Source organism: Glaciecola punicea ACAM 611 (genome assembly GCF_000252165.1).
GTDB lineage: Bacteria > Pseudomonadota > Gammaproteobacteria > Enterobacterales > Alteromonadaceae > Glaciecola > Glaciecola punicea.
Genome location: NZ_BAET01000025.1, coordinates 1 through 42737, shown reverse-complemented (window position 1 = coordinate 42737; position 42737 = coordinate 1). Strand labels below are relative to the sequence as shown.

The window sequence follows — 42737 nt, the reverse complement described above, 5'->3', positions numbered from 1 at the left end:
ATACTCTCTAAGCTTTTCCTTGGCTCCCCGAAGCGAGAGGCGCATTGTACTGATAGATTTACCCAAAGCAAGTGCTTTTATTAAAAAACTTTTTAAAAACACCTGTTTGCATATTTTCTGCGCAAAGACGGATAAGTTATGGGTAAACATTGTTAAAATTCTGCTTATAATGTAACTACATAATGACTTAATCATTATTACTGGCTATATTTGTGTAACGCTTTAGTATGAGTGCGCAACACATTACCTATAACAATTAAAACAAAATGGTGGATTACCATGATATCTGTAAAAACTTCATTAGCCTTTGTCATCGCGTTTGCGCTAGCTATATTGGCTTATCTTATTTCATCTGCAGCATTCGCTGCTAATCTTACTCACTTATTACCAAGTATCTTTATAATAGTAACTGTAGTTTGCTTTATGGTTGTTTCCTCGGTACAAAGTTCTGCGCGGCCGAACTCGCAGTCAGTTGCTAGTGAGCTATCAAGCTCACTAGCAAATAATACAGTAGAGCCCGCGCCAGCTGACGCTGACGAGACCTCAACACTCTATGTAGGTAATCTTGCATACAAAGCAAATGAACAAATTGTACAAGAGTACTTTGAAAAAGTGGCCGTAGTTAAATCGGTAAGGCTTGTCAAAGATAAACGTACAGGTCGGCGTAAGGGCTTTGGCTTTATAGAAATTAATAGCGGCGATGAAACTGCGTTTATAGAAAAGCTAAACGAGAGTGAACTTATGGAACGAAATATTATTGTTCGCCCGGCCAACGAGAAACAACATTAATGCACACCTTCACGGACATTTTTATACTTTTATAGATGTACAAAATTAAAGACCGTTTTAAAAGCGGTCTTTAATTATTAGCGCACTATTCATAATACCACTAAGTAAACTGATTATTAAAAGCATGAAATCTATTAATAGCCTGCAACACATCAGGAATTTACATTATACACACAATACTCTACTGCAAACTTTTGAATACCTCCAATAATAGACTTCTCTGTATTGTTAATTATTTTAAACAATTCCGCATTTGCAATACTGGTTAAATGAGTCTTTACTAGGTCGACACCGGCTTTTACGCCGGTAATAAGTTTATTTCTAAAAAGTGCCTTATTACTCGAAGCCGGTAACACTATATTTTGTGCTTAAATTGTATTCATAAAATAATACCTCACCATCCTCAACGCTATATCAGTAGTGATTAGTGATTTCTTTAATAAAGAGTTGGTAATTTTCCAATAATCATTAGAATTAACAGATATTTAAAGAAAGGTAATTTTATGATAAATCTGATTTCACACTCTATCCAAGAAGTACAGCAGCTTAGCTATAACGAACAATTCATGGCGAAAAAACAGCATTTAACTCAGCTAATGTCGCCTTTTTATGAAGATGAAGTGCAAGCATTTAAGTCGCCCGAAGCCCACTATAGAATGCGAGCAGAGTTTAGAATTTGGCATCAAGGTGCAGATTCTTACCATATTATGTTTAATCAAGAAACCAAAGAACGATATCGAGTCGATACTCTTGAGGCCGCATGCTCCCTTATCAGTAGCGCGATGCAGGCGGCTATTGGCTTTATTACCCAACAATCAGTACTGCGTACAAAACTATTTCAGATCGACTACTTAGCTACAACCACAAATGAACTTGTCATTAGTTTGTTGTATCACAAAAAATTAGATGAGCAGTGGCAAGCGGCCGCAAAACACTTGCTAGAAGAATTAGGACATTTGGGCAATATTAATATTATTGGACGAGCGCGCAAGCAAAAAGTAGTTGTTGGCAACGACTTTGTGACTGAAAAGCTGTTAATTAAAAACACGTCATTTTCATTTAAACAAATAGAAAATAGCTTCACACAGCCAAACGCCGTTATTAATACAAAGATGATTGAATGGGTTATCGATAATATTAATCAAGATGACACCGATTTACTTGAGCTTTACTGCGGCGCCGGCAACTTTTCTATTCCCTTAAGTCTACATTTTAGGAAGGTACTGGCAACTGAAATATCCAAAACATCGGTAAACGCGGCACAGTTTAATATTCAAGCGAACAATATTGATAATCTTGTTATTGCTAGGCTTTCGAGTGAAGAATTTGTAGAGGCTTTTAATAGAGTCAGAGCGTTTAATCGCTTAGCTAATATCGATTTAGATAGCTATGCTTTTTCTACTGTCTTAGTCGATCCTCCACGAGCCGGGCTTGATGAAACGACACTGCAATTGGTATCGAGCTTTAATACGATTATTTACGTGTCGTGTAATCCATCAACTTTAGTAGCCAACATGCAAATATTAATTAAAACACACCGCGTAATTAAGGTCGCTTTGTTTGATCAATTTCCGTTCACTCACCATATGGAATCAGGCCTTATTTTACAAAAGAGATAACGTATACTGTTCGTTGCTAAAGTTGTTAGGCACAAACATCATCGTTTCTCAATATTAACGAAGTTTGCGTAGTGCATTGCGCCTTTTTCAATGAAGCGAAGTTGTGCCTTCACCCTTTTAGCTATAAGTTCAGTTTCAGTACTGTCGGCGTCTATAGCTTCAGCGCCTGCGCTGAACACTAACTTTACCATTGCTTCTGATTGTATATAGGCGATTGGCATTGGTGTGCCTATTTTATCAACAATATAATCGGCTAACTCTTCCGTAAAATGCTGAATCTCGCGCTTAACAGCAGCCCTAAATGAAGCTGACGTGCCGGTGTGTTCCCGCAATAAAAGACGGAACACGTTCGGGTTGCTCATGATGAATTCAATAAATGTGTCAACCGAAATATTGATAATGCTGCCGCCTGATGCAATACGTTTACGCGCTTGACGCATAAGCTGCCTGAGGGCTAAGCCCGACTCATCGACAAGAGTGAGGCCTAATTCATTAATGTCAGCAAAGTGACGATAAAAGGAAGTAGGGGCAATATTTGCCTCGCGCGCAACCTCACGTAAGCTGATGGTAGTGAAGCTTTTGTTATCGTCTAATAGCGTAAATGCGCCATCTATGATGCGCTGACGAGTTTGTTGTTTTTGTTGTTGACGATTCATACCTAAATGTTTACACCGTTGTTGTGTTTTCTGCAATAAGTTTCTTGCACTTAACGATACTAAAAGTTAAGTTAGCGCACACTCGTACGCTGAATATCTTGAGTATATTGATTTGAAAAAACCACCCCTTATTCCACTCACCGTTACCATATTCGTGGTTACCACCTTAATAGCATTTATTGGTACTCCTTTGTGGGCTATTTATGTTGGTATTGGTTGGACCGAAATATTAACCGCTGTTGCTTTGTTCTTCTTTACTGGCATGTCTATTACAGCAGGCTATCATCGCTTATGGTCGCATAAAACCTTTCAGGCACATCCCGTTGTAAAAGTTGTTCTTGCTGTAGGCGGCGCGATGGCAGTGCAAAACAGCATATTACACTGGGCTAGCGATCATAGGATTCATCATCGCCATGTAGATGAAAATGACAAAGACCCATACTCAGCCAAAAGAGGATTTTGGTATTCACACATGGGCTGGATGCTAAGAGAGTATCAGTCTAATAGATATAACGATTATTCAAATTGTCGCGATTTACAAAAAGACAAAGTTGTTATGTGGCAGCACAAGCATTATATTCCTATAGTGCTTGCTTCTAACATTGGTATAACCGCTTTCTTAGGCTTTTTAAACGGCGATATTATAGGCATGATGTTAATAGCCGGTGTAGCTAGACTTGTTGCGGTGCATCACGTTACTTTCTTAATTAATTCATTGGCACATGTTTGGGGGTCGCGTCCTTATACCGATACCAACACCGCAAGAGACAACGGCATTGTGGCTTTATTCACTTTTGGTGAGGGGTATCATAACTATCACCACATATTTGAATATGATTATAGAAATGGCATTAAGTGGTGGCAGTACGACCCGACTAAGTGGTTAATAAAAACCCTTTCATGGTTTAAGTTAACTTCCCACTTACGCACTACACCTGAAGAACGCATTGAAAAAGCGAAACTGCAGATGCAGCTAAAACACGCAAAAACCAAGCTTATTCATCTGCCCAACGCCGAAGAAGTACTCAACAAGGTGCAGCAAGAATACGACCTTTTATTACATAGAATGGCTGAGTATTATAAGACTAAGAAGTCACTTGTAGCTTTGAAAAAAGAAACACTACAGGCCTCGTATGAAAACATGGAGCTCGATTTCAAATATAAGGAAATGAAACAATCCTTTACGTTGCAAAAAGAAAAATGGCAATCGCTGTACTCTTATTACGTTGAACCCATACCGGCTTAGCAGTTAACAAAAAGGATGCTTCTAGCATCCTTTTTTATTGCCTTAATCTTCATAGAGGAAGATTCTATAGCTATCTGTCTAGTAAATTTTTATACAGCCTTCCTTTTAAATAGAATGTGCGAAGTGCATGGCCATTAGCGCTTATTGTGCTGCTGTTCGCTATTGTCGTAAGCACAATACTTTTTATAGAGCAATTATAAAACGAAACGCTAATGAAGCTGAGCACTCCATAAAGACTGGGATGTACGGTTATTTGACCAAGCCAATTCAATCGACGCTACTGACTGACACCTTAAAAAAGTGACCGGCTCAAATTGTGTCGCATTCACTATATACTCATCGCATTTTTAAGTCGTCTCCTGCGGGTAACACTAAATAGCTTTTTGAACGCCATTATGAATATGTTAGTATGCGATCCGTTTAAATCTGTATATTTTATCTATGACTCAGCCTGCTATTAATCATCGTTTTTGTGTGGCCCCTATGCTTGATTGGACCGACCGACACTGTCGCTATTTCTTGCGTTTGCTGTCCTCTCGCAGTGTGCTTTACACTGAAATGGTTACCACCGGCGCCATAATTCATGGCAGAGGGGATTATTTGCATTTTGATAAAGCAGAGCATCCCTTGGTGCTCCAGCTTGGCGGCAGTAATGCTGCAGATATGGCGAAATGCGCAGCCTTGGCGCAATCACGCGGATACGACGAAATTAATATCAACGTGGGTTGTCCATCTGATCGCGTAAAAAACGGTAGTTTTGGCGCATGCTTGATGTCTAGCCCTTCGGTCGTCGCCGAATGTGTAAGGGCCATGCAGGCTGAAGTAGACATACCTGTTACCGTTAAATGCAGGATAGGCATAGATGACATGGATGACGATGCGGGCTTAAGCGGCTTTGTTCTACCCATATATGAAGCAGGCTGTGAACATTTTATTGTGCACGCACGAAAAGCCTGGCTGCAAGGACTTAGTCCCAAGCAAAATCGAGATATTCCACCGCTTAATTACGAACGCGTTCATAGACTCAAACAAGACAATCCTGCCCTGAAAATAAGTATAAACGGCGGCATTACCACGCTGGAACAAGCTAAACATCAGCTGCAATATGTTGACGGCGTTATGATGGGACGTGAAGTATATGCAAACCCCTTTATATTAAGCAATGTGGACGCTGAAATTTTTGGACATGCAAATGACGATCAAATTACAAGAAGCGAAGTCGTGTATGCAATGAGCGCATATATTAACGAGCAGGTATCATCGTCAGGCGCGCGCGTTTGGCATATTGCTCGCCATATGCTTGGTCTGTTTCAAAGCCAAGTTGGCGGCAAAATATGGCGTCGTTATTTGAGCCAAAACGGTACTGCAAAGCACAACAACCCACAGCTTTTAATAGAAGCGTATGAGCAAGTCTTAGCAGCGCAAGACAAGGCAGAAAAGGACACACTAATTTTTGGTCAAAACCGCCAACCAAACTAGTGGAAATGACTACTTATTTCAAAATAAAACTTTCCTTTTGGGCTACTATATTTAGGTGCTGCGCTAAAGCACTGTTTCGAATAACTTTTTCAAATTCAACATTCTTGGCATAGCATTCGCTAAGTAAAATTACGGCTGCACTGTGCAGCAGTAATTTTACTTAGGTGATTAGCCGCTGCGTAGTATCTTTTATGTCTCTATTTACACAAAGATAGTCCCGGCAGCGCTACTCACAAAAATTAAGCACAAGGAATAAAAATATGCTAGTACAAGTCAACCTTCTTAGTTTGCTGTTGTCTCCTGTCTTATTTTTCATTGTTGGCAGTGTGTTGTTTTTACTGCTGACCCATTTGAAAATGATTAGGACAAAAGCTTGATTATCATTTGTACATTGTATTTATCAGGAAACATGTTACCCCAGCGCTATGTTAGGCATCATACAGTAAGCGTTATAACCCTTAATAAGGAATTTTATGAAAACGATTATTAACGACAGGCGATTCTTTAGAGATGCGCAGCATGCAAAAGTGTCAGGCGTATGTGCGGGCATTGCAAAGTATCTAGATATTAATCCATGGATTGTCAGAGCAGTCGCTGGTACGATGTTTTTAATCTTTCCATTCGCTATTGGACTGGCCTATGTACTGGCAATCTTACTGGTAAGGTACCGATAAAACAGCTCGGTACGTTTGCAGACAACGATTAAGCTTACATACTACACAAATAGGTGTATATCTAATGACCTGTGTCAGCGAAGTGGTGAATTAGGTTGCTCAAGTGCTGTCCATACGAGTAAACTAGAGCACCTCAGGGCCTTTGGTCACTCGCCTCAAAAACAATTAAACATTAGTAGGGAAAATAATGAGCTCTATCTTTACAACGAAAAGTATCAGTGCCTTTTTCGCAGCCATTATCGTTACATTGTGTTTACTCGGGTTTTGGTGGAGTTTTGAACCAGACGTATTTGACGTAGATGAGCAGGCAAATCAGCAGGCCCAAGCGAATAATCAAACGGTGGTAACAGGCTATACCACCACCACCGCGCTTATTATCGTACTTGAAAAAATGCTCGATAAACCAGGCGGCTATATTTACAACGACATGATGCCGCCAGGCATATTAATGGATAATATTCCAAGCTGGGAGTTTGGCGTAATTGAAATGAGCCGCGATTTAGCCCTAGCTATTCGCCGAGACTTTGGTCGTTCGCAGTCGCAGTCTATAGATAGCGATGAACTGGCCGATGCACAAACAAGTCTTAACCTTGATAATAACCGCTGGTTACTGCCTTCTACCGAAGGTGAATATACCAAAGCCATTAATCATTTATATACCTACCGCAACGCTCTTGGTAATTCTCGCGCTGGTAATAATCAATTTTATGCCCGCGCCGACAATTTGCGAGACTATTTAAAACAAGTTGAAAAAAGACTCGGCAGTTTGTCTCAAAACCTTAGCGCCAGTGTAGGCACTGAGGTAATCAATACTAATTTAGCAGGCGATCCATCGGCCACTTATTCGTCACCTGAAGACGCCGCGCTGGTAAATAAAACAGGCTGGTTTCAATTAGACAACAACTTTTACGAAGCGCGAGGCGCCAGTTGGGCTTTGCTGCATTTCTTAAAAGCATTGGAAACCGATTTTGCCGAGGTTTTGCGCAAGAAAAATGCGACTGTCAGCCTTCAGCAAATAATTCGGGAGCTAGAAGCCACTCAAGGAACTGTGTTTAGTCCCGTTATACTAAACGGAGGCGGATTTGGAATGCTTGCGAACCATTCGCTGGTAATGGCAAACTACATTTCACGTGCAAACGCCGCAATTATTGAATTATCAGAATTATTAAACCAAGGCTAACTATGAAACAAATGAAAAGTGCAGTAATGAGCCGCTATTTGCTGAGCGGCCTAGGATTAGCGGTATGTGTCGCGCTTAGCAGCACACAAGCAATGGCCGACACAGTATTAGGCGGTTATGTGGGTATTCAAGCCTGGAATGTTGCCGCCCAGGGAGGTTTTGCACAAAATGAGTCATTAGCTACCTTTAAATTCGAAGACGAAACAAATACGAGTTTTTATGCCGCACTGGAACACCCTATTCCCTTGATCCCCAATATAAAGCTTGTTCGCACCACGCTTAATACAAGTGGTTCAAATGTAATAGACAGTCCGTTTAACTTCGGCGACCAGGTATTCTTAGCGAGTGCCACTATTAGCTCCGAAGTAAAGTTAAGCGCGACCGACTATATTTTATACTATGAGATACTCGACAACGATTTAATCTCTATCGACATCGGTATTAGTGGTAAACAACTGGATGGCGATGTTTTTGTAGCCGACATTGACGGTCGCTCAAGTCAACAAAATATAGATGCCATTATCCCAATGGGCTACGGCAAGATGCAAGTAGGTCTGCCTTTCACCGGCTTTTCGCTAACAGCAGAAGGCACTTTTCTAGCCATAGGCGACGACTCATTTACCGATTATCAGCTTGCATTAGCCTATAGCTTTATTGAAACCTTAGCGCTAGATTTATCTATACAAATTGGCTACCGTGCGACTGAATTAGATCTTAATGATGTTGACGGCATTTATGCTGATTTACAATTTGACGGCGCGTTTATTGGACTTGAATTCGATTTTTAAACTAACTCAGTCCAAAACGGCATAAAAAATCAGCTTTTATCCGTTCACGTTATAATCAAAAACCGTTACTCTTTGTCTATAGCAAAGAATAACGGTTTTTTAATGAATCAACAAAACGACAATTCATCCTCACAAGCCCTAAACGACGTTCAGTTAACGGCTCTTTCTCGCGCTGTCTCCGGATTTAGCGAAGACCAACTTATTTGGGCTAGCGGCTATCTGTCTGGCCTGTCTGCTCATGCTCGCCATTCAGTCTTAGATGTAAGCGGCGCCCTAGTTCAGGCTGAACAGCCGATGTTAACCGTATTGTACGGAACCCAAACCGGCAATACCAAACACGAGGCACAAGCGTTTAGCAATCATATAGCCAGTAAAGGCGCCAAAACTAAACTTGTTAACATGTCGGATTACAAACCGCGTAAAATTAAAGACGAAACACATTTAGTGGTATTTGTGAGCACACATGGTGAGGGAGATGCACCCGACGCCGCCATAGAGCTGTACGAGTTTTTAGCCAGTAAAAAAGCCCCTAGACTGACCAACCTAAGCTATGCCATAGTTGGCTTAGGCGATACTAGCTACGAATTTTTCTGCCAAACAGGCAAAGATTTTGACAGCCGTTTAGCCGCGCTTGGGGCACGGCCTATCATTGCAAGACTCGACTGCGACGTAGACTACAATGACGACATTGCTAGCTGGTCGCAAAGCGTAACCAGTTTATTAATCGCCTCATTGTCACCGGCTGAAGCGGCAAACACTCTTAACAACATACCTGTTAATCAACAGGAGAAATTGCCGCCAGAAAACAAATACAGCAAACAAAACCCCTTTACCGCTGCTTTACTGAGCTGTGTGAAAATTACCGGCAGAGGCTCCGTCAAAGATATTCAGCACGCCGAAATTTCACTTGAAGGTTCTAATCTTCAATATTTACCCGGTGACTCGCTGGGCGTGTACTTCACCAATGACGGCGCACTTGCCGAGCGCGTTATAAGGGCAACCGGCACAACAGCTGATGCCTTGGTCACCATAAAAGGTGAAACAGTGTCATTAAAAACAGCACTTATTGAAAAAAGAGAGCTTACCCTAAGTTATCCAGGTTTTGTCAAAGCATATTTAGCGGCTACTAAAGACGCTGGGCTACAGGCAATATTAGATGATAAGCCAGCGCTAAGAACTTTTTTAGAAGAGCGGCAAATTGTTGATATTGTGGAACAGTTTCCCAATACTATTACCGCACAAGATTTAATAGATGCACTTCGCCCTATCAGCCCGCGGCTTTATTCAATCGCCTCTAGCCAAAGTGAAGTAGACGATGAAGTGCATTTAACCGTGGCACACATTGATTACCAAGCATTTGGTTCTCGTCATCAAGGTGGTGCATCGGGGTTTTTAGCCACTCGTTTAGATGAGGGCGCAAAAATGAAGGTATTTGTTGAAAACAACATGAATTTCAGACTGCCCACCAATCCTGACACGCCTATTATCATGATAGGCCCCGGAACCGGCATTGCTCCTTTTAGGGCATTTATGCAAGAGCGTGAAGCCTTAGGTGCAGCTGGTAAAAACTGGTTGTTTTTTGGCAACCCAAGCTTCACCCAAGACTTTTTATATCAAGTAGAGTGGCAGCGTTATTTGAAAGAGGGATTGCTATCTAAAATAAGCTTAGCTTTTTCACGCGACCAAGCAAACAAGATTTATGTGCAAGACCGCCTACTAGAAAATGGTAAAGAAGTATATGAATGGCTTGAGCAAGGTGCCCACTTTTACGTGTGTGGAGACGCCATGCATATGGCCAAAGACGTCGAAAAAGCACTTCTTAACATTATTCAAACCCACGGTAGTAAAAGTGAGCAAGAGGCTAAACACTATGTCGTTGATATGCGCAAAACGAAACGTTACCAAAAGGATGTTTACTAATGAGCAGCAAAGACTTGCACCATGTTGAAGGAAAACCTTCAGATAACGAGAGACTCAAAGCGCAGAGTAAGCACTTACGTGGCACCATTACCACCGACTTAAGCGATGATGTTACTGGCGGCTTTACTGCAGATAATTTTCAGCTAATTCGCTTTCATGGTATGTATCAGCAAGATGATCGCGACATCCGGGGTGAAAGGGCCAAGCAAAAGCTTGAGCCCTTGCACAATGTGATGCTACGAGCACGCTTGCCAGGCGGTGTGATCACGCCAAAGCAGTGGCTAGAAATCGACAAATTTGCGCAAGAAAAATCAATCTACGGCAGTATTCGATTAACCACCAGACAAACGTTTCAGTTTCATGGTGTACTTAAGCCCAGTATCAAACCCATGCATCAATTATTAAACGCCACCGGCATTGACTCAATCGCCACCGCCGGGGATGTAAACAGAAATGTGCTGTGCACCTCAAACCCTATCGAGAGCCAAGTGCATAAAGAAGCGTGGGAGTGGGCCACAAAAATAAGCGAGCACTTACTGCCTAAAACAAACGCATATGCCGAAATTTGGTTAAACGGAGAGAAGGTAGAGTCAACCACCGAAGACGAGCCTATTTTAGGGAATAATTATTTACCGCGTAAGTTTAAAACCACGGTGGTTATCCCCCCACAAAATGATGTGGACGTGCACGCGAACGATTTAAGCTTTGTGGCCATTGCCGAAAACGGCAAACTAATTGGTTTCAACGTGCTAGTAGGCGGTGGATTGGCCATGACCCATGGCGATCAAAGCACTTTCCCGCGTAAAGCAGACGATTTTGGCTTTATTGAACTCAAAGATACATTGGCTGTGGCCGGCGCGGTTGTGTCAACTCAGCGAGACTGGGGCAATAGAGTAAATCGAAAAAACGCGAAAACCAAATATACATTGGAAAGAGTGGGCGTTGATGTCTTTAAAGCTGAAGTTGAAAAGCGCGCCAATATTACCTTTTCTGATTCTAGACCCTATGTATTTACCTCGCGAGGCGACCGCTTTGGTTGGATAGAAGGCATAGACAAAAAGCATCATTTAACTCTGTTTATTGAGAACGGCCGGATTAAAGATCTTCCTAACAAGCCACTAAAAAAAGGTTGCGCTGAACTGGCCAAAGTGCACCAGGGTGATTTTAGATTGACCGCCAACCAAAACTTAATTGTGGCCGGTGTGCCCAGCGATCAAAAGCAAATTATTGAAGACATTGCTATAAGGCATGGTTTATTAGAAGCGTCTACAAGTAATCAACGCAAAGACTCTATGGCCTGTGTAGCACTGCCAACCTGTCCTCTGGCTATGGCCGAAGCTGAGCGCTACCTGCCTGATGCGGTAACAACATTAGAAGGCATATTAGCAAAGCATGGTTTAAGCAACGACAGCATAATTTATCGCATAAACGGCTGCCCCAATGGCTGTGGACGTTCCATGCTAGCGGAGGTTGGCCTCGTGGGCAAGGGCCCTAATAGATACAACCTGCATCTTGGCGGCAATATCGAAGGCACACGAATACCTAGAATGTATAAGGAAAACATGCTCGACACCGATATTATGACAATACTTGATGAACTGATTGGTAAGTGGGCAAAAAACCGCAACAATGCAGAAGGTTTTGGCGATTTTGTAATAAGAACCAACATTGTCGCCCCCGTTGTCGACTCAGCCAAAGATTTTTATGTGGTGTCAGCAAATGCGTAGTGCAACGGCGCACAAAGGTAAGAGCGGTAAGAGCGACAGGAGCGTCGCTTGTGATAAGACTGTGCAAACCATTAACGTCAACGCGGTGACTGAGTCAATTGCTGACATGAATCTTATGTTAGAAAATTTAACGCCTCTTGCGCGTGTCGAATGGTCACTAACACATCTGCCTAGTCAGCATATGTTGTCGTCTAGCTTTGGTGCTCATTCTGCAGTAATGATACACCTGCTGAATCAGGTAGCTCCTGGCATTCCGGTGGTACTTACCGATACCGGCCATTTGTTTGCTGAAACCTATCAGTTCATCGATATGCTTACCGAAAAGCTCGATGTGAACCTTCATGTATATAGGGCACAGGTAAGTGCGGCATGGCAAGAAGCACGTTTTGGAAAGCTGTGGGAGAAAGGTCTAGAAGATATTGAAAAATACAACACAATGAATAAAGTAAAGCCTATGCAGACAGCGCTGCGCGATCTTAAGGCTAAAACATGGTTTGCTGGCCTGCGAAGAAGTCAATCACAGGGCCGTAAATCGTTAAATGTTTTACACAAGCAAGCTTCACAGTTTAAAGTACATCCTATAATTGATCAGAGTAATCGCGATCTACACCTATATATGCAAACGCATAAACTACCCTATCACCCTATGTGGGATAGAGGCTATGTCTCTATTGGTGATTGGCATTCTACGGCTAAGCTGGAGGCCGGCATGACAGAAGAACAAACGCGTTTCTTTGGCTTAAAAAGGGAGTGTGGCCTACACGAATTTGGCGACGGCGGAGGCATCTAGCCTGAAGCTTTATGCGCGCTTTAGTTGGTGAATTAGCACGCACTTTTACAATAAGTGTAATATAACTGTCACATTAGTATGAGTTCTATTGTTAGCCAGCTAGTTTTATCGTATACTCTTTATACTATAAATCACTAAGGAGCCAATATGAAGCATGTATTAGCAGTAATATTTGCCGCTTCATTATTATCGGTATCAGCCGCATCCTTCGCTACTACTAGCGCAAATGGTGAAACTAAAGCATTCAATTGCATGGATAAAAAAACATTCGAAATCAACAGCGAATGTATTAGCCAGAATATTCAAGACAACTTAGTTTTCCAAAAAGCAGAAAAAGCCGTTTTAGTAAATGTCGACAATGCAAGTGACAGAGCTCTAGCTACAATGACTTTTGACAATCGCACAATGACGATTAATATTGTTGCCCACAAAGATGCAACAATCGCTAGCATAGACAATGCGACCGCTCAACACTAATTAAGCCCAGTCTTTCAATCTAAAACCTCCTTTATGGAGGTTTTTTTATACCTATAAATAGATAGTCTATCCTTGAGCCATGTACTGGTATCAAAATTCGTTTCTTCGTTTGTTCAAGAGCATCGCAAACGTTTTTGCTATGCTTTACTCGTTAAATAGTCTTAAATTACGCATACATCTACTACGTAATAATGCGGGTTCGATTGATAATAAGAATATGCCTACTAACTACAAGTACGTCATTAGTTATTCTAAAAGCCGGATGCTAGCCCATTCGGATAAAATAGAGGCAGCGTTGTTGTCAAATTTCGACTACAGCGACTATAAAAACCCCGTTGATCAAACGTCTACAACTGCTTAGTTTCAAACAGCATGCCTAGCTATTCCAATCAAGCCAAACGCAAGGTGGATGAAAAATAACTCTCTTGGTTGCCCCATATTAAATAACATCTGTATTAGTCAACTTCTTCATCATGTTAATATTGGCCACCATTTTTGTGCTTATTGCCTTTGCGTTTATTGTCAATATGACATGGTCACCAAAAATAAAAAACCTATTGTAAATATTGCTGAAAACTTTCCTAATCCAGAATTTCACTCAAAAATACTGCAGGAATCTCAAGTAAGCTATACAAAAGTAAGCGAGAAGGCAGAAATAGAGTGACTGCGGCAGCGCGGTAATGGTGATGATTGACTTACAAGTCGATATTCTGTCAAACTTGGTCTATAATCGTGTGTCGCCCATCTGCTTTAATTAACTATATTATATTTTTAACAAGAGTGTACTTAGCACCATCATGAGATCAATTCTTTATTTCTTAAATGGCACCATAGCCTCCCTAATTTATCTTCTTAATACTCTGTTGTGGTTTATGCCCATCATGCTGTGCTCCTTAGTAAAACTGTTGCCTATTAAGCCTTTGCAAAGACTAATGTCGATAATTGCCGACGAGTGCGCAAGCTTATGGATTAGCGTCAATCAAATTAACCAAGCTGTATTTTCTCGCACCACATTTAAAGTCACAATGCCCGCCACTTTATCAATTGAGCAATGGTATCTGGTTATTGCAAATCATCAGTCTTGGGTAGATATATTGGTATTGCAGCGAATATTCAATCGCAAAATTCCGTTTTTGAAATTCTTTTTAAAGCAAAACCTCATCTTGGTGCCATTTATTGGACTGGTATGGTGGGGACTCGACTTTCCGTTCATGAAGCGCTACAGCCGTAGCTTTTTAGAGAAAAACCCGCACTTAAAGGGAAAGGATTTAGAAACAACCCAAAAGGCCTGTGAAAAATTTGAAAATAAGCCAGTAAGCATTATGAATTTTCTAGAAGGCACTCGTTTTAGCGAAAAAAAATGCCAAACTCCCATACATAAAACCTTAGGGCTACATAAAATGCTGGCGCCAAAATCAGGGGGAATTGCCTACGTTCTTAGTGCCATGGGACCGCGCTTGACAGACTTAGTGAATGTCACTATTTTCTATCCACAGGGTATCCCAACCTTCGGTGATTTTGTCAGCGGTAAAGTAAATGAAATTGTAGTGGATGTAGAGACTATTAGTATTGCTAGTCTTTTTGAAACAGGCGTTTATAGCGCAGAGTATTTTAACGATGAAACACAAAAACAGCAGTTTCAACACTACGTAAATTCACTTTGGCAACATAAACAAAATAAGCTCATACAGTTAGAGCAGGAATACAAAATTGAATGAGTAAAGTCCGCGCCTACACTATATTTCCCATACACTTAATCTTGCAATTTTCAAACCTAGGTTTTTGGGGAATGTGTATCATCATATTTGGCGTTATCCGCTTTTTAATCCCTATAAAGGAAGTCAGTAGCCGGCTCTTAGATATCATGCACAGACTTTACAGTACGTTTGCTATTATTAGTGTTGCTATGATCAAAATATTTAATCGAATAGAAATTCAGATCGATATAGACAAGCCTTTATCGAGACAAAAATGGTACTTGATAACTGCAAATCACCGCAGTTATTTGGATATAATACTACTTATTGATTTTTGTGCCCCTAGAATCCCGCCGCCTAAGTTTTTCATAAAGAAACAGGCTATATGGCTGCCCTTTGTTGGTTTAGCGGCATGGGCGCTGGATATGCCATTCATGCGCAGACACAACCAAGCCTACCTAGAAAAACATCCGCATCTGAGAGGAAAAGACATAGAAACAACCCGAAAGTCTTGTGAAAAATTTGTAGACCGGCCAACCACTGTTATCAACTTTGTTGAGGGTACTCGCTTTACCCCCCAAAAACACGCTTTACAAAACAGCCCTTTTTCGCATTTACTGCGTCCAAAAGCCGGCGGTATTGCATTTACTCTAACCGCTATGGGTGAACTATTTAGTAACATTCTTGATATTACGATCGCCTATCCACACTCAAAACACCCCATGATGGATATGTTAAGCGGTCGTATGACCCGCATTGCTATTGAGGTTAAGACATTGGAGGTGTCACAAGAATTGATCGGAGATTATTTCGACAATCCGACTTTTCAAGCTGGCTTCCAGCAGTGGGTGAACGAACTCTGGCTTAATAAAAACGAGCGCATGAAAAAATGGATGACACAGTGGTAAGCTCTATGCCAGTAGAAATATAGCACTTAAGACAGCAACCTTTTACGGCAAGGTCGCTATATTATTAGTTTTACACCAACGCGTAAATTAATAAACCCATAATACCCAAGCTTGAAACGCCAAAAAAACCATATTCAATTCTTTCTTTGTACGCCTGCGCGCCTGTTTTAGTAGACAATGCTGCCATAGCAATACAAGATATACCCAGTACTAGTGAAAGCATCATAGCACCGAATAAAAGCGTGTTTGCAAAAACTAAAAGTGTGCCTACCATGAGTGTGTCCTGTAAAATTGAATACCTATATTATGCCTTAATCCACTTTTTAAAAATAGGATGCTCTGTGTTTTTTCGGTAAACATGATCTTAGTCAATTTCACGACGTTATTGCCTAAATTATGGTTAATTCTCTAAAGAGACTATTTTAGAGACTTGATTAAAATATAGACCACTGTTTTGATTGATTAAAAATAATGGCCCAAGCTTTGCTAAGGAAGTCATATAAATGTAATTGGACTGTGTGGCTAATCAGCATTATGTTTGCATACTTTATAACAACGTTGTCTACTACCGCACTATAATAAGGTTTTCTAATGACTCTCAAAAAATTAACGGTGATCACATTGGCATGCGCCAGCCTGTTTGTCAGCAGCGCTTTTGCAAGTAATGATTATCAACTGAGCTGTAACGTTAACATTAGCAGTGATATCTTATTTGCTAACAAGGAACTAATTGTTAAGTCTAGCGAACAAGAGGCTATTTTATTTACAGCAAACGGTGCTGTGTATGTTAATGATCGCAAAATAACGCTTACCAAAAACGAACAAAAACTAGCTCAGCGCTATTACAAAGATGTTGAGGCCTCTGTTCCCATGGTTGTTGATATTGCAGTAGAAATCTTAAAGATTACTGATCTCGCACTAAAGGAAGTATTTAGCGGATTGCTAGGTAAAAATAGCTCGCTGCCAGAAAAGCTCAACGCACGCATAAATGGCGTTACAACAACCCTTAAGGATCATGTTTATCAAGACCCTAATTCATTAACCTTTGATAGTGCACATTTGAAAAGAAACCTAGGTCTTGGGAATGAGTTAACAAAAGAAATTGAACAGATAAAAGCCGAAATAGTGTCAACACTTATGGGACAGCTTATGGTGGCGATTGGTCAGTCAATGATGAATGGCGGCGGTGACTTTACTGCACTAGAGTCACGTATGGCGAATTTAGCCAAAGACATCGAGAAAAAAGCCAAAACCTTAGGCGATAGCGTAAAAGAAAGCGCTGCTGCCTTGTGTGATAAAATTGAAGCCTTAAGCAAGACCGAAAAAGAGCTTAGAAAAGTGTACGAATTACGTTATCTCGACACGGTTTACTTTACTAAGAAAGCATAAAATAACAAAAAAGTAGAACAATTAATGGCCCTAGAACCACACGTACTAACGAGAGAAATTCAGCATAAATTTATTCATATTATGGGTTTAGGCTGGTTGGGCCGCCCTTTAGCGAGTGTTCTGCAGCAATATGGTGCGAATGTTTCTGGCAGTGTCACTAGCGCAAGTAAGCAGCAAATGCTGCTTACTGAATCACTCACTGCAGATATTTTCGACCTGTATAAACCCATAAACAAGCAATATACAAGTAATGGGAAAGTCTTGGCAACTCGTTTTACAGATGCCTCACTGGTGCTTAATATCCCGCCTGGTAGGACAAATTTTTCCCAGCATGCCTTTGTAAACAGTATGATAGCCTTAATTGACTGTGCAATGCAAAATGGCCTACAACAGTTAATATTTATTAGCACTACATCGGTATTCGGCGAGCAGCACGGTAAGGTTAATCAACACACTGCCGTTCAAGCAAAAACAGAATCAGGTAAGGCACATCAAGCGATAGAGGCTCATTTAGCCTTGTATTATCCAGACAAAAGTAAAGTATTGCGCCCGTCTGGGCTGATAGGACCTAATCCTAGTGATACCTCTAACAAGAATCTTGTGGCGCCTAAAATGCGCCATCCAATCTATTCTCTGTGCCACAAGAGCGACATTCCTAATGCTAACGATCCCGTTAATCTGATTCATCAGGCTGACGTAATTCAAGCCATATTAGCCCTGCTAAGCACTCAGCCTGTATCGCATGCTTTTAACTTATCAGCCCTTGCGCATCCAAGTCGTAAAGCGTATTACCAGTGGTGCGCTAAACGCTTGTCGTTGCCTATCCCAACATTTTTACACGACCCGAAAGAGCGCCAATTAGGCAAACTAATTGACGCTACGCAGAGTTTTATTGACTTAGACTTTACCCCAACATATGCAAGCCCTTTCGATATGCTTTAGAATGAGTCAATGATGTACTGTACTATATTGAATCCTAGGTACTTTAATGCAACTGTATTGATAAAAATAAGCGCGAGTACCAATGGAATAAAGGTGCTTAAGGAAAAATTAACATAGCGCTCGAAAAGGCTATCCTTAAAGTTTGGAGCACCCTGCTCTAACTCTTCGTTAAACGCGCTTTTCTTCCAACGATAGACAACAAACAAACAAATTAGAAGACCATTTAACGGTAAAATAGTATCGTAGAATACGTCATACACCACATCAAAAAATGACTTGTCTGCGCCGCCATAGCTAACAAATGAAGTGAAAAACTCAAACCAGCCAAATGAAAACGCACACATTAGCGAGAGCACCAACAATAGCACCCCACAAATTAGTAAAGAGCCTTTACGCGACTTTCCTTTTTCGCTCATAAGCGCGGCAACCGGGACCTCAAAGATAGATACTAAGGACGTAATAGCCGCAAAAAACACGAGTAAAAAGAAAATACAGGCAACAAGACTTGCGCCAAAGTAGCCTAAGGTTGTTTGTAGGGCTAAGAAAATTTGCGGTAAATATGAGAAAATCATCGAAATTGACGACTCGCTCAACTCAGCAGTATTCACTGAAGGGTTAAACGAGAATATAGCCGGTAATATCATTAAGCCTGCGGTGAACGCAACAGCCGTGTCGGTTAGTGCAACAAGCTTTGCCGATGAGGGTAGGTCGGCATCTTTGCTAATGTAGCTACCGTAGGTAATCATAATACCCATGCCTAAAGATAAGGAGAAAAACGCTTGAGAAAGCGCGGCGTTTACAACGCTTGCGTTAATTTTATTGAAATCAGGAATTAAATAAAATTTTAAGCCAGCCATAGCGTTGTCTTGAGTTAATACAAAGGCAACTAAGCATAGCAGCATAGCAAATAGTGCTGGCATTAAAATTTTGGCAGCTTTTTCAATTCCTTCTTTCACCCCGCCCTGCAGAATTAAGTAAACAATAGCCAATACAATAGCCATATAAACAAACAGATCGTAGCCAGAAATGAAACTACTGAAGGTGTCAGGTTGCGCCAAAACGTCAAGATTACCCATCGCCGATTCAGTCAGATATCCAAATATCCAAACCGTAATCACCAAATAAAATACGGCAATCATAAAAGGAGTAATGATGGACAACCAGCCCGCAACTCGCCAGCGGCGACTGCCACCCGAAAGATCGGTGAGTGCTCCTAGCGGATCTTTTTGACTTGAGCGCCCTATTGTCATTTCCGCAATCATAACGGGCAAACATATTAAGATAACAAAGATTGCGTACATCAGTAAAAATGCACCGCCGCCATTTTTGGCTGCACCAACAGGAAATCCGACCAAATTGCCAATACCAACCGCAGATCCTGCAGCGGCAAGAATAAAACCAAGTTTTGAGCCAAATTGCTCACGAGAGCCCGCCATGAGTGTTCCTTTTCATTTTTGTTATTTTTATATGTAGAGTATTACGCACTTGAGAAGACAGGTAACGCATCACAAATTTTCTGCTAAATGTTAACAGCAGTTAACAAAAATGTCTGCTTTTTGTAAGGAGAAATATTGGATTTTAAATAATAAGGGGCTTGCCGCCTCTACTACTAGGCGGCTTTACATTAGTATGGAATGGTTTTTCCATCCCAGTCAATGTAATAAGGAGAGTGCTGCGCATCAAATCCGTGCATATGACTGAGTAACTGGGAAACCGTAAATTCGGCGCTAAACAATTTACCTGGCTTCACGTTAGATTGAAAGGGTTTTGAAAGGCCTGTGTCAACCGTGCCTGGATGATAACAGGCGAGTGTTGTATTGGGTGCACGGCGCATGTATTCAATGCTGGCGGTTTTCACAATCATGTTAAGTGCTGCTTTTGATGCACGATAGCCGTACCAGCCGCCAATGCCGTTTTCACTAATACTGCCTACCCTTGCACTGAAGAAAACAATACTAGCTTTGTCTTTTGCCACAATCTTTACCAAATACTTTAGCCACATGGCCGGCACCGCGGTATTAACCCGAAAGTACTCGGCTAACTGCGCCGGATCGATATCCTCTAAGCGTTTTTCAGGCTTTAAGGTTTTATCGCCTGAAGTATGCAGAACACCCGTGGTACAAATTATGCGAGAAAACCTTATCTTTTTTTCAATCAGTTCATCTACAAATGATTTAATACTGTGTTCGTGTGTGGAGTCAAACGTAAAATGCTGCTGATTATGAAAAACAGTAGACGCTTGGCCCCGCGAGACACTGTACACCTGTGCATCAGGACTATGAGTGCATAGCTGATTAACCAGTTCTTTTCCTATACCTCCACCTGCACCTATTACTAATACATGCTCACTCATTAATACTTTACCTTACAGTCGGTTTCACAGCGCTTTTTGCCCGTTAGTAGATAAGAGACTTTGTATCGGTTTTTAGCGAATAGTAAATATAATTTATCTGCGAAAAACTTAATAACAGGCCATCTTAGGGGGGCATAAAGCCAAGAATGACCGACTTCACTCCACGCTCGGTGTGTCGCATCTAGCCCTACTAACATAGCGCCATCTTCAGTCATTCCATGAATACGTTCGTTTAATGCGTGCCAATCTAAATCTGGATATTTGGTGGCGAAATCGCTGTCCATTATATCCACAAACGACAGCTTACCTTGAGTATTGCGTTTCTTTAGATGCTTCATTTCTATTTCGCACAGTGGACACTGCCCATCATAGAAAATTGTAAATGCCATAAACAGCCTCTCTTTCTCTTTGAGCAAAGCTCCTAGCTTTGCTGATAATGGGTGTTGTACGTGTGAATGCAAACATTAGATGACAATAAAAACACAAGACCTATACCGGCTTTCGTTTTATGGCTGTGAGGCGTAAATCCAAATGAACAGCCGAATTGTAATCACGCATGCAAAGGATAAACCTTTGTTGGCAACTCTAAACGCGATGGATTTACTTTTCCACACATGGCTATTTAAACCACATGGGGTTGATGGCCAATTCAAACAGAAGAGGCGTGAATTCTTCATACCTAGGCTTGTCATAGATGCAGGTAGCGTTGTTTGGGTATTGTTGGCGCCATGGGTCATTAATTAAGAATAAACGCTCACCGTCAACGGCGAGTCCTTCTAATGCCGAGTTACGCATTTTGTGTGAGGTGCCTTTGCCACATTTTGCATCCGATGGTGCATACAAAATCAAATCAACTATGATTGCTGGGCGCTGCTTTGCTAAATCAAGGATCCAAAGCTGGTCATTGTTTCGGGCAACCGCAATAAGATATCCTTCACTATCTGCACTTGGATAATACACATCCATCCCGTTAATGGGGTTTATTAGCGACATGCTGCTAGGAAACAATAGATTACTGTCTGTCACTTTTAGGAAGCTGTCAAGCGTATCAAACATATCGGGGGAATACGCAATCTCAAAAACACGGGCAGCAGCGCTAGCGTCTTGTTCAATGCCAAACAATAAACGATTGTCGCGGGTAAACGCTAAGCCCTCAATACCGTCATTTTCGATATTTTGACCAAGACCACGTTTATCGATGTTATCAAGGGCGTCAAACTCAATAGCGCGAACGCCAGTTAATAATAAGGTCTTGTTAATCACTTCGAGTTTGGCGATTAGCGCTGGGTAACGCGTAAAATTATTGTTAGCAAACTGATCGAAACACTCTCCTTCTATTTTACTGCCACGCGTGCCATCTTCTGTCACAATTAACCATTGATTGGTTTGTCCAGGAATAGCCACTAAGGCCTCGTAGTCTGGCCTAGTGTTTAAGTAATCTGCAAAACAGCTCGCGTTAGCTACATGTGGCGCAATTTCAATTGGTCCAAGTGTTGTGTCAATCACAGCGGTGTTTTTGTTAATAACATGCAGGCGCCGAATTTGGTGTTCTAGCGCAGAAGCATCAGAAACAGAGTACATTTTATCTCCCACTACTGTTAAACCAGACGTTTGTGGGTCTTGCATATACTCACCGTTTGACTCTGTGAGCCATTTTCCTACGATGGTTGCGCTGTGAAACTGTGTGCTAGGGGTAAATGGCTTGTTATTTGATGAATTATGAGTCGCTTGATTAGCAGCGCTCCAACTTACACTTACTAAGCACAATAGCCCAAATACACACTTGAAGGCTGTTGCCCATTTATCCAAAAAAAGAGAAAAAGAACTCGAGATCATTTTAGCTTACACCACAATAATTATTTACACGACAACGCAATTGTTTAGAGAATATTACATTAATTATAAGATATTTAGACGTTTTTTACGTAATATAAAGCAAAACGTCGAGAACAGCTCACAAGAGCACGACGACGACACATACCTAAAGTTATCCAGTATGCTGCTATCTCTTTTATACCAAGACCAGACGCTGTTTAGTTTTAAATTTAGTCAGCAGCTTACACGTGTCATTCATGGGTCTTGCCGTAAAGCTCATTTCAAAGGCAAAGATGCTCTACCTCAGTTAGACACGCAACTGGCGCATAGCATTGAATTTGCTAAAACCAGCGACAGACCCGACCTTGTTTTATTTACGGGTGACCAAGTGTATATAGACGACGCAGCGGGCCCCATGCTGCACGCGATTCAACAGGTTGTTCGCCTACTGGGCCTATACCACGAAGAGTTTAAAGGCAGCATAATGCTCAACAACAAGTCAAAGCAAAAAGATATCGTTAATGGTGCCTGCTTAGGCTTGTTGGAACTAAACGAAAATGGCCAAGAACAGGTATGCAAATTGATCCTTGCTGAAGGCTCTATGGTAAGCTTTAAACAAGACAAATAATATATTCTCGCGTACCTATTTATTTCTAGTGCGCAGCGTTTATAAAGTGAACTTTCAAGCAAAACCCAATAGGATAAAAATGACTAAGCCCATTTCAATCGGTATTTTTTATGGCTCAACGACTTGCTACACTGAAATGGCGAGTGAAAAAATTCAGCAACAACTCCAAGCGCTGCTACTTCAAGGCGACGTGGTGGGGCAGGTTGAGTTGTTTGACATAAAAGATACTGCATTAGCAAAGTCGCAAAACTATGACGTTATTTTATATGGTATATCTACTTGGGATTTTGGCGAATTACAAGAAGATTGGGAGTCAACCTGGGACGATATAGCTACGCTTGAGCTAAGCGGAAAAGTAGTCGGACTATTTGGCCTTGGCGACCAGCTTGGCTATGCTGACTGGTTCCAAGACGCGCTTGGTATGCTACACGACGAGCTTATTTTGCTAGACTGCGATCTAATAGGCTACTGGCCAAACGAAGGCTATGAGTTTGTGGCATCAAAAGGGCTGACACCAGATGAGCAGTTTTTTGTGGGCCTAAGCCTTGATGATGAAAATCAATACGAATTAAGCGACACGCGTATAAAACTGTGGTGCAAACAAGTTATTGACCAAATTCACGAGCTTAACGCGGCATAATTCTACAAAAATGTATAGTAGAGGTAAATTTGTTAACTAATTTTACACATTCCCTCTGTTCATTTTTTTCTGAGTAGATATACTATCGAAATAGTCGTTTAATAAAGAGCTTTACGTAATGAAAAGAAAAAAGCATACCTCCGCCGATGATGACGCACAAATAGATATGACACCAATGTTAGACATAGTCTTTATTATGCTAATATTTTTTATTGTCACCACAACCTTTGACAACTCTAAAGGTTTGTCGGCTAATCGTCCTCCGGAAAACCAAAACACATCAGAACCTAGTAAAGCCTTGTCGATTCGAATCGACGCGGACGGCACTATTCACATGATTGGACGCATTGTTGATATTCGCCGTGTAGTGGCCAACACACAAACCTTTTTAGCTGAAAACAACACTACTTCAGCCGCGATACAGGCACATGAAGATGCTGAACACGGTGTTGTGGTTGATGTAATGGACCAAATTAAGCAAGCGGGTATTGAAAGTGTTTCAGTGTTGGTTAAGAAAGGTTCATAGAAGAAAGTAGATATAAAATTAAGGGGGCCAGGTTCAATGAGAGTTTTTTAAAAAAGTCGCTTTGAATCTGAGCCCACTATTTCTTACCTCACTACTTTTTTATGTAATGAACGTTGATTTTTTCTTTTTCTTTAATTCTGTCGCTGACGTATAAACCAGTCGTCATAGCTCAACGAAAAGCTTTCATCCTGACAGTCCGCTGGGTGAGCATATAAGCCAAAATTTTCATCCTCGTGATGCGTTAAAATAACTGCAATTTTAGGCAAGTGCTTAATCTCATTGTGCATGGGGTCCCATATAGGCACATGGTAGTCGGCTAATCTTAGAACAGGCACATTCAGCCCGTTTATTTCAGTATAATGGTCCGGAATCGGATTAGGAATAATTGCATAAATACAATGAAAGGGAATATTCACCTGAACGCCATCCCACCAGAAGCGCTCTACTTTTATTTTATCAAACAAGTTTGATATTTTTTTGGGTAATACTACATTCACGGTGATATTCCTTCTTAGACGACTTTTGAAGTGGGCACGTCAAAAGTTTTGATTTTATAATCAATACACCATGTGCTCTATCTTATCAACTTTTTTTAGTCTCAATTTGCCTTAGCAAGGTTCATTATGCTTAAAAGATTAGAATAGCTGTAGATTAATCATTTCATTTGCCACTTGCTCAGCATATACAGGTCTATATTTAGCCAAAGGCCCTTTCATTATTGGTGAGATACCTTCTAAGATTTTTATGCCCCAAGCCTCCCCAGGTCGGTGATCGCTTCTGTTTCCCATGAGCAAGGGGGGTCTAACCGCGGCTGCATTGGGTAGCTGGGGCATAGTTAAAATGGCATTTTCTAATTCACCTTTAACGCGCAAATAAAAATTATTGCTTTTAGCATTTGCACCAATCGATGAGATCCATACAAAACTCTTGGCTCGCTGGGCTCTGGCTAACTGCGCGCACACGTGCACGTATTCAAAATCGACTTTTCTAAACGCTGACTTACTCCCCGCTTTTTTCATGGTAGTACCTATACAGCAGTACACATGGTCAACAGTAAAGTAGCCCTGATAGTCTTGTAGTATTGTAAAGTCAATGACCAAGGGCTCTATTTTAAGCATAGGATCATGATAATTATTAGCTGTTAATGGCGCCCTGACTAAGCATGTTATTTTATGGTAGCGGTCGTCTTGGCATAGCTGATTAACTAATGCTTTACCCACTAATCCGGTAGCACCCATTACAATTGCTGTTAATTTACCCATATATTATTGACTGCTTAAGCCTAGTGACCAATCTATGCCTATTGTTACGCTGAAAATTCATTATTAGTGTTTGTGTTTAGCCAATTAAGTGTAAAAAAAATAGGCCTGCTTAATTTATTTGTTCAATTCAACGCTAGGCGCTGCGATTGACTAGATACCCAAATTTTGAGCTATCAGTCAGTATCAAAATTACCCGCGGTTTGAACGTTAAACTGAGTTATTGATTTATAGGGATACTTAAATAATCGACCTTTTCCCCCGTCACCCCTTGTTTATCAAAGGCAATTAAACGCTTATTGGTAAGTAAGTGCAAATCACGGACCATTTTATAAGCGTGGATCACCTGCTCATTATCGGCGAGTACTTCGCCAAGCTCGGCTAGCAGGGCTTGGGCTTGGGCTTGGGCGTCGACTTCAATAGCGTTGCCTATTAAGACATACTATTTTAATTCAACATAAATGATAAATATAGAAAATACGCATTAGTAATGGTTTATGATAGCCTGTTACAACTAATGAAAATATAAACTATAGAACCTTAGTAAAAGCCTTTATGACAAACATTTCCTTTACCGACATTAGCCTTGCACACGAGCGCATATTACACATGGTGCAGCGAACGCCCATAGTACAGTCAACCTTGTTAAATACATGGCTAGGCCACGATATTTATTTCAAAGTAGAGTGCTTACAAACGACTGGTGCCTTTAAACTGCGTGGTGCAAGCAACTTTATCGCGAAACTGGCACAAAATAATAGCTTACCCAAACACATAGTTGCTAACTCATCGGGGAATCATGCACAAGCCGTTGCGTATGCAGCTAAGCATTTCAACATCCCCGTCACTATTTATTGCACTAAATCGATATCGACTGTGAAGGCCGCGGCTACCGCCTACTACGGCGCAACATTAGCACAGTTTGACGACAGACCAAGCGCAGACAAGGCGGTTGAATTGGCCAGCAAGCAGCCTGGCGTTGTTTGGATACCCCCGTTCAATCACCCTGATATTATTGCTGGCCAAGGCACCGCAGCACTTGAAGCTTTGCAACAGACTAGTGACATCGATGCGATATTTGTTCCTTGTGGAGGCGGTGGCTTGGCTGCAGGTACGCTCATTGCCGCTAAGCATATAAGGCCTAATGCAAAGGTTATAGGAGTTGAACCCTTAATGGCAAACGACGCAGCGCGCTCGCTCAGGGCTGGCCATATAATCGCCTTAGACAAGGCACCTATTACCCTAGCAGACGGCGCTGCCACCCCAAGTGTGGGAGAGCACACCTTTAAATACTTAAAGCAGCTAGACGCATTTTATGAGGTAGACGAACAGCAAATTGCCTATTGGACACAGTGGTTGCAACATTTACTAAAATTACACATAGAGCCTACATGCGCCATGGTAATGCAAGGTGTGAAGGAGTATTTACAAAACGTTCCAAAACATCTTTCTATCGGTAATAAACGCCAACAAATTTTAGTGATTATATCGGGTGGTAATATAAGTGCGCAGTCTATGGTCGCTATCTGGCAGGAAGATCATCTGAAATATCCACCAAGCTTGTAAAAATATATCATCCTTTTACGGGTGAACGCTTTGCATTATGGAGCATGAATAGTCAAAGATGAAACGGTGAGCAAGTTTTCGTTAGCTAGCACTGACGTAGACGAATCTTTTGCGCTCACCATTTTGAGTTTGGACTTGGCCTATAAACATATCGTAGGGCCTTACCCATAGCAATCCTTCGCCATATAAAGGCCTGTATAAGACTAGCAGACTTTCATCTTCCGAATGCCTGACTAGGTCAATAACTTCATAAAACTCACCTTTGTAGTGCTTGTATTTGCCCTTTTTTATGTTAACCATTAATTACCTCAGTGGTTTTAGTCGTTTAGTGACAAGTCTACGTTTATACCTTTTTCTCAAAAATAATGTGCTTATCGGCGTATTTATCATTATATTCAAACGATAACTGTTCGTGTTGTGTGTCGGTTGAAGTGTCACAAAACCCAATAAAAACGCCCAACAAGCGCGCATCTTTGCCATTTCTTCGCTCCCAAGCTTCGCGTAATAAATTTACTAATACAGCTTTATTAATATCACTACACTTGTGTTCTTTAGTGGTCTGTCTAAAGTCAGCAAATTTTATCTTCACGCCTATTTTGTCTATCTCACGCGTTACTATGTGTTTAGCGGCTCGATCTTGGAGCGTGGGAACTAAGTTTTTAAGCAAGTAAACCGTTAATTCTTCTAGTGTCGTTAAATTTTCGCTAAATGTGCGCTCTACTGCTACCGATTTTCGGATACGTGAAGTTTCAACTCCTCGTTTATCTATGCCTTGACATTTGCGCCATAAACTAAGACCGAACTTGCCAAAGCGTTGGACTAATTCAGCCTGATTAGTATTTCTAATGTCTTGACCGGTGTATAAACCTAAGGCTTGTAACTTAGCAAAAGTCACCTTGCCCACTCCTGGAATTTTGTTTAAGGGCAACTGTTCAATAAAGGAAATTATTTGCTCAGGTTTAACTAAATACTGGCCATTTGGTTTGTTCATATCTGAAGCAATTTTAGCAATGTACTTCAATGGTGCTATACCAGCAGATGCTGTTAAGCCTAACTCAAGGTGTATATGCTTGCGAATATCTTGGGCGATTAAGGTAGCCGAACCGCCAAACTGTTCGACGTCAGTCACATCTAAATAGGCTTCGTCTAACGAAAGAGGCTCAACTAAGTTAGTATAACGACTAAATATTTCACGAATTTGCGTACTCACGTCTTGGTATACTGACATTCTGCCAGGCACAATAATTAAATCGTTGCATAGCCTTTTCGCCACAGATGTCGGCATTGCAGAGCGCACACCAAAGCTACGGGCAATATAATTGCAGGTTGACAGAACCCCTCGTTGGGCCGATTTGCCACCCACCGCGACCGGCATATTTGCTAGCGCAGGATTATCTCTTATTTCCACGGACACATAAAAGGCATCCATGTCGACATGTATAAATTTTCGCATAGCAGGCTCTATAGTGAGGTTAAACAGCTGTATGTAATAACAGCATTATGAACTGCAGACAAAAATATATCTATACCTATAGAATGTTTTGGGAGTGCAAGGAGGAAAGATGAGGCAGTATAAGCTTAAGATTAACTGAGGCTTATAAATAATTATAGAATTTGTTTGCTTTTCCACTCATCAAGTTTTGCCTGGCGAACCATCTCCCTGTCAAGACGTGCCTTTTTTCTGTCGCATGGCTCTGGGCAATCACAGGCCTTCTCAACGCCTAATGCGCCTAGACCCCCGCATGAGCCTGAAATGCTCTTTCTTTGAAATATGTACCCTATTGCCATCGCAAACGACATAAGTAAGAAAAAACAAAACGCTAAAATAAATGTACTCAAGGTAACACTCTCCTGCTGTCTCCGGCAAATTGTTAATCACCCTTCGGTGTCAACTACTGCTAAAGAATTCACTGACACGCTTGCGCATGCTATTTAACAACTATTAACTAAACATTATTTTATCACAAAGATACTCTTTTGGTCTAATTCTGCTCAATTACCTGTACGTTTTGAATAAAGGCTTTTGACTGATATTCTACAAAATCTTCACCTTCTTTGGTGATAAATAAAGCCGCTATACCTTCGTTTTCAGCAAGCGCTCTGCCTTTTTCACTACCCATTACCATTAGTGCAGTCGATAAACCGTCTGCCTCAATTGATTTTGCTGTTACCACCGTAACCGACACTAAATTATGGGTAATGGGATAACCAGTAATTGGACTTATAAGATGTGAATATCTGACCCCGTCTTCTTCGTAATAATTCCGGTAATCGCCCGATGTTGCAATAGCATTGTTGCCTATACTTACAATCTGCTGAATAGAGCGCTGACCTGATAGAGGTTTCTCTATCGCTATTAACCATTTTTCATCATTCTCTTTAGCGCCAGCAGCACGCATTTCACCGCCTATTTCAATTAAAAAGCTAGTGACACCTTTAGACATAAGTAACTCCGCTATTTCGTCTACAGCATATCCTTTTGCAATAGTGGACAAGTCTATGTAAACATTAGGACGCAACTTTACTATTTCTGAATTTGCTAATCGAAACTTGTCTACTCCTACGTATGCCATGGCAGATGAAAGCTGCTCAGGTGATGGAATTTTATTGGCTCGTTTTTGCGGCCCGAAGCCCCACATATTCACAAGAGGTCCAACGGTAATGTCCAACATACCGTCGCTTATGCTGTGCAGTTCCAATGCTTTTGTGATGACATACTCGGTTTGAGTTGATATTGGGAACGCAACGTTAGCAGGACTCTTATTTAACAGCGATAATTCAGAATCAGTAATGTATGTGGACATTAGTTGATTTACATTTATAAGCAAAGCATCAATTTGCTCTTGCATTTGGGCCGGTGACAGAAGAGTAACAGCTTTGTCATCGTTCAAATATTTGACACTATATGTGGTTCCCATTGTTTGGCCATTCAGCGTAACCATGGCTGGCGGTTGGCCTGAACAAGACCATAAGAAGAATGACAATATAATCGTCAGTGTAGCTAATTTGAGTGTTAGTTTCATAATAATACTTATTTATAGTGTGAATGACGGTAGGGAAATAATATACAAAAAAGGGGCTTTAGCCCCTTTTTCAATTCTAGTACAGTGAATTATTAGCCGCCGAAATCATCCAGCATAATGTTTTCATCTTCTACGCCTAAATCTTTGAGCATGCTGATAACAGCTGCATTCATCATAGGTGGACCACACATGTAAAACTCGCAATCTTCTGGTGCAGGATGGTCTTTTAGGTACTTTTCTAGCAATACGTTGTGTATGAAGCCCGTGTCGCCTTCCCACTTATCTTCAGGCTGTGGATCGGAAAGCGCGACGTGCCATTTAAAGTTTTCATTCTCCTTCTGTAACATGTCGAAATCTTCGACATAAAACATTTCACGGGAAGAACGAGCACCATACCAGAACGATATTTTACGTTCAGACTTTAGACGACGTAATTGATCAAACAAGTGAGAGCGCATAGGCGCCATACCTGCACCACCGCCTACAAACACCATCTCAGCTTCAGTGTCCTTTGCAAAGAACTCACCAAACGGACCAGAAATAGTCACTTTATCACCTGGTGTTAATGACCAAATAAACGAAGACATTATGCCAGCAGGCAGACTCAAATTGTTAGGCGGAGGTGTTGCAATACGCACATTCAACAAAATGATACCCGCTTCTTCTGGGTAGTTTGCCATTGAATAGGCACGGATAGTCTCTTCTTCACATTTTGATTCAACATTAAAGAAACCAAAATGTTCCCAATCTTTACGATATGTTTGAGGTACGTCAAAGTCTTTATATTTAACATGGTGAGGCGGCGCTTCTATCTGAATATAACCACCGGCTTTAAACGGCACGCTTTCGCCGTCAGGAATGCCAAGCTTAAGCTCTTTAATAAATGTCGCTACGTTGTCGTTAGACAATACTGCGCAGTCCCACTTTTTGATCCCAAATACTTCCTCTGGCAGCTCAATTTGCATGTCTTGCTTAATTGCCACTTGACACGCTAGGCGGCAGCCTTGCTTAGCGTCGCGTTTAGTTATGTGATCTAGCTCTGTCGGCAGTATTTCACCACCACCGCCTTTTATATCAACCCGACATTGACCGCATGAACCACCGCCGCCACAGGCTGATGACACAAAAATACCAGAGTCTGAAAGTGCGCTTAACAATTTTCCACCCGTTTGAGTGATAATGGTATTTTTTGGGTCATCATTAATCATTATTTTGACGTCGCCACTAGGTACCAGTTTTGACTTAGCAAACATGATAACAAATACCAATATCAATACAATTGCGATGAACATGCCAACGCCTAAATAAATATCTACATTTTCCACTTTAAAAACTCCTCAATCGCCTTACAGCGAAACGCCGGTGAATGACTGGAAACCAAGAGCCATAAGGCCCGCAATCATAAATACTGAACCTAAACCGCGGATACCGTCGGGCATATCTGCATATTTTAGCTTTTCACGTACTGCCGCTAATAGTACTATAGCTATTGCCCAGCCTATACCGCTGCCGATGCCATAAACAATACTTTCTGTAAAGTTGTATTCACGTTGAACGGCAAACGCTACGCCACCAAATATTGCACAGTTAACCGTAATGAGTGGCAAAAATATTCCCAAGGCGTTATACAGAACCGGAAAGAACTTATCTAATGTCATTTCCAAAATCTGTACCAGTGCAGCTATTACGCCAATAAACGTCAAGAAGCTCAAAAAACTAAGGTCAGCTTCAGGAAAACCAGCCCAAGCAAGTGCACCAGGCGCCAAAATGACAGTAAAAATAACTTGGTTAACGGGTACTGAAATACCCAGCACCACAATTACCGCGACACCTAAACCCATAGAAGTCTTCACTTTTTTAGACACTGCTAAAAAAGTACACATGCCCAAGAAAAGCGTCAGTGCCATATTTTCTACAAATACAGCTCTAATAAATAATGATACATATTGTTCCATGACCACTTATTCCTTAGGTTCGACTTGTTCTGGGCGTGCAACACGTATTGCCCAAATCATTAGGCCTATTAATATAAACGAGCTAAATGGTAAAATAAGTAAGCCATTACCTGTATACCAACCACCGTTTTGTACTAAAGGAAGAATTGTGTAGCCTAGAAGTGTACCAAAGCCGAAAAGTTCTTTTACAATACCTATAACTATCAATATAAAGCTATAACCCAAACCGTTGCCTATTCCATCAAGGAAGCTCATGAAAGGGGGCGACTTCATTGCATAGGCTTCGGCTCGTCCCATTACTATGCAGTTGGTTATAATAAGACCCACAAATACCGATAATTGCTTAGATATTTCATAGGAGTATGCTTTAAGTACTTGGTCAACCACTATTACCAACGACGCAATAATTGTCATTTGCACAATAATTCGGACGCTCGAGGGTATTTGATTTCGAATTAACGAGATAAATAAGTTAGAAAAAGCACACACTACTGTGAGCGCTAAGGACATCACCAATGCCGTCTCTAATTTAGTTGTGATCGCTAACGCAGAACATATACCAAGTACATGCAGCGCTATAGGGTTACTATCTACTACCGGCCCGAAGAGGGCTTTTTTCATTTCTTTTGTATCAGCCATATTCTTGCCTTAAGATTTCCAAGATTGATTTTTCAGATAGGTACCAAAGCCGTTCGGCCCAGCCCAATAAACAAGTGTATTTTCAACGCCATTACTCGTTAAGGTCGCGCCTGACAGGCCATCTACTGCATATGGATTGTCGTTACCCACGTTCTTTCTGACCGTAATAGCAACCTCACCGTCTTTAAACAGCCGTTTACCATCCCACTTCTGCTGCCAAGCTGGATTTAATATTTCAGCACCAAGTCCTGGCGTTTCTTTATGTTGATAATAAATCAATTCTCGAATAGTTTGGCCGTCACTATCAAGCGCTAAGAAACCGTACATCAAGTCCCATAGACCACTGCCGTGGACGGGTAAAATTATTCTTGACACATCTCCAGACTCGTCTTTTATATGATAAACCATAGCGATGCTTGAGCGCTGTTTGAAGCCTACATTACTTTTACCAACCTCAACGCCAAACTCGTCGGTTTTCGCTGCTTTGTACATATCGAAGTCTTCACTAGGCTTATCAACATATTCACCGCTTGATAAGTCAACAAACTTCTCCACAACCAAAGCATCGTACATAGCGGCAATGTCTGATTTATCTGTGGCCTCATCTAGCAATCCAGCTGCACTTAACACATTAGATTTTTTATCCAACGCGGCATTTTCTTGCTGCAGGCTGCGTAAACCTACTGCTGCGCTTGACACAACAATAGAGCATACGAAACATACTGCAACCACCACACCAACTGTTTTTCCTAAAGTCTCTTTTTTAGCCGACACGAGAGAGCCTCCGTTTTATATTGCTTTGTGCAACAAAATAGTCAAATAGAGGTGCCCATAGATTCGCGAACAAAATTGCCAACATAATACCTTCTGGGAATGCCGGATTTAACGCTCGTATGAACACTGTCATGAAGCCAATAAAAATACCATAGAACCATTTGCCTTGATTCGTAAATGCGGCGGAAACTGGATCTGTTGCCATAAAGAACATACCAAAGGCTAAACCGCCAATAACGAAGTGGAAGTACCACGGCATATTCATCATTGCGTTTGACGCTTCGCCTCCACCAATAATATTTAGCAGCAGTCCAAAGCCTGCAGCGCCTAGTGCTACGCCTGATACAATTCGCCAACTTGCAATCCCTAAGTACATAATAAACAAACCGCCTATCAAAATCATTAGGGTTGATACTTCCCCAACCGAGCCTGGAATATTGCCTAAGAAAGCTTGAATGAAGTTTTCGCTAGTATACTCAAGCGTGCCATTTGCGCCTTGTGTTAGCCACGTTGCGCCAGAGTATCCGTCAGCCGCTACCCATACTTGGTCACCCGATATTTGAGCAGGATATGCAAAGTACAAAAATGCTCTGCCTGACAGCGCTGGGTTAAGAAAGTTACGGCCAGTGCCGCCGAATATTTCTTTGGCAATTACTACACCAAACGTGATACCTAAAGCAACTTGCCATAGTGGAATAGTTGCTGGCAAGGTCAATGAAAAGAGGACGGAGGTCACAAAGAAACCTTCGTTAATTTCGTGTTTTCTGACCGAAGCGAATAACACCTCCCAGAAACCACCGACAATAAAGGTTGTCGCATATATAGGCACAAAGAAACATGCACCGTAAGCTAGCATGCTAAACCATCCGGTGTTGGCGTCCATACTGCCGCCTAGCATGGTGAATAGCGCAGCCTGCCATATGTCGGGCAAAGTACCAGCGCCGGCTAAAATGGCTTCGTGCGCTTGAGCACCAATATTGTACATACCGTAAAACATGGCTGGGAAAGTAGCCATCCACACAAAAATCATAATTCGTTTTAAGTCAATACTGTCTTTTACGTGAGTATTAGCCTTGTTTACTTTGCCAGGCGTATAGAAGATAGTCGCCGCAGCTTCGTAAAGCGCATAGAATTTCTCGTATTTACCGCCAGCCTCAAAGTCTGGTTCAACTTTTTCAATAAGCGTCTTTAAACCCATGATTTATCCCTCAGATTCAATAGTAGTTAATGCTTCTCGCAACACTGGACCGTAGTCGTATTTACCCGGACATACATAGGTACACAGGGCCAAATCTTCTTCGTCTAGCTCGAGTGCACCCAAAGTTTGTGCGCCGTCGGTATCTCCCGATAACAGGTCGCGTAACAATAAAGTGGGTATAACATCTAGAGGCATAATGCGCTCATAATTACCAATTGGCACCATAGAGCGGTCTGAACCATTAGTCGTCGATGTCATGTTAAACAATTTCTTAGGGCTTAAATGCCCTAAGTAAGCGCGCGTCACTGAGTGCTTATTCGCACCAGGCGAAATCCAGCCTAAAAACCTCTTCTCAGCATCTTCTTGTATCAATGACACTTGAAGGTGGAAGCGGCCTAAAAACGCCTGAGGACCACTTGCTTTGGTGCCATTTAGCACTGAACCTGAAATTACACGAGTGGGGGCGTCGTAGCACTGACCATCGACTAGCTCTTTAGTACTCGCGCCTAGCACAGTGCGGACTATCGTGGGCGACTTTGCCGCAGGACCAGCAATGGATATAACACGGCGTGTATCTAGTTCACCTGATGTAATCGAGGCGCCGAAGCACAATACGTCCTGGTAGTTGATATGCCACACTTTTTTACCCACGCCAACGGTGTCAAGATGATGAATGTGGGTACCCACTAAACCAGCCGGGTGAGGCCCAGAAAATTCATGTACTTCAACGTTTTCGCCAGACGCACTAACATTAGCGCCAGAGGCTTTACACACAAATATTTTCCCACCTGATACAAGTTGCGTAAGTACCTTTATACCGTTGGCAAAATCTTCTTCGCGCTCTGAAATAACCAGTTGCGGGTCAAGCGCCAAGGGGTTCGTGTCAGTTGCCGTGACAAAAATTGAATGTGGAGTACTGTCAATAGCAGGGGCTTTACTATAAGGCCGCGTTCGTAGCGCTGTCCACAAACCAGTCTCAATCAATGTGTCGACTAGCTTTTGACGTTCAGTGTTCAGAATGTTGTCAGCTTCTATTTTGTCAAAAGCGACAAACTCCTCTCCTTTAACGCCAATCACAACCGACTGCAGCACTCGCCTAGCGCCACGATTTATTTCAATCACGTCGCCTGCAGCAGGTGAAACAAACTTCACGCCAGGATTCTTTTTGTCTTCAAACAAAAGCTGGCCTTTTTTAACCACATCGCCTACCTGCACATGCATGGTAGGCCGCATCCCTATATACTCTTCTCCCAACACAGCTACCTTAGAAACGACAATAGTGTCGCCTATCGCTTGTTTAGGTGCCCCATTTATTGGAAGGTCTAAACCTTTTTTGATTTTAATCATTGCAAATTGCTACTCTCGATAGTTACTAATTTAAATTGGCCTGACGCAAGCCACTTTAAATTAGCATCTACTGCTCTAGGTATGAAAATAGACACATGCATGCTGCTTCGCCTCTTTCTTTGAGAGATGAGTGTGGCAACGCGTAGTGTGCTTCTTAGCTTTATATATTATTTCGGTGTATTAGTAGATAAAAGAGGCCCTGAAATCGACACCGCAGCTCTTCAAAATGGATTGATTTGCATCAATGCTTGTGCACAGCAGCACCGTAACCTAATTTTACGACATTATTTTAACATTAACTGGTCCCAAAAGGCTATGGTAATTGTACTATAACTACCAATATACGTTGATAGTCGTATAGAAAAAGCAACGCACAAGGCAATTATAAAAGGCGCGTGTAATTATTTATATTTTAAATAAACACCAAATAATAAACAAGCCCTTCACTTGCCTTGCGAAATAGCAAACGCTATAGAATATAAACTCGTGTTAAGGACTACGGGCTATAGACATTGAGCCACCGCTATTATCGCCATTGCACAAGTGTGTCTACATCGGCTTCATAATCAACGTCTTGAACAGCAAAGCCAAACAGGTTTAGAAACTCAGTGTTATAGCCTTTATAGTCGCTTAACTCATGGAAAGTATCTTGTGTGACTTGATCCCACAGCACTTTTATCTTGGCTTGAGTAGCGTCATTGGTTTCTTTGTCGTCCATTCTGAAACGCTTCATATCGTCAAGCGTAGGATCTTGGGAGTATAAACAATTAGTAAACAAGCCCACAATTTGTTCTATACATCCTTCATGGGTGCCTTCTTCTTTCATTACTTTATAGATTAATGAAATATAAAGCGGCATGACAGGAATAGCGCTGCTCGCTTGAGTTACTAAGGCTTTTAGTGAAGACACGTTTGCTTGTGCGTTAATACCTGACAGCTTTTCGATGATAGCACTTGCCGCACGATCTAAGTCTTCTTTAGCTAAACCAATGGTTGCCTGTCCATAAATTGGCCACGTTAATTCCTTTCCAATATACGTGTAAGCCGTGGTTTTACAGTTTTCACTGAGCACACCAGCCTCATTTAGCTGAACTAACCAGCGCTCCCAATCTTCCCCGCCCATTACCTTAACCGTTTGCGCTATTTCATCGTCGGTCGCAGGTTCTAGAGCTATTTCATGCACCAAATCTTTATCCGTGTCATAGGTTTTTGTGGTGTAAGCCTGACCGACCGGTTTTAACGTAGATTTGTATACATCCCCTGTGTCGGGATCAGTACGTCGGGGGGAGGCCAAACTGTATATAACGAGATCGACTTTGCCTAGGTTTTCTTTAATCGCGGCAATTGCCTCAGCTTTAATTTCATCTGAAAATGCGTCGCCATTAATGGTACTTGCATACAAGCCATCGCGATGTGCTTGTTCATGGAAAGCGCCCGTGTTGTACCATCCAGCGGTGCCTGTTTTACGCTGTGAGGGCGCCTTTTCAAAACACACACCTAGGGTGTTTGCCGCGTAGCCGAACGCTGCTGTAATTCTTGAGGCTAAACCGTAACCCGTAGACGATCCAATCACCAACACATTTTTGGGCCCTTCAGTGTTCTGAGCCTGTTGCGTATTGTGCAATTGAGACTTTACGTAGGCAATCTGATTCCCGACATTTTTTTTACAGCCTAACGGGTGTGCATTTGTACATATAAAGCCACGTACCTTGGGTTTAATAACCATGTAATCTCCTGGACTTGATTGTTATATTGATAATAAAAGTGCATGTGAATAGTATGCTTTAGTGAATTTTTGTTAGTAATGTTTGCGCTATGGTAACTGAGCTTTGACATTAAACAAATCTGTCCAGATTCAACTTACCAGCAGCGCGTCTACTTTTATGTTTATGGCAGCACTGAGGGTCTTTATGCCTGGGTTTCTAACGTTTTGTATAAAGATCCCTGCCCATTCACTAACTATTTTGATAATACACTTTCTCAAGTACCTTAACACCATGCTCCTATATTTAAAAAAACCAGCGCAATTAGAGCAACTGGTTTTTACAAAAATTCATTTGGTTTACCTTCATGTCGTAGGTAAGCACATCCTTTGGCTCGCACTAAAACTTACGCTCCTGATTGCCTAATATAAGCGGGTATTAGGCCAGAATATCAAGTAATTCCACATCGAATATCAAGGTGCTGAAAGGGCCAATAGCGGCGCCTGCGCCTTGTTCGCCATAGGCTAGGTCATGCGGCACGTATAAGCGCAGTTTGTCGCCTACCGACATAAGTTGAAGCGCTTCGGTCCAGCCCTTAATAACGCCGCCAACAGGGAATTCGGCCGGTTGACCGCGATCGTAGCTACTATCAAACACAGTACCATCCATAAGAGTACCGTGGTAATGCACACGCACGGTTGAGTCAGCGTTTGGCTTGTCGCCGCTGCCTTGATTAATCACTTCATACTGAAGACCAGACGCGGTTGTAGTAATTTCGTCGCGCTTATTGTTTTTAGCTAAAAAATCAGCGCCTTGCTGAACGGAGCCAGCAAACTGCTCTTTTTTAGCCGCTTCCATACGCTGATGAATCTCGTTAAAGGCAACGCGTAAATCGTCGTTGCTAACGCTTGGCGATACTTTAGCAAAGCCTTCTTTAATGCCATCTTTAACCACTTCAATGTCGAGTCCATCAAAAGGATTTGAAGCCAATTGCTCGCCCATTTGATAACCAATGCCATAACTTGCTTGTTGTTCTATACCGATGTACTTATCTGCCACAGTTGCTCCGTTAATTATTTAATAAGATAAGTGTTTAATTGTATCACACTCATGTTAATGACTAAAAGGCAGTAGCGCACAAAGCCCGTATTATGTCGCTTTGAATGAAGAATACGCATATCTTCGATAAAATATATGGTAAATTATCAGCGCCAAGCAGTCTACAAGGATTGCTTCAGCGTTTATATTTAGTCCCCTTATTCTAATAATAATTTAGTCACATGGAGTTTGTTAGCTATATGAATCCTGCGTTAATAGAGCAACTTAAAGAAACCGTTAAATATTTAGGCGCTACTCTTGGCGACACTATTTTAGAAGAGTTAGGTGAACAATGGCTTGAGACTATTGAGCAAATTCGCCATGACGGCCGTCATTCTTCAACTGGCGATGCATTGAGCACCGAAATGCTTGCCAGCACTTTAGCCAATTTAGACAACCAGTCACTACTTACTATAGCACGAGCTTTTGCACAGTTTTTAACGCTGGCAAACATTGCAGAACAAGAATTTAATATTGCCGCCAATCAAGCAAGTACTTTAGAGTCACAGTTGAATAATCTTAGTCAACATTTAGACCTACGCGCTGATAAAGACAAAGTACTAAGTGCCATTCAAAATCTCAACATCGATTTAGTGCTTACTGCCCACCCCACCGAGGTGAACCGACGAACCAGTATTTACAAACAAAGTCAGTTAGCGGATCAGTTGCATCAGCTCCACAGCGGCAATGTAGGTGATGTTGAAAACAGGCGCATTAAACAGCGCATCGCAGACCTTATTAGCCAATCGTGGCATACAGACGAAATAAGAACCGTTCGCCCCACCCCGGTGGACGAAGCGCGCTGGGGGTTTTCGGTAATAGAAAACTCACTTTGGGAAGCTATTCCTGAATTTTTACGGGACCTGAACGGCTACCTGCACACGAATTTTGACACTGTGCTGCCTTTAGACGCTAAGCCCGTTCAGTTTAGTTCATGGATGGGCGGTGATCGCGACGGCAACCCTTTCGTAACCTCAAGTCTTACTCAAGAAGTACTGCTGCGAGCAAGGCGACGCGCGGCCAAGTTATTTAAAAACGACCTAGACCAGCTCTACTCAGAGCTGTCTATGAATAAGTGTAACACTACGTTGCGCGAGCAAGTAGGTGATGTAAAAGAGCCCTACAGAGCTTTATTAAAACCTCTTATTCAAACCTTAGATCGCACTGCCATAGGCAAAGCCCCCGTGTGCACGTGGATACAAACGAATGAAGAATTACAAAACCCGCTTGTTGACTGCTATCAGTCCTTGCTTGACTGCGGCATGCAGGTAATTGCCAAGGGCTCAATACTAGACATTTTGCGCCGCTCATATTGCTTTGGTATACATCTTCTCAAACTTGATATTAGGCAAGACGCCCAACGCCACAGCGACGTATTTAGCGAACTCACGCGATTTTTAGGCATGGGCGACTACCATCAGTGGAGTGAAGATGACAAACAAGCCTTTTTATTACGCGAGCTATCGTCTCGTCGCCCACTAATACCCCCCAGATGGGAGCCAAGCAACGAGGTTAAAGAGGTATTAGATACCTGTAAAGTAATTGCCAATAACGGCAAAGACGGATTCGGTATTTATATTATTTCAATGGCCAGTGAGCCCTCAGACGTGCTTGGCGTGCAACTTCTTTTAAAAGAGTCTGGGGTGCAATGGCCAATGCCGGTTGCCCCACTGTTTGAAACACTAGACGATTTAAATAATTCTCCCAGCGTTATGCAAAACCTGCTTAGTATAGACTGGTACAAAGGCTATATAAATGGGCAACAGTTTGTCATGATTGGGTATTCAGATTCAGCTAAAGACGCAGGTTCGTTGGCCGCCGGCTGGGCTCAGTATAGTGCCCAAGAAGCCTTGGTTGACTTAGCTAAGGAGCACAACACTAAACTCACCTTATTCCATGGCCGAGGCGGTACTATTGGCCGCGGCGGCTTACCCGCAAAAGCCGCTATTCACTCGCAACCACCAGGCTCACTCGACGGGGGCTTTAGGGTGACCGAACAAGGTGAAACGATCCGCTTTAAGTTTGGTATGCCACAGTTGGCTAAGCGCAGCTTATCTTTATACGCATCCGCGGTGATCGAAGCTGTATTGTTACCGCCGCCTGAACCAAAATCACAGTGGCGCGAAATTATCACCACCATGGCCAACAAAGGCCGAGACAATTATCGCCATACCGTTAACACCGACCCTGAGTTTGTGCCTTATTTTAGAGTCGCCACCCCCGAGCTTGAACTGGGTAAATTACCGCTGGGCAGCCGTCCGGCCAAGCGTAACCCGCACGGAGGCATTGAAAGCTTGCGTGCAATCCCGTGGATATTTGCATGGGCACAAACACGCTTGGTATTGCCTTCGTGGTTAGGCGTAATGCGCGCAATAGATGAAGTGAATCAGGGCGACAATGCCCCCATTGTGCAAGACATGATAGATCAGTGGCCGTTTTTTGCATCACGCTTATCTATGCTCGACATGGTTTTTCAAAAAGCAGATCCTAAGGTGAGTGAAGCTTACGACAAACGCCTCGTGCCCGATGAGCTTTTGCACTTTGGTGCAGCTTTGCGCGAAGAACTGGTGCAGTCGATGCAAAGCTTGCTAAAAATGACGGGCCATGAACACATGATGGAAGATGATCCAAATGCCAGAAACTCAATGCAAATAAGGGCTGGATATTTACAGCCACTGCACTACGTGCAAATTGAGCTACTAGATAGAATTCGAAAAGCGAAATCCTCTAAGTTTGAAGACAACGACGTAGTGGTCCTTGAACGCGCGATGATGGTAGCGATTACTGGTATTGCGGTTGGTATGCGCAACACGGGTTAATTACTGGCTAATGGTGATGATAATATTAAAGAAGCGATGTTAGATGAAAAACGACAATAACCACGTTAGCATTGGTTTACTTAACCCTAAATCAGCCAGTAATGTGGCGGTTATTTTGCGCGCTGCCGGGTGTTTTGGGGTGTCTTCTATTTTTTATACTGGCTCTCGATATACTCACGCCAAAGCTTTTCACGAAGATACGAAGAAGATCCGCAATTTAATTCCTAGCACTGCGGTAGACGATTTACTGTCTGCTTTACCTCAAGGCGCCACTCCTGTAGTAATTGAACTAGTAGAAGGTGCCACTCCTCTACCCGCATTTGTTCACCCTAAAAATGCCTACTATATATTTGGTCCCGAAGACGGATCGGTCCCCCAGCATATTGTTAACGCATGTGAGCATGTAGTGTATATTCCCACGAAAACCAGTATGAATTTAGCCGTGACGGCCAATGTAGTGCTGTATGACCGCTTGGCAAAATCTGACTATGAAAAGGGAGATGACTTAATTAGACAGAGCAGAGATGTTAATAACAACGTGAAGGTAACACGTGCTTGAACATATTAATTGAATAAAAAAACCAGCCTGATGACACACAAGGCTGTTTTTTTTGTGGTGTAAGCGCTACCTAAGTAGCGCAGACTTTCGCACTAAGAACATTTAAGCATTTAGCTATTAACGTAATCAACGCCCATTTTAATGTCGTTGCGGAGTCCATCAAGCATTTCTTCTTTGGCTTTTTGTTCAAAGGCGCTTAATTCACCGTAGGGTAAAATTTCTTCAACGCCGTGCTTACCTAAACGAACAGGATGCGCGAAAAAGGCCGCATCTTCAGAACCGTCTACCTGTACATATGTATATTCTATAACGTCCTTACCCTGCATGGCCGCCACGAGTGACAAACAAAAGCGCGCTGCAGCCTGACCCATAGATAAGGTAGCTGAGCCACCACCGGCTTTAGCCGTTACCACTTCAGTACCCGCGTTTTGAATACGCGGCGTTAGGCTAGCTACTTCTTCATCGGTAAAGGTAATGCCTTTAACCTGAGACAATAAAGGTAAAATAGTGGTACCAGAGTGACCGCCAATAACCGGCACATGCACATCGGAGGT

43 protein-coding genes are annotated in these 42737 nt (G+C 42.0%); 21 read left to right on the top strand and 22 right to left on the bottom strand.

Annotated elements, in window-relative coordinates:
• Window positions 1–279: 279 nt before the first annotated feature.
• Both GPUN_RS09910 and trmA read left to right on the top strand, forming a co-directional pair.
• On the top strand, window positions 280–789 hold the full coding sequence (locus GPUN_RS09910; RefSeq protein WP_006006221.1) for an RNA-binding protein: 510 nt from the start codon (window positions 280–282) through the stop codon (window positions 787–789).
• Between the two features lie 503 nt (window positions 790–1292).
• Window positions 1293–2408 (top strand): tRNA (uridine(54)-C5)-methyltransferase TrmA, encoded by a 1116-nt coding sequence (trmA, locus tag GPUN_RS09900; protein WP_006006217.1) that lies wholly within the window; start codon window positions 1293–1295, stop codon window positions 2406–2408.
• Window positions 2409–2446: 38 nt separating this feature from the next.
• Here the strand turns inward: trmA and fabR are convergent, their stop codons facing one another.
• A complete protein-coding gene (gene fabR, locus GPUN_RS09895) occupies window positions 2447–3064 on the bottom strand; it encodes an HTH-type transcriptional repressor FabR (RefSeq protein ID WP_006006214.1) in 618 nt (205 codons plus the stop codon).
• A 112-nt stretch (window positions 3065–3176) separates the two neighbouring features.
• On the opposite strand from fabR, the gene GPUN_RS09890 reads away from it, so the two are divergent.
• The 11 genes from GPUN_RS09890 to yihG (GPUN_RS09835) all read left to right on the top strand — a co-directional run bounded on the left by GPUN_RS09890 (window position 3177) and on the right by yihG (GPUN_RS09835) (window position 15950).
• Window positions 3177–4310 (top strand): acyl-CoA desaturase, encoded by a 1134-nt coding sequence (locus tag GPUN_RS09890; protein ID WP_006006212.1) that lies wholly within the window; start codon window positions 3177–3179, stop codon window positions 4308–4310.
• Between the two features lie 441 nt (window positions 4311–4751).
• Entirely contained in the window at window positions 4752–5789 is a 1038-nt protein-coding gene (dusA, locus tag GPUN_RS09885; protein ID WP_006006207.1) for a tRNA dihydrouridine(20/20a) synthase DusA, read from the top strand.
• 473 nt (window positions 5790–6262) lie between these two features.
• Window positions 6263–6463, top strand: a complete 201-nt coding sequence (locus GPUN_RS09880; RefSeq protein ID WP_006006203.1) for a PspC domain-containing protein — start codon at window positions 6263–6265, stop codon at window positions 6461–6463.
• 187 nt (window positions 6464–6650) lie between these two features.
• Window positions 6651–7643, top strand: a complete 993-nt coding sequence (locus GPUN_RS09875) for a DUF2333 family protein (protein WP_006006200.1) — start codon at window positions 6651–6653, stop codon at window positions 7641–7643.
• Between the two features lie 2 nt (window positions 7644–7645).
• Window positions 7646–8431, top strand: a complete 786-nt coding sequence (locus tag GPUN_RS09870) for a TIGR04219 family outer membrane beta-barrel protein (RefSeq protein WP_006006198.1) — start codon at window positions 7646–7648, stop codon at window positions 8429–8431.
• 102 nt (window positions 8432–8533) lie between these two features.
• The gene (locus GPUN_RS09865; RefSeq protein WP_006006196.1) at window positions 8534–10351 is read left to right on the top strand and encodes an assimilatory sulfite reductase (NADPH) flavoprotein subunit; all 1818 of its coding nucleotides are present in this window, start codon (window positions 8534–8536) and stop codon (window positions 10349–10351) included.
• Complete coding sequence (cysI, locus tag GPUN_RS09860; RefSeq protein WP_006006194.1) at window positions 10351–12078, top strand: assimilatory sulfite reductase (NADPH) hemoprotein subunit; 1728 nt, start codon at window positions 10351–10353, stop codon at window positions 12076–12078. The genes GPUN_RS09865 and cysI overlap by 1 nt, the downstream gene beginning before the upstream one ends.
• Window positions 12071–12868, top strand: coding sequence for a phosphoadenylyl-sulfate reductase (locus GPUN_RS09855; RefSeq protein ID WP_006006193.1), 798 nt, complete (start codon window positions 12071–12073; stop codon window positions 12866–12868). Before cysI ends, GPUN_RS09855 begins: the two co-directional genes overlap by 8 nt.
• A gap of 147 nt (window positions 12869–13015) precedes the next feature.
• Window positions 13016–13345 (top strand): hypothetical protein, encoded by a 330-nt coding sequence (locus tag GPUN_RS09850; RefSeq protein WP_006006191.1) that lies wholly within the window; start codon window positions 13016–13018, stop codon window positions 13343–13345.
• A 797-nt stretch (window positions 13346–14142) separates the two neighbouring features.
• Complete coding sequence (gene yihG / locus GPUN_RS09840; protein WP_040520894.1) at window positions 14143–15063, top strand: 1-acylglycerol-3-phosphate O-acyltransferase, YihG family; 921 nt, start codon at window positions 14143–14145, stop codon at window positions 15061–15063.
• A complete protein-coding gene (yihG, locus tag GPUN_RS09835) occupies window positions 15060–15950 on the top strand; it encodes a 1-acylglycerol-3-phosphate O-acyltransferase, YihG family (protein ID WP_006006185.1) in 891 nt (296 codons plus the stop codon). The genes yihG (GPUN_RS09840) and yihG (GPUN_RS09835) overlap by 4 nt, the downstream gene beginning before the upstream one ends.
• A gap of 70 nt (window positions 15951–16020) precedes the next feature.
• Here the strand turns inward: yihG (GPUN_RS09835) and GPUN_RS09830 are convergent, their stop codons facing one another.
• Window positions 16021–16224, bottom strand: coding sequence for a hypothetical protein (locus GPUN_RS09830; RefSeq protein ID WP_006006183.1), 204 nt, complete (start codon window positions 16222–16224; stop codon window positions 16021–16023).
• 317 nt (window positions 16225–16541) lie between these two features.
• Here GPUN_RS09830 and GPUN_RS09825 point away from each other — a divergent pair, with 317 nt between their 5' ends.
• Together GPUN_RS09825 and GPUN_RS09820 are read left to right on the top strand one after the other, a co-directional pair.
• Window positions 16542–17339, top strand: a complete 798-nt coding sequence (locus tag GPUN_RS09825; RefSeq protein ID WP_006006179.1) for a DUF2884 family protein — start codon at window positions 16542–16544, stop codon at window positions 17337–17339.
• A gap of 24 nt (window positions 17340–17363) precedes the next feature.
• Complete coding sequence (locus GPUN_RS09820) at window positions 17364–18281, top strand: NAD-dependent epimerase/dehydratase family protein (protein ID WP_006006177.1); 918 nt, start codon at window positions 17364–17366, stop codon at window positions 18279–18281.
• On the opposite strand, the gene GPUN_RS09815 is transcribed toward GPUN_RS09820, so the two are convergent.
• From GPUN_RS09815 to GPUN_RS09800, 4 genes are all read right to left on the bottom strand, one after another.
• On the bottom strand, window positions 18278–19717 hold the full coding sequence (locus tag GPUN_RS09815) for a sodium-dependent transporter (RefSeq protein ID WP_006006175.1): 1440 nt from the start codon (window positions 19715–19717) through the stop codon (window positions 18278–18280). The genes GPUN_RS09820 and GPUN_RS09815 overlap by 4 nt on opposite strands.
• A gap of 188 nt (window positions 19718–19905) precedes the next feature.
• Window positions 19906–20634, bottom strand: a complete 729-nt coding sequence (locus GPUN_RS09810) for an SDR family NAD(P)-dependent oxidoreductase (RefSeq protein ID WP_006006174.1) — start codon at window positions 20632–20634, stop codon at window positions 19906–19908.
• A complete protein-coding gene (locus GPUN_RS09805; protein ID WP_006006172.1) occupies window positions 20634–21023 on the bottom strand; it encodes a thiol-disulfide oxidoreductase DCC family protein in 390 nt (129 codons plus the stop codon). Before GPUN_RS09805 ends, GPUN_RS09810 begins: the two co-directional genes overlap by 1 nt.
• Before the next feature lie 229 nt (window positions 21024–21252).
• Window positions 21253–22470: an esterase-like activity of phytase family protein gene (locus GPUN_RS09800; protein ID WP_141567275.1), complete on the bottom strand. Its 1218-nt coding sequence runs from the start codon at window positions 22468–22470 to the stop codon at window positions 21253–21255.
• A 160-nt stretch (window positions 22471–22630) separates the two neighbouring features.
• Between GPUN_RS09800 and GPUN_RS09795 the strand changes: the two genes are divergently transcribed.
• The 3 genes from GPUN_RS09795 (at window position 22631) to GPUN_RS09785 (ending at window position 24243) form a co-directional block, all read left to right on the top strand.
• Window positions 22631–23077, top strand: coding sequence for a hypothetical protein (locus GPUN_RS09795; RefSeq protein WP_006006169.1), 447 nt, complete (start codon window positions 22631–22633; stop codon window positions 23075–23077).
• Window positions 23078–23156: 79 nt separating this feature from the next.
• Entirely contained in the window at window positions 23157–23717 is a 561-nt protein-coding gene (fldB, locus tag GPUN_RS09790) for a flavodoxin FldB (RefSeq protein WP_006006167.1), read from the top strand.
• A gap of 118 nt (window positions 23718–23835) precedes the next feature.
• Window positions 23836–24243 carry an ExbD/TolR family protein gene (locus GPUN_RS09785; RefSeq protein WP_006006166.1) on the top strand — a complete coding sequence of 136 codons (408 nt, stop codon included), beginning with the start codon at window positions 23836–23838 and terminating at the stop codon, window positions 24241–24243.
• A 131-nt stretch (window positions 24244–24374) separates the two neighbouring features.
• On the opposite strand, the gene GPUN_RS09780 is transcribed toward GPUN_RS09785, so the two are convergent.
• The 3 genes from GPUN_RS09780 to GPUN_RS14380 form a co-directional block, all read right to left on the bottom strand.
• Window positions 24375–24740, bottom strand: coding sequence for a hypothetical protein (locus GPUN_RS09780; protein WP_006006164.1), 366 nt, complete (start codon window positions 24738–24740; stop codon window positions 24375–24377).
• A 138-nt stretch (window positions 24741–24878) separates the two neighbouring features.
• Entirely contained in the window at window positions 24879–25505 is a 627-nt protein-coding gene (locus GPUN_RS09775; protein ID WP_006006162.1) for an NAD(P)H-binding protein, read from the bottom strand.
• A 217-nt stretch (window positions 25506–25722) separates the two neighbouring features.
• Window positions 25723–25890: a PH domain-containing protein gene (locus GPUN_RS14380; RefSeq protein WP_238528972.1), complete on the bottom strand. Its 168-nt coding sequence runs from the start codon at window positions 25888–25890 to the stop codon at window positions 25723–25725.
• Window positions 25891–26057: 167 nt separating this feature from the next.
• Between GPUN_RS14380 and GPUN_RS09770 the strand changes: the two genes are divergently transcribed.
• Window positions 26058–27068, top strand: coding sequence for a serine/threonine dehydratase (locus GPUN_RS09770; RefSeq protein ID WP_006006158.1), 1011 nt, complete (start codon window positions 26058–26060; stop codon window positions 27066–27068).
• 81 nt (window positions 27069–27149) lie between these two features.
• Here GPUN_RS09770 and GPUN_RS09765 read toward each other — a convergent pair whose 3' ends face one another.
• From GPUN_RS09765 to bamJ, 12 genes are all read right to left on the bottom strand, one after another.
• Window positions 27150–27368, bottom strand: coding sequence for a DUF1653 domain-containing protein (locus GPUN_RS09765; protein ID WP_006006156.1), 219 nt, complete (start codon window positions 27366–27368; stop codon window positions 27150–27152).
• A 43-nt stretch (window positions 27369–27411) separates the two neighbouring features.
• Window positions 27412–28521, bottom strand: coding sequence for a DNA polymerase IV (gene dinB, locus GPUN_RS09760; RefSeq protein ID WP_006006154.1), 1110 nt, complete (start codon window positions 28519–28521; stop codon window positions 27412–27414).
• Between the two features lie 152 nt (window positions 28522–28673).
• On the bottom strand, window positions 28674–28907 hold the full coding sequence (nqrM, locus tag GPUN_RS09755) for a (Na+)-NQR maturation NqrM (RefSeq protein ID WP_040520890.1): 234 nt from the start codon (window positions 28905–28907) through the stop codon (window positions 28674–28676).
• Between the two features lie 143 nt (window positions 28908–29050).
• Window positions 29051–30091, bottom strand: a complete 1041-nt coding sequence (locus GPUN_RS09750) for an FAD:protein FMN transferase (protein ID WP_040520888.1) — start codon at window positions 30089–30091, stop codon at window positions 29051–29053.
• A gap of 92 nt (window positions 30092–30183) precedes the next feature.
• Window positions 30184–31416: an NADH:ubiquinone reductase (Na(+)-transporting) subunit F gene (nqrF, locus tag GPUN_RS09745; protein ID WP_006006149.1), complete on the bottom strand. Its 1233-nt coding sequence runs from the start codon at window positions 31414–31416 to the stop codon at window positions 30184–30186.
• A gap of 21 nt (window positions 31417–31437) precedes the next feature.
• Complete coding sequence (gene nqrE, locus GPUN_RS09740; protein WP_006006147.1) at window positions 31438–32046, bottom strand: NADH:ubiquinone reductase (Na(+)-transporting) subunit E; 609 nt, start codon at window positions 32044–32046, stop codon at window positions 31438–31440.
• A 6-nt stretch (window positions 32047–32052) separates the two neighbouring features.
• A complete protein-coding gene (locus GPUN_RS09735) occupies window positions 32053–32685 on the bottom strand; it encodes an NADH:ubiquinone reductase (Na(+)-transporting) subunit D (protein ID WP_006006146.1) in 633 nt (210 codons plus the stop codon).
• Window positions 32686–32694: 9 nt separating this feature from the next.
• Window positions 32695–33459, bottom strand: a complete 765-nt coding sequence (locus GPUN_RS09730) for a Na(+)-translocating NADH-quinone reductase subunit C (RefSeq protein WP_006006144.1) — start codon at window positions 33457–33459, stop codon at window positions 32695–32697.
• On the bottom strand, window positions 33449–34657 hold the full coding sequence (locus tag GPUN_RS09725; protein ID WP_006006143.1) for an NADH:ubiquinone reductase (Na(+)-transporting) subunit B: 1209 nt from the start codon (window positions 34655–34657) through the stop codon (window positions 33449–33451). Before GPUN_RS09725 ends, GPUN_RS09730 begins: the two co-directional genes overlap by 11 nt.
• Window positions 34658–34660: 3 nt before the next feature.
• On the bottom strand, window positions 34661–36004 hold the full coding sequence (locus GPUN_RS09720) for a Na(+)-translocating NADH-quinone reductase subunit A (RefSeq protein WP_040520886.1): 1344 nt from the start codon (window positions 36002–36004) through the stop codon (window positions 34661–34663).
• A gap of 526 nt (window positions 36005–36530) precedes the next feature.
• Window positions 36531–37730, bottom strand: a complete 1200-nt coding sequence (gene fabV / locus GPUN_RS09710) for an enoyl-ACP reductase FabV (RefSeq protein ID WP_006006139.1) — start codon at window positions 37728–37730, stop codon at window positions 36531–36533.
• Window positions 37731–38145: 415 nt separating this feature from the next.
• Window positions 38146–38766 (bottom strand): BamJ family beta-barrel-assembly machinery protein, encoded by a 621-nt coding sequence (gene bamJ, locus GPUN_RS09700; protein WP_006006136.1) that lies wholly within the window; start codon window positions 38764–38766, stop codon window positions 38146–38148.
• A gap of 239 nt (window positions 38767–39005) precedes the next feature.
• Between bamJ and ppc the strand changes: the two genes are divergently transcribed.
• A complete protein-coding gene (gene ppc, locus GPUN_RS09695) occupies window positions 39006–41624 on the top strand; it encodes a phosphoenolpyruvate carboxylase (protein WP_006006134.1) in 2619 nt (872 codons plus the stop codon).
• Window positions 41625–41667: 43 nt separating this feature from the next.
• A complete protein-coding gene (locus tag GPUN_RS09690; RefSeq protein ID WP_006006131.1) occupies window positions 41668–42183 on the top strand; it encodes an RNA methyltransferase in 516 nt (171 codons plus the stop codon).
• Between the two features lie 110 nt (window positions 42184–42293).
• Here the strand turns inward: GPUN_RS09690 and GPUN_RS09685 are convergent.
• Window positions 42294–42737, bottom strand: a 444-nt coding sequence (locus GPUN_RS09685; RefSeq protein WP_040520881.1) for a malate dehydrogenase, incomplete at its 5' end; no start/stop codon positions are given.

Coding starts and splice junctions, on each gene's coding strand:
- GPUN_RS09910 (WP_006006221.1), top strand. CDS start 280: ATGATATCTGTAAAAACTTCATTAGCCTTTGTCATCGCGTTTGCGCTA.
- trmA (WP_006006217.1), top strand. CDS start 1,293: ATGATAAATCTGATTTCACACTCTATCCAAGAAGTACAGCAGCTTAGC.
- fabR (WP_006006214.1), bottom strand. CDS start 3,064: ATGAATCGTCAACAACAAAAACAACAAACTCGTCAGCGCATCATAGAT.
- dusA (WP_006006207.1), top strand. CDS start 4,752: ATGACTCAGCCTGCTATTAATCATCGTTTTTGTGTGGCCCCTATGCTT.
- GPUN_RS09880 (WP_006006203.1), top strand. CDS start 6,263: ATGAAAACGATTATTAACGACAGGCGATTCTTTAGAGATGCGCAGCAT.
- GPUN_RS09875 (WP_006006200.1), top strand. CDS start 6,651: ATGAGCTCTATCTTTACAACGAAAAGTATCAGTGCCTTTTTCGCAGCC.
- GPUN_RS09870 (WP_006006198.1), top strand. CDS start 7,646: ATGAAACAAATGAAAAGTGCAGTAATGAGCCGCTATTTGCTGAGCGGC.
- GPUN_RS09865 (WP_006006196.1), top strand. CDS start 8,534: ATGAATCAACAAAACGACAATTCATCCTCACAAGCCCTAAACGACGTT.
- cysI (WP_006006194.1), top strand. CDS start 10,351: ATGAGCAGCAAAGACTTGCACCATGTTGAAGGAAAACCTTCAGATAAC.
- GPUN_RS09855 (WP_006006193.1), top strand. CDS start 12,071: ATGCGTAGTGCAACGGCGCACAAAGGTAAGAGCGGTAAGAGCGACAGG.
- GPUN_RS09850 (WP_006006191.1), top strand. CDS start 13,016: ATGAAGCATGTATTAGCAGTAATATTTGCCGCTTCATTATTATCGGTA.
- yihG (WP_040520894.1), top strand. CDS start 14,143: ATGAGATCAATTCTTTATTTCTTAAATGGCACCATAGCCTCCCTAATT.
- yihG (WP_006006185.1), top strand. CDS start 15,060: ATGAGTAAAGTCCGCGCCTACACTATATTTCCCATACACTTAATCTTG.
- GPUN_RS09830 (WP_006006183.1), bottom strand. CDS start 16,224: ATGGTAGGCACACTTTTAGTTTTTGCAAACACGCTTTTATTCGGTGCT.
- GPUN_RS09825 (WP_006006179.1), top strand. CDS start 16,542: ATGACTCTCAAAAAATTAACGGTGATCACATTGGCATGCGCCAGCCTG.
- GPUN_RS09820 (WP_006006177.1), top strand. CDS start 17,364: ATGGCCCTAGAACCACACGTACTAACGAGAGAAATTCAGCATAAATTT.
- GPUN_RS09815 (WP_006006175.1), bottom strand. CDS start 19,717: ATGGCGGGCTCTCGTGAGCAATTTGGCTCAAAACTTGGTTTTATTCTT.
- GPUN_RS09810 (WP_006006174.1), bottom strand. CDS start 20,634: ATGAGTGAGCATGTATTAGTAATAGGTGCAGGTGGAGGTATAGGAAAA.
- GPUN_RS09805 (WP_006006172.1), bottom strand. CDS start 21,023: ATGGCATTTACAATTTTCTATGATGGGCAGTGTCCACTGTGCGAAATA.
- GPUN_RS09800 (WP_141567275.1), bottom strand. CDS start 22,470: ATGATCTCGAGTTCTTTTTCTCTTTTTTTGGATAAATGGGCAACAGCC.
- GPUN_RS09795 (WP_006006169.1), top strand. CDS start 22,631: ATGCTGCTATCTCTTTTATACCAAGACCAGACGCTGTTTAGTTTTAAA.
- fldB (WP_006006167.1), top strand. CDS start 23,157: ATGACTAAGCCCATTTCAATCGGTATTTTTTATGGCTCAACGACTTGC.
- GPUN_RS09785 (WP_006006166.1), top strand. CDS start 23,836: ATGAAAAGAAAAAAGCATACCTCCGCCGATGATGACGCACAAATAGAT.
- GPUN_RS09775 (WP_006006162.1), bottom strand. CDS start 25,505: ATGGGTAAATTAACAGCAATTGTAATGGGTGCTACCGGATTAGTGGGT.
- GPUN_RS09770 (WP_006006158.1), top strand. CDS start 26,058: ATGACAAACATTTCCTTTACCGACATTAGCCTTGCACACGAGCGCATA.
- GPUN_RS09765 (WP_006006156.1), bottom strand. CDS start 27,368: ATGGTTAACATAAAAAAGGGCAAATACAAGCACTACAAAGGTGAGTTT.
- dinB (WP_006006154.1), bottom strand. CDS start 28,521: ATGCGAAAATTTATACATGTCGACATGGATGCCTTTTATGTGTCCGTG.
- GPUN_RS09750 (WP_040520888.1), bottom strand. CDS start 30,091: ATGAAACTAACACTCAAATTAGCTACACTGACGATTATATTGTCATTC.
- nqrE (WP_006006147.1), bottom strand. CDS start 32,046: ATGGAACAATATGTATCATTATTTATTAGAGCTGTATTTGTAGAAAAT.
- GPUN_RS09735 (WP_006006146.1), bottom strand. CDS start 32,685: ATGGCTGATACAAAAGAAATGAAAAAAGCCCTCTTCGGGCCGGTAGTA.
- GPUN_RS09725 (WP_006006143.1), bottom strand. CDS start 34,657: ATGGGTTTAAAGACGCTTATTGAAAAAGTTGAACCAGACTTTGAGGCT.
- GPUN_RS09720 (WP_040520886.1), bottom strand. CDS start 36,004: ATGATTAAAATCAAAAAAGGTTTAGACCTTCCAATAAATGGGGCACCT.
- fabV (WP_006006139.1), bottom strand. CDS start 37,730: ATGGTTATTAAACCCAAGGTACGTGGCTTTATATGTACAAATGCACAC.
- ppc (WP_006006134.1), top strand. CDS start 39,006: ATGAATCCTGCGTTAATAGAGCAACTTAAAGAAACCGTTAAATATTTA.
- GPUN_RS09690 (WP_006006131.1), top strand. CDS start 41,668: ATGAAAAACGACAATAACCACGTTAGCATTGGTTTACTTAACCCTAAA.